At 43.9% G+C, this 57671-nt stretch carries 52 protein-coding genes (1 of these 52 running past the window's edge); 31 read left to right on the top strand and 21 right to left on the bottom strand.

Annotated features, from left to right (window positions below):
• A protein-coding gene (locus tag L0M98_RS16400) for an efflux RND transporter permease subunit (protein WP_227216967.1) crosses the window boundary here: on the top strand, window positions 1–855 show its final stretch. Its footprint begins 1506 nt before the window's first position; 855 of the gene's 2361 nt are visible here — the last part of the coding sequence; the start codon falls outside the window, past its left edge; its stop codon occupies window positions 853–855.
• 14 nt (window positions 856–869) lie between these two features.
• Here L0M98_RS16400 and L0M98_RS16395 read toward each other — a convergent pair whose 3' ends face one another.
• Genes L0M98_RS16395 through L0M98_RS16370 form a run of 6 tightly spaced genes read right to left on the bottom strand, consistent with a single transcriptional unit; the run spans window position 870 to window position 6834 of the window.
• Window positions 870–2201, bottom strand: coding sequence for a DUF58 domain-containing protein (locus L0M98_RS16395; protein ID WP_227216966.1), 1332 nt, complete (start codon window positions 2199–2201; stop codon window positions 870–872).
• On the bottom strand, window positions 2201–3178 hold the full coding sequence (locus L0M98_RS16390) for an AAA family ATPase (RefSeq protein ID WP_227216965.1): 978 nt from the start codon (window positions 3176–3178) through the stop codon (window positions 2201–2203). The genes L0M98_RS16395 and L0M98_RS16390 overlap by 1 nt, the downstream gene beginning before the upstream one ends.
• Before the next feature lie 4 nt (window positions 3179–3182).
• A complete protein-coding gene (locus L0M98_RS16385) occupies window positions 3183–4340 on the bottom strand; it encodes a hypothetical protein (RefSeq protein ID WP_227216964.1) in 1158 nt (385 codons plus the stop codon).
• Window positions 4337–5023 carry a DUF4129 domain-containing protein gene (locus L0M98_RS16380; RefSeq protein ID WP_227216963.1) on the bottom strand — a complete coding sequence of 229 codons (687 nt, stop codon included), beginning with the start codon at window positions 5021–5023 and terminating at the stop codon, window positions 4337–4339. Before L0M98_RS16380 ends, L0M98_RS16385 begins: the two co-directional genes overlap by 4 nt.
• Window positions 5007–5888, bottom strand: a complete 882-nt coding sequence (locus L0M98_RS16375; protein ID WP_227216962.1) for a hypothetical protein — start codon at window positions 5886–5888, stop codon at window positions 5007–5009. The genes L0M98_RS16380 and L0M98_RS16375 overlap by 17 nt, the downstream gene beginning before the upstream one ends.
• Window positions 5875–6834, bottom strand: coding sequence for a stage II sporulation protein M (locus L0M98_RS16370; protein WP_227216961.1), 960 nt, complete (start codon window positions 6832–6834; stop codon window positions 5875–5877). The genes L0M98_RS16375 and L0M98_RS16370 overlap by 14 nt, the downstream gene beginning before the upstream one ends.
• Before the next feature lie 88 nt (window positions 6835–6922).
• Between L0M98_RS16370 and L0M98_RS16365 the strand changes: the two genes are divergently transcribed.
• Window positions 6923–7636 (top strand): RDD family protein, encoded by a 714-nt coding sequence (locus tag L0M98_RS16365; protein WP_227216960.1) that lies wholly within the window; start codon window positions 6923–6925, stop codon window positions 7634–7636.
• Here L0M98_RS16365 and deoC read toward each other — a convergent pair.
• Window positions 7633–8517, bottom strand: coding sequence for a deoxyribose-phosphate aldolase (deoC, locus tag L0M98_RS16360; RefSeq protein ID WP_227216959.1), 885 nt, complete (start codon window positions 8515–8517; stop codon window positions 7633–7635). The two genes, L0M98_RS16365 and deoC, sit on opposite strands and share 4 nt — an antisense overlap.
• A 216-nt stretch (window positions 8518–8733) precedes the next feature.
• On the opposite strand from deoC, the gene mutS reads away from it, so the two are divergent.
• On the top strand, window positions 8734–11352 hold the full coding sequence (gene mutS, locus L0M98_RS16355; protein WP_227216958.1) for a DNA mismatch repair protein MutS: 2619 nt from the start codon (window positions 8734–8736) through the stop codon (window positions 11350–11352).
• 46 nt (window positions 11353–11398) lie between these two features.
• On the opposite strand, the gene L0M98_RS16350 is transcribed toward mutS, so the two are convergent.
• Together L0M98_RS16350 and L0M98_RS16345 are read right to left on the bottom strand one after the other, a co-directional pair.
• Window positions 11399–14626: a golvesin C-terminal-like domain-containing protein gene (locus L0M98_RS16350; protein WP_227216957.1), complete on the bottom strand. Its 3228-nt coding sequence runs from the start codon at window positions 14624–14626 to the stop codon at window positions 11399–11401.
• Between the two features lie 140 nt (window positions 14627–14766).
• Complete coding sequence (locus tag L0M98_RS16345; RefSeq protein ID WP_227216956.1) at window positions 14767–15189, bottom strand: fibronectin type III domain-containing protein; 423 nt, start codon at window positions 15187–15189, stop codon at window positions 14767–14769.
• A 104-nt stretch (window positions 15190–15293) separates the two neighbouring features.
• Here L0M98_RS16345 and L0M98_RS16340 point away from each other — a divergent pair, with 104 nt between their 5' ends.
• Complete coding sequence (locus L0M98_RS16340) at window positions 15294–16415, top strand: TolB-like 6-bladed beta-propeller domain-containing protein (RefSeq protein ID WP_227216955.1); 1122 nt, start codon at window positions 15294–15296, stop codon at window positions 16413–16415.
• A gap of 57 nt (window positions 16416–16472) precedes the next feature.
• Here L0M98_RS16340 and L0M98_RS16335 read toward each other — a convergent pair whose 3' ends face one another.
• The gene (locus L0M98_RS16335; protein ID WP_099291310.1) at window positions 16473–17276 is read right to left on the bottom strand and encodes a peptidylprolyl isomerase; all 804 of its coding nucleotides are present in this window, start codon (window positions 17274–17276) and stop codon (window positions 16473–16475) included.
• Window positions 17277–17389: 113 nt separating this feature from the next.
• Here L0M98_RS16335 and L0M98_RS16330 point away from each other — a divergent pair, with 113 nt between their 5' ends.
• Both L0M98_RS16330 and L0M98_RS16325 read left to right on the top strand, forming a co-directional pair.
• Window positions 17390–17794, top strand: a complete 405-nt coding sequence (locus tag L0M98_RS16330) for an SPOR domain-containing protein (protein WP_099291311.1) — start codon at window positions 17390–17392, stop codon at window positions 17792–17794.
• A gap of 10 nt (window positions 17795–17804) precedes the next feature.
• Entirely contained in the window at window positions 17805–18266 is a 462-nt protein-coding gene (locus L0M98_RS16325) for an SPOR domain-containing protein (RefSeq protein ID WP_227216954.1), read from the top strand.
• Here the strand turns inward: L0M98_RS16325 and L0M98_RS16320 are convergent.
• From L0M98_RS16320 to hemW, 4 genes are all read right to left on the bottom strand, one after another.
• The gene (locus L0M98_RS16320) at window positions 18253–18858 is read right to left on the bottom strand and encodes a phosphatase PAP2 family protein (RefSeq protein WP_222621127.1); all 606 of its coding nucleotides are present in this window, start codon (window positions 18856–18858) and stop codon (window positions 18253–18255) included. The two genes, L0M98_RS16325 and L0M98_RS16320, sit on opposite strands and share 14 nt — an antisense overlap.
• Window positions 18859–18876: 18 nt before the next feature.
• The gene (rpoN, locus tag L0M98_RS16315; protein WP_227216953.1) at window positions 18877–20367 is read right to left on the bottom strand and encodes an RNA polymerase factor sigma-54; all 1491 of its coding nucleotides are present in this window, start codon (window positions 20365–20367) and stop codon (window positions 18877–18879) included.
• 16 nt (window positions 20368–20383) lie between these two features.
• Window positions 20384–21829, bottom strand: a complete 1446-nt coding sequence (gene asnS, locus L0M98_RS16310; RefSeq protein WP_227216952.1) for an asparagine--tRNA ligase — start codon at window positions 21827–21829, stop codon at window positions 20384–20386.
• A gap of 184 nt (window positions 21830–22013) precedes the next feature.
• A complete protein-coding gene (hemW, locus tag L0M98_RS16305; protein WP_227216951.1) occupies window positions 22014–23135 on the bottom strand; it encodes a radical SAM family heme chaperone HemW in 1122 nt (373 codons plus the stop codon).
• Between the two features lie 117 nt (window positions 23136–23252).
• Between hemW and L0M98_RS16300 the strand changes: the two genes are divergently transcribed.
• Window positions 23253–25493 carry a TonB-dependent receptor gene (locus L0M98_RS16300; RefSeq protein WP_227216950.1) on the top strand — a complete coding sequence of 747 codons (2241 nt, stop codon included), beginning with the start codon at window positions 23253–23255 and terminating at the stop codon, window positions 25491–25493.
• A gap of 6 nt (window positions 25494–25499) precedes the next feature.
• Window positions 25500–26306, top strand: coding sequence for a DUF4249 family protein (locus tag L0M98_RS16295; protein ID WP_227216949.1), 807 nt, complete (start codon window positions 25500–25502; stop codon window positions 26304–26306).
• Here L0M98_RS16295 and L0M98_RS16290 read toward each other — a convergent pair.
• Window positions 26299–29400 (bottom strand): hypothetical protein, encoded by a 3102-nt coding sequence (locus L0M98_RS16290; RefSeq protein ID WP_227216948.1) that lies wholly within the window; start codon window positions 29398–29400, stop codon window positions 26299–26301. The genes L0M98_RS16295 and L0M98_RS16290 overlap by 8 nt on opposite strands.
• A gap of 512 nt (window positions 29401–29912) precedes the next feature.
• Here L0M98_RS16290 and L0M98_RS16285 point away from each other — a divergent pair.
• The 6 genes from L0M98_RS16285 (at window position 29913) to tsf (ending at window position 34165) form a co-directional block, all read left to right on the top strand.
• Complete coding sequence (locus L0M98_RS16285) at window positions 29913–30362, top strand: hypothetical protein (RefSeq protein WP_227216947.1); 450 nt, start codon at window positions 29913–29915, stop codon at window positions 30360–30362.
• A gap of 436 nt (window positions 30363–30798) precedes the next feature.
• Window positions 30799–30975, top strand: coding sequence for a DUF4249 family protein (locus tag L0M98_RS16280; RefSeq protein ID WP_227216946.1), 177 nt, complete (start codon window positions 30799–30801; stop codon window positions 30973–30975).
• Between the two features lie 542 nt (window positions 30976–31517).
• Window positions 31518–31973: a 50S ribosomal protein L13 gene (gene rplM / locus L0M98_RS16275; RefSeq protein WP_099291320.1), complete on the top strand. Its 456-nt coding sequence runs from the start codon at window positions 31518–31520 to the stop codon at window positions 31971–31973.
• 6 nt (window positions 31974–31979) lie between these two features.
• On the top strand, window positions 31980–32366 hold the full coding sequence (gene rpsI / locus L0M98_RS16270) for a 30S ribosomal protein S9 (RefSeq protein WP_099291321.1): 387 nt from the start codon (window positions 31980–31982) through the stop codon (window positions 32364–32366).
• Window positions 32367–32458: 92 nt separating this feature from the next.
• Window positions 32459–33238, top strand: a complete 780-nt coding sequence (gene rpsB / locus L0M98_RS16265; protein ID WP_099291322.1) for a 30S ribosomal protein S2 — start codon at window positions 32459–32461, stop codon at window positions 33236–33238.
• 108 nt (window positions 33239–33346) lie between these two features.
• The gene (gene tsf / locus L0M98_RS16260) at window positions 33347–34165 is read left to right on the top strand and encodes a translation elongation factor Ts (protein WP_099291323.1); all 819 of its coding nucleotides are present in this window, start codon (window positions 33347–33349) and stop codon (window positions 34163–34165) included.
• Window positions 34166–34351: 186 nt separating this feature from the next.
• On the opposite strand, the gene L0M98_RS16255 is transcribed toward tsf, so the two are convergent.
• Window positions 34352–36001, bottom strand: coding sequence for an ArnT family glycosyltransferase (locus L0M98_RS16255; protein ID WP_227216945.1), 1650 nt, complete (start codon window positions 35999–36001; stop codon window positions 34352–34354).
• A 184-nt stretch (window positions 36002–36185) separates the two neighbouring features.
• On the opposite strand from L0M98_RS16255, the gene L0M98_RS16250 reads away from it, so the two are divergent.
• From L0M98_RS16250 to L0M98_RS16240, 3 genes are all read left to right on the top strand, one after another.
• The gene (locus L0M98_RS16250) at window positions 36186–37196 is read left to right on the top strand and encodes a porin (RefSeq protein ID WP_186974871.1); all 1011 of its coding nucleotides are present in this window, start codon (window positions 36186–36188) and stop codon (window positions 37194–37196) included.
• A gap of 32 nt (window positions 37197–37228) precedes the next feature.
• The gene (locus tag L0M98_RS16245) at window positions 37229–38350 is read left to right on the top strand and encodes a nucleoside recognition domain-containing protein (protein WP_099291327.1); all 1122 of its coding nucleotides are present in this window, start codon (window positions 37229–37231) and stop codon (window positions 38348–38350) included.
• Between the two features lie 79 nt (window positions 38351–38429).
• Complete coding sequence (locus tag L0M98_RS16240) at window positions 38430–40040, top strand: ArnT family glycosyltransferase (RefSeq protein WP_227216944.1); 1611 nt, start codon at window positions 38430–38432, stop codon at window positions 40038–40040.
• On the opposite strand, the gene L0M98_RS16235 is transcribed toward L0M98_RS16240, so the two are convergent.
• Window positions 39990–40601, bottom strand: a complete 612-nt coding sequence (locus tag L0M98_RS16235; RefSeq protein WP_186974874.1) for a lipid-A-disaccharide synthase N-terminal domain-containing protein — start codon at window positions 40599–40601, stop codon at window positions 39990–39992. The two genes, L0M98_RS16240 and L0M98_RS16235, sit on opposite strands and share 51 nt — an antisense overlap.
• Entirely contained in the window at window positions 40598–41326 is a 729-nt protein-coding gene (locus L0M98_RS16230; RefSeq protein ID WP_227216943.1) for a glycosyltransferase, read from the bottom strand. Before L0M98_RS16230 ends, L0M98_RS16235 begins: the two co-directional genes overlap by 4 nt.
• Before the next feature lie 120 nt (window positions 41327–41446).
• On the opposite strand from L0M98_RS16230, the gene pyrH reads away from it, so the two are divergent.
• From pyrH to zupT, 9 genes are all read left to right on the top strand, one after another.
• Window positions 41447–42151, top strand: a complete 705-nt coding sequence (gene pyrH / locus L0M98_RS16225) for a UMP kinase (RefSeq protein WP_099291331.1) — start codon at window positions 41447–41449, stop codon at window positions 42149–42151.
• A 72-nt stretch (window positions 42152–42223) separates the two neighbouring features.
• Window positions 42224–44107 carry a 1-deoxy-D-xylulose-5-phosphate synthase gene (gene dxs, locus L0M98_RS16220; protein WP_227216942.1) on the top strand — a complete coding sequence of 628 codons (1884 nt, stop codon included), beginning with the start codon at window positions 42224–42226 and terminating at the stop codon, window positions 44105–44107.
• Between the two features lie 9 nt (window positions 44108–44116).
• Window positions 44117–44815 (top strand): Crp/Fnr family transcriptional regulator, encoded by a 699-nt coding sequence (locus L0M98_RS16215; RefSeq protein ID WP_099291333.1) that lies wholly within the window; start codon window positions 44117–44119, stop codon window positions 44813–44815.
• 58 nt (window positions 44816–44873) lie between these two features.
• Window positions 44874–46070, top strand: coding sequence for a pyridoxal phosphate-dependent aminotransferase (locus L0M98_RS16210; RefSeq protein ID WP_099291334.1), 1197 nt, complete (start codon window positions 44874–44876; stop codon window positions 46068–46070).
• A gap of 290 nt (window positions 46071–46360) precedes the next feature.
• A complete protein-coding gene (locus L0M98_RS16205) occupies window positions 46361–47503 on the top strand; it encodes a 1-acyl-sn-glycerol-3-phosphate acyltransferase (RefSeq protein WP_099291335.1) in 1143 nt (380 codons plus the stop codon).
• On the top strand, window positions 47494–47676 hold the full coding sequence (locus L0M98_RS16200) for a hypothetical protein (protein ID WP_099291336.1): 183 nt from the start codon (window positions 47494–47496) through the stop codon (window positions 47674–47676). The genes L0M98_RS16205 and L0M98_RS16200 overlap by 10 nt, the downstream gene beginning before the upstream one ends.
• Window positions 47676–47960, top strand: a complete 285-nt coding sequence (locus L0M98_RS16195; protein ID WP_099291337.1) for a hypothetical protein — start codon at window positions 47676–47678, stop codon at window positions 47958–47960. Before L0M98_RS16200 ends, L0M98_RS16195 begins: the two co-directional genes overlap by 1 nt.
• Before the next feature lie 10 nt (window positions 47961–47970).
• Window positions 47971–49500: a glutamate--tRNA ligase gene (gene gltX / locus L0M98_RS16190; RefSeq protein ID WP_099291338.1), complete on the top strand. Its 1530-nt coding sequence runs from the start codon at window positions 47971–47973 to the stop codon at window positions 49498–49500.
• A gap of 84 nt (window positions 49501–49584) precedes the next feature.
• Window positions 49585–50397 carry a zinc transporter ZupT gene (gene zupT / locus L0M98_RS16185; RefSeq protein ID WP_099291339.1) on the top strand — a complete coding sequence of 271 codons (813 nt, stop codon included), beginning with the start codon at window positions 49585–49587 and terminating at the stop codon, window positions 50395–50397.
• Window positions 50398–50430: 33 nt separating this feature from the next.
• Here the strand turns inward: zupT and L0M98_RS16180 are convergent, their stop codons facing one another.
• Window positions 50431–51045, bottom strand: coding sequence for a nitroreductase family protein (locus L0M98_RS16180; protein ID WP_227216941.1), 615 nt, complete (start codon window positions 51043–51045; stop codon window positions 50431–50433).
• Between the two features lie 12 nt (window positions 51046–51057).
• Window positions 51058–51588: an NAD(P)H-dependent oxidoreductase gene (locus L0M98_RS16175; protein WP_099291862.1), complete on the bottom strand. Its 531-nt coding sequence runs from the start codon at window positions 51586–51588 to the stop codon at window positions 51058–51060.
• A 292-nt stretch (window positions 51589–51880) separates the two neighbouring features.
• Here L0M98_RS16175 and glpK point away from each other — a divergent pair, with 292 nt between their 5' ends.
• Together glpK and L0M98_RS16165 are read left to right on the top strand one after the other, a co-directional pair.
• A complete protein-coding gene (gene glpK / locus L0M98_RS16170) occupies window positions 51881–53380 on the top strand; it encodes a glycerol kinase GlpK (protein ID WP_099291340.1) in 1500 nt (499 codons plus the stop codon).
• A gap of 49 nt (window positions 53381–53429) precedes the next feature.
• On the top strand, window positions 53430–54164 hold the full coding sequence (locus tag L0M98_RS16165; RefSeq protein ID WP_227216940.1) for an MIP/aquaporin family protein: 735 nt from the start codon (window positions 53430–53432) through the stop codon (window positions 54162–54164).
• A 7-nt stretch (window positions 54165–54171) separates the two neighbouring features.
• Here L0M98_RS16165 and dusB read toward each other — a convergent pair whose 3' ends face one another.
• Window positions 54172–55158, bottom strand: a complete 987-nt coding sequence (dusB, locus tag L0M98_RS16160; protein WP_186974885.1) for a tRNA dihydrouridine synthase DusB — start codon at window positions 55156–55158, stop codon at window positions 54172–54174.
• A gap of 71 nt (window positions 55159–55229) precedes the next feature.
• Between dusB and L0M98_RS16155 the strand changes: the two genes are divergently transcribed.
• The 3 genes from L0M98_RS16155 (at window position 55230) to L0M98_RS16145 (ending at window position 57610) form a co-directional block, all read left to right on the top strand.
• Complete coding sequence (locus L0M98_RS16155) at window positions 55230–55757, top strand: hypothetical protein (RefSeq protein ID WP_099291344.1); 528 nt, start codon at window positions 55230–55232, stop codon at window positions 55755–55757.
• Between the two features lie 29 nt (window positions 55758–55786).
• Window positions 55787–56611 carry an outer membrane beta-barrel protein gene (locus L0M98_RS16150; protein ID WP_227216939.1) on the top strand — a complete coding sequence of 275 codons (825 nt, stop codon included), beginning with the start codon at window positions 55787–55789 and terminating at the stop codon, window positions 56609–56611.
• A 222-nt stretch (window positions 56612–56833) separates the two neighbouring features.
• Entirely contained in the window at window positions 56834–57610 is a 777-nt protein-coding gene (locus L0M98_RS16145) for a hypothetical protein (protein WP_099291346.1), read from the top strand.
• Window positions 57611–57671 lie beyond the last annotated feature (61 nt).

The raw sequence follows: 57671 nt of genomic DNA, 5'->3' as shown, positions 1-57671 counted from the left end.
GCCAATCAAGCCTTTTATAACGGTAAACCGACTTATTACAAACTTCCGACCAATATGACGAAGAATTTCATCCTGAAATACGCTTCACAATCCACGGGAGAACTTGGTAACCAAGCCAATTCATTTATTGACTCCACTCTCCAGCGAACGCGGTTAAGTTTCCGGATTAAAGACATCGGCACCAAGAAAATGCAGGAAAAAGAAATTAAACTGTATGAAATCGCGGAGAAGTATTTTCCAAGTGATCGTTACACGGTGAAAGTGACAGGTTCAAGTATCATTTTCTTTAAAGGAACCCAATATCTTGTATTCAACCTTTTTACCTCACTTGCCTTGGCCATTCTTCTGATTGCCCTCTTTATGGCGTGGATGTTCAAGAGCAAACGTATGGTACTCGTGGCATTGCTCCCCAATATTATCCCGCAAATCATCACGGCTGCCATCATGGGGTATTTCGGAATCCCCATCAAAGCATCCACGATACTGGTATTCAGTATTGCCTTTGGAATCTCGGTAGACGGAACCATTCACTATCTGGCCAAATACCGTCAGGAATTGCAGGGAACGAACTGGAGTATCCGTTCCTCCGCAGTGTTGGCCTTGAAAGAAGCGGGACAAAGTATGATATACAACGCAATCATCCTGTTCTTCGGCTTCGGTATCTTCGCCCTTTCCGATTTCGGGGGAACCGTCGCACTGGGAATCCTAGTATCGATCACCTTGCTCGCCGCCATGCTTTCCAACTTGATCCTCCTCCCGTCACTCTTGCTGACGCTGGATAAACACACCACGAACAAAACATTCCAAGACCCCAAAATTGATATCTTCTCGGAAGAGGAAACGAAAGAAAAATAGAGAATGCGGAAGCATCATATCAGCTTCCGCTCCTTCAAATCCAAATAACTATTGATACTGTTCACGGTGAGGGCTTCCGGTTTGGAAAGGATCACCCGGATACCCATTTGGCTCAATTCTCGCACCATTTGTCGCTTCTCCATGGCAAATCCGGCGGCAATGGTTTCGAAATAGACATCTTTGACACCACGTACAGGACGTTCCAAAGCTTTATTCAGCTCCGAGTTTTCAAATAAAACAATCAATACCAAATGTCGGCTCGCCAGTCGTCGCAAAGCCGAAAGATGACGCTGCATTCCGGTTACGGTGTCGAAATTGGTAAAAAGGATTAACAGACTACGTGTCGGGATTTGTCGGACAACCGAAATATATAATTTCTCGAAATCCGACTCTTGATAATGTGTTTCCAACCGATAAAGGAATTCACTGATTCTATTCAATTGTCCCACCCGATTATCCGCTTTCACACAATTCCGGGAAGTATTGGAAAACGTGATCAATCCTGCCCGATCACCTTTTTTCAATATCACGTTGGACAATGTCAGTATGGTATTGATTGCATGATCCAGCATCGTCATCCCGTTAAAGGGGGATTGCATGGTACGACCTTTATCCACGAGGCAATAAATCTGTTGCGAGCGTTCCTCCGTGTAAGTATTTACCATTAAATGGTTATGCTTTGCCGTGGCTTTCCAGTTCACGGTACGGGGATCATCCCCCACCACGTAAGGCTTGATCTGTTCGAACGCCATATTTCCCCCCAACGCACGGGTACGCACTGCACCGTTCTCCGGGTGATAATTCCCGTAAGCCATTAACTCGTACCGGTGCATCATCATAAACGACGGGTAAACGGCAACCTCCCGTTCCAAATCAAAAGAGTAACGCCTTTCCACCAGCGACAAACGGGTAGATATAAATGCCCGAACCTTGCCGAACCCGTATGCTCCCCGTTTGGTTGGGCGCAAAGTATAATTTATTTCCTGCTGTTCGCCGGGCATCATATTTAAAGAGAAAGAAATATGCCGATTCTGGAACTCCACAGGAATCTCGTCTATCAAACGGCAATGCACCCCCACGGGATAACGATTCCGAACCTCGACACGAACGGGATTTTCCTCCCCGTTGGAAAGCTTGTCCGAAACAACACGGGAAGCCTCGAATCCTTGTTTATAACGGTACAAGGCTATCAACTCCAATAACACCATCACCGCGTACATGAGCAAAGCCCCCGCCACCCATATCAATAGTAAAGGAAAGACATAAGCCATCACGAGGGCAAAAATGCCCAACAGCAAACAGGTGAAAAAACGCCCGGTCAGATATGTATCTTTAAATACTCGCACTATCTTGGTACTTCTATTTTAGAAACGATTTGTTGTATAACCTGATCGACTGTCACACCTTCCAACTCTTTCTCGGAAGACAGCTGCACCCTGTGCCGCAACACGGGAGCCACCAGTTGCAACACGTCATCCGGGGTCACAAAATCTCTTCCTTGGATGGCCGCAAAAGCCTTTGCTCCATTCATCAAAGCGATAGAAGCACGCGGAGAAGCCCCCAAATACAACCAGCCACTCTTGCGGGTAGCGTAAACGATATTCACGATAAACGTTTTGATCTTCGGATCAACCACCACTTGAGACACGGATTCCCTCAACTCCCGCAACATATTGACATTCAGTACGGATTCCAGCGTATTCCAATCCTTGATTGCTCCACGGTCATGCAATTCAAGCACCTCAACCTCTTCCTCCGCGGACGGGTAAGTCACGTTTATCTTGAACAGGAAACGGTCTAATTGTGCTTCCGGCAACCGATAGGTCCCCTCGTGCTCGATCGGATTCTGGGTACCGACCACGATAAACGGGTAGTCCATCTTGTATTCTACCCCGTCATTCGTGATCTGCCGCTCTTCCATCACCTCGAACAAAGCCGCTTGAGTCTTTGCCGGGGCACGGTTAATCTCGTCCACGAGAACAAGATTGGTAAATATCGGTCCTTTCCGGTACTCGAAACGTCCTGTCGCAGGAATAAATACCGAGGTCCCCAAAATATCGCTCGGCATCAAATCCGGCGTAAACTGTATCCGGTTAAAATTCACGTCCAGCATCCGGGACATGACCTTCGCCATGAATGTTTTGGCGATACCGGGTACCCCCTCGATCAGAATATGTCCGTCAGCCAACATCGCCGTCAACAACAAATCCGCCACTTCCCGCTGTCCGACAATCACTTTGCCCATTTGTTCCCGAATCCGGGCAACCTTCTCGTGCAGACTCGTGAAGTCAATTCTGGACTCAAAATTTATCTGGTCTTCCATGCTTTTATCTTTTAGTTTTAAACAACTCTATATATTTCACTAATTCTCGTAACTTCTCTTCGTTCACGTGTTCTGTCTTCCGGATCAACAGAATCAAGTTCACCAACTTCTCCGTTTCCTCTTTCGGTACTCCCGAACGTTCCGCCAATAATACCGCGAACTCGGCGTTTAATTCATCTGTCCGTAACTTATAGTAATACCGGATTTCCTCCAAGAAACAATCTATCCGTTTATTAGCAATCGCCACGTGATCCCGGTGTTTATAATACAGGGAACTCACCACCCTGACAAATTCCAACGTTCTGTTCTCCGGGGGACGAATGACAGGAATGTACCGTTGCTCCCGCTTTGAACGGAACAACACGTACAAAATGCCACCCAGCAACAATAATATATACGCCCATTTCAATGCCGGATACTGAAGAAGTACCCGGAAAGGAGTAGCCTGTCCCTTGCGCTCGTTTTTCTGGTACTCGTCCCAAATCGCGTTCAGATCGGCAGGGAGAAAAGACAGTGCCTTCTGGTAATAATCGCCCGCCAAAGAATCCAACAAATAAAGATTCGTGAAAGCGACCGGATTCACGTGCAGGTAAAGAACCCCTTCACCGTAAGGCAGACGGATAAAATTCGGCATCGTTACCGTATCCACGTATCCCAGTATTTCCCCGGCAAATGATTTTTCCAATTTAAAATACCGGTGTTTTACCCGGAAAGGATATGCCTTTCCAAAACCGCAGATATAATCATTCCCTTCCCGAAAATCCTGTACTTCTTTTACTCCCGCAACAGATAACAACGTGTCCGGTATATATTCTGCCGAAAGAAAAAGCGTGTTTCCCCCTCCCACGTAATCCAACAGGATATCAGCCTCTCCATTCGCGTTTTTAAAATATCGGTTCACGAAGAAATATACTTCCGGCTCATCACTATCTTTCAGACGCAATCTCTCTCGCGGGGAAACCCGTGAAACCGTTGTCTTTCCTTCTGGGAACATATACGGCAAGGCGTCTTTCATGATATAAGTCCCGAAAGGTCCTTTCTTATCCACCGAGAAATTCATACTCCAATCCACGGGTTGCGGCTTATTTGCCTCGTAAATCGTGTAGACCGTCATTAGCGCTACCACGAGAAGGATGATCCACAAATTCTGCCTACGCTTCATTTCTCCACCTCCTTTCTGAAGTCTATAAAATATTGCCGGATATTCCGGTATGCCTCTTCGTCGACCGGAAATTCCCCGTAACAAACGTGATCGAATATACGGCTTAGATCTTCAAAAGTCCGGCTCCATTCCCGGTCACGTATCTCATAAACATAGTCCCGATTGGTTTTGGAAGCTTCCCAACGAATCACCTGCTTCTCATCTAAAATTTGAAGCAACCCGGAATAACTTACCCGGACAGCGAGCGTGTAATCTTTTTCCTGCTCTGCCTTTACCAACATCCGGGAAAAAGTATCCCCGTCCTGCTCCCCGTTATAATCTCCCGTATCCGCGGCAAAAAGTCCCTCTCCCCTCTTTCTGAAAACCAAACTCTTCCGATATTTTATAAGTAAAATGATCAAACCGCCCGCCAAAAGAATCAAGATAATATATAACACGATATCCATGACCTGTGAAGAAGAATCAGACCATTTCATCCGGAACAACCGTTCCAAAATCCAACGTTTAATCCAATCCCACAACCCGGGAGCGGCAGACGTATCCCTCTCGTAATCGAAATTAGCGTCATTTCTATATTTTTCCAGAAAATCGGCACCGGGGGAACGCGTCACCTCTTCCGCCAGCATCGTTCCCCGGCAGCAAACCAGTACAAACAGAATAATATATCTAGTCAGCCATCTCATCCGTTTTATTTTCAGGTCGAGTTCCCAATTCATCTATCCGGCTCAACAATGTCGTATGTTCCATCTCTTCCGACCGGGAGAAGAAGAACATCCCCAGCCCGATAAACACAATCGTGTGTAGCGTGTATTTTCCCAAGTAAGAAAGTAACAGCGTGAACGTCACCTCGTAAATTCCCGGCATTTCCCCCGTAAACGCTGAAGTTACGGTCAATGCCATATAAGGTATACTAAATACATAAGCAACAACTCCCACCAATAACTGCAAAACCACGGCATAACCGACAGTTCGCCACCAGTTCCCCTTCGTGATCGCCATAGCCCTAGACATCAAGGCATCAAAGCCGTTGTCCTTGATAATAATCAAATAAGCCCCGAAAGTCAAAGCCACCCCAAAATAAATCCCCGGTACAATCAAAAAAAGACATCCCACAACCACGATAATCATATAAAAAAGCGACCATACGATAAAGATTCCTAGTTTTCTCATCATCATGGCAAATACCTCGTTAATCGTAATCCGTTCCTCCACCCCTCCCCGGTAATGATCCCAATATACCCGAAGATAACAAATGGAGAACAGCTGCACCCACGCCACCATAATCATGGCAAAAAGTCCCGTCATCATGGAATTAATCATCATATTCCCGAAAGCATCCGTCGTTCCCAGATATTGTTGCGGATTATAAGTCATATCAAGCGCACCCAATAACAAATCCTTCATTAAAAACACAACCAACAGAATTACCGGAAACCCGATCACCGCGAAAGCCCGAATAAAAGGCACGAACTCCTGTTTCATAAAATTTATAGTTGCTGTTATCAAGTCCGAAAAAGAACGTTCCACGCTCAAATTAATCTTTTCCATGCAATTCGTTTTTATGTAAGTAATAAGGATAAACAATAAAATAACCGATCACGCCACCCAGCGAAAGGATAATCGCCACGGCTCCCACGACAGGATAACTATCGGCATATCTCGTGATAAAACTTTCAATCCATCCGGCAATCACGAAGAAAGGAATCAATCCCGTGACAATCTTTATACCCCGCAATGCACCCTCTTTAAATGAATACATCCGTCGGTAAGTGCCCGGAAACAAGAAACTATTCCCCATAACCAACCCGGCTCCTCCGGCTATAATAATAGAGGTAATTTCGAATGTCCCGTGTGCCCAGACCGAAAGAACCGAATGTAACAGCAATCCCTGTTGGAAGAAAAAATACTGGAAAGCCCCGACCATCAAACCATTCGTGAAAAGAATCCACAAAGTCCCCGCCGAGAAAAGAATACCGAAAACAAAGGCGACAAACGCCACTTTTATATTGTTCGTGGTAATCATCACGAACATATCCAACTCGTCCCCGGAAGCATAAATACCCATTGGCGTCCCATTCTCAATATTACTGATCGTTCTTTCCACGTAAGCATCTCCCAAAATAGAACGCACGAAACTCTCGTCATGTGCCGTGGAAAACACCCCGATTAATGCCGAGAACAAGAAGAGAAGCAATGCGAACAATAAAGTCCGTCGTTCCCGGTAAAGCAACAAGGGAAACTCGTGTCCCCAGAATGTCAACATCCCTCTACTCTCGGACTGTTCACCCTTGCCGTATATATTAATCTGGTAAACAGATATTAACTGATTCAGATACTTCTCCACGTCGCTTCCCGGGTAAAAAGTTTTGGCATAAGAAAGATCATCAGACAAAATCACGTAATTAGAGGCAAGCGTATCCGTGTTCAAACGTCCCACGTTCTCCATTTCCGCCCATTTTGATTTATTCCTATTTACAAACCGCGATTCTTTCATAATCCGTTTTCCACACGTTTTTTACTGTGCTAAAATTAATGCATTTCGAGAGAAAAACTGTATTTTTGTGAAAATATTTCCATAAAACATGAACATCTCTATCAATACCGCCCATAATGTAGCTATCAATTACACTCCCGCGGGAGTTACAGACCGTGTTTTAGCCACCATTATAGACTTTGCATTCCTATTCGGGTTGCTATTCATGGGTGCTTTCGTGTTAGGTGCATTGAATACTTTCATAAACATGGACTGGGCGATATTCATTCTTGTACTTCTGTTATCTCTCTATCATTTAATTTGTGAATACGCGTTCAACGGGCGTAGCCTCGGAAAATTTACCATGCGTCTTCAAGTAGTCAAACTAAACGGTAAAAAACTCACATTCTGGGATTGTATGCTCCGTTGGATATTCCGTTTGATTGACATCACCATTTCCAGCGGAGCCGTTGCCCTTATATCCATCATTGTTTCCAAACACACGCAACGTCTTGGAGATCTGGCAGCGGGGACAACCGTAATCCGTCACGAGAGAAGCGTCACGTTAAAACAGATGAGCCAGTACGATGCCCCGGAAGAATACGAGGTCGTGTTTCAACAAGCCGCTCTCCTTTCCGACAAGGATATCAAAATCATCAAAGACGTACTCCGTGAAGTAAACAGAAACAAAAATTACAACCTACTTGCCCCTTTGGCAAAAAAAATTAAAGAGGTAACAGGTATTGAAACCGATATGGTACCTCTCGACTTTGTAAAAACCATTTTAAAAGATTACACGCGCTTGGCAAATGGCAATGACTAAAGACTCGCGTCTTTAGCCGCTACCGTCTTTATCTCTTTCAGTACGTCTTCCAATAATTGTGACGTTCCTATTCTGAAATACTTCGGACTAATCCATGCTTCACCCAGCACATGTTTCACGATTGTCAAATAACGAATAGCGTTTTGCACTTTCGTGATACCCCCGGCTACCTTTATTCCGACCATTTTCCCTGTTTGAACATGGAATTGGCGCAAAGCCTCACAAATCACGTAAACCGCCTCCGGGGTAGCATTCATAGGCACCTTTCCCGTTGACGTCTTGATAAAATCCGCCCCAGCGTATGCCCCGAGCAGAGAAGCATTGAATATACTTTCTATCGTCTTCAATTCTCCTGTTTCGAGAATCACTTTCAGCACGACTCCGGCACACGCTTCCCGAATAGCAACCAACTCTTTATAAACTTGTTCGTAATTGCGTTCCAGCACTTCCCCCACGGGAATAACCACGTCAATCTCGTCTGCCCCGGCGGCAATAGCCTCCTTACATTCGGCCAACTTCACATCGAGAAATGTCTGCGCGGCAGGAAAACAAGCCCCTACCACGGTCGTTTTGATCGGCGTACCCGCCAACCCTGCTTTCACGACTGGAGCGAAACGGGGAAAAACGCAAACAGAAGCCACGTCCGGCAACGTATTCTTCTTGATTTTCTTTAAAAGTTCTGTCACAAAAGCAGTCACGGACTTTTCGGAGTCAGTCACTTTCAACGTCGTGTAATCCATACAAGAAACGCACAATTCGAAATTCTCGTTGCAATAAGCCGGAGCGATTTCTTTTTCAATCACGCCGTCCAACTCAAATTCGATACGATCTTCCAAATTTGAATACCCGTAAGCCGCCAATGTTTCCACTATATTCTCCATATACTTTAATTTATTACTTAGGCTCCTCCCCCATCTCTGTCTTCCTTCATACGAAAAAAATCACCACCGGGTTATGGCAATAACCCTTGTTCGTTTCCTTAAGCCAAGGCAAATTTACACAATGTTTGTGAGGTTTTAAAGTAAATCTCGCCCAAAATAATTAATTTTGGAAGGTGAAATTCAACCGTAATCTATAAGCTAAAGATAATAAAATATATGGCAACCAAAACAGAAGAACAAACGACCCCGTTAATGCAGCAATATTATTCGGCAAAGGCAAAATATCCCGATGCGATCCTGTTATATCGTATGGGTGACTTTTACGAAACCTTCGGCGAAGACGCCAAGCTCACCGCTAAAATTCTAGGCATCACCCTGACGAAACGTTCCCACGGCTCTCCCGGTGATGTCGAACTGGCAGGCTTCCCGTATCACGCCATAGACAACTACCTCCCGAAACTCGTGCGTGCGGGGCAACGTGTAGCCATTTGCGAACAACTGGAAGATCCCAAGAAAACCAAGAAACTCGTGAAAAGAGGCGTTATTGAATTGGTAACACCCGGTGTTTCCTACAACGAGAACACCATTGACAACAAAAATAACGTTTTTCTCGCTGCCGTTTATTTTACCAAGACCAAAGCCGGCCTCTCCCTTCTGGATCTTTCCACGGGAGAATTTCTCACGACGGAAGGCACCCCGGCAACCATGGACAAGATACTAAACAGTTTCCAGCCCAAGGAAGTTCTTTACCCCAAAGGCTCGGAAGCCCGTTTCAACGAAATCTTCGGTTCTAAATATTACACGTACCCCATAGAAGAATGGTTCTTTGAAACCGAATCTTCAGCCGACCGATTGAAAAAACATTTCGAGGTCACCACCCTGAAAGGATTCGGGATCGACAAAATGGATTGCGGTATCTCTGCCGCCGGAGCCGTACTTTACTATCTTGATGCAACCAAACACGAACTTGTCGGACATATCACCTCGATCTCCCGTATCGACGAATCGACCTGCGTATTGCTCGACCGGTTCACGTTGCGCAATCTCGAAATTCTGGACACGCTTCACGAGGGCGGACGCTCCTTGGCAGACATTATCGACAGAACCATCACCCCCATGGGCGGACGTACATTACGCCGCTGGCTGTGTATGCCCTTGAAAAATCCGGCAGAGATCAACGAACGTCTTGACATCGTGGAATGTTTCGTGAACCACGAGAACGAACGCTTGGAACTGGAACAAATACTTCGCACCATCGGCGATCTGGAACGTCTTGCTTCTAAAATTGCCGTCGGACGTATCTCCCCCCGGGAAATAGTTCAACTAAAAGTTGCATTACAAGCGATTAAACCGTTAAAAGGACAAGCCTTGGCTACGGGCAACGAGATTCTATGCAAATGGGTGGAACGACTCGATGACTGCGAAGAATTATACCAAAGAATAGAAAAAGACATCCGGGAAGACGCCCCCGCTTTACTAAGCAAGGGCAACGTGATCGCCGAAGGCGTGAACGCGGAACTGGACGAATTGCGGAATATCTCTTCCCACGGGAAAGAACTCTTGTTGAAAATGCAGCAACGGGAAATCGAAAATACCGGAATCCCCACGCTGAAAATCAGCTTCAACAACGTGTTCGGGTACTATATCGAGGTCACCAGAATCCACACGCACAAAGTTCCCGAAACATGGATCCGCAAACAGACGCTCGTCAATGCCGAACGTTACATCACCCCGGAATTAAAAGAATACGAGGAAAAGATACTGGGCGCCGAAGAACGGATTCAAACACTGGAAAGCGACATCTACAACGAACTCATGGCAAAGGCAACGACATATATCCGCCCTATCCAACAGGATGCCCGGATCATATCGCATATTGATGCTTTAATCTCGTTTGCCAACGTTGCCATAACCAACGACTACCATCGCCCGGAAATCAACGAATCATTCGTTATCGACATCAAAGCCGGACGCCATCCCGTGATCGAGAAACAATTACCCCCGGGAGAAAATTACATCGACAACGATCTTTATCTGGATAACGAGAAACAACAAATCATTATCATCACCGGACCCAACATGGCAGGTAAATCCGCCCTCTTGCGGCAAACGGCACTCATCGTCATCATGGCACAAGCCGGATGTTTCGTCCCCGCCGCATCTGCCAAAATCGGGTATGTTGACAAGATTTTCACCCGTGTAGGAGCCTCTGACAATATTTCCCTCGGGGAATCCACCTTCATGGTCGAGATGAACGAGGCGGCAAACATACTAAACAACATCTCCGACCGCAGTCTTGTCCTCTTCGACGAGCTGGGACGGGGTACCTCTACTTACGACGGAATTTCCATCGCTTGGGCTATCGTGGAATTCCTGCACGAGAATCCCAAAAATAGAGCTAAAACACTATTTGCCACCCACTATCACGAACTGAACGAAATGGAAAGTTCCTTCCCCAAGATCAAGAACTTCAACGTGTCGGTGAAAGAAATCAGCAACAAGATCGTATTTCTCCGCAAGTTGGTCAAGGGCGGCTCCAACCACTCCTTCGGAATCCAAGTCGGTAAAATGGCAGGACTGCCCCAATCCGTCATCAAACGCTCGTCCGAGATACTGAAACAACTTGAAAATGACCGCAATTCCAACGGAAACATACAAAAAAATGTAGCCAACATCGGCAACGAACGGGAAGGTATTCAATTAAGTTTCTTCCAGTTGGAAGACCCGGTGTTACTCCAAATCCGTGACGAAATCGCAGGACTCGACATCAACAGCTTAACCCCCTTGGAAGCCTTGAACAAACTGAACGAAATCAAAAAAATTACGGGTATCTAAAGAGATAAAAGCCCTAAAAGTCAAATGCTTTTAGGGCTTCTTCATATTATTTCACCTTTACCCATTTCACGGCATCGGCAACCACTAATTGAATATACTTAGTCGAACGCCCATGGCTCTCTTCCTCGATTGCAACTCCCCGGTCATCCAATACGACACGGGATTCTCCTGCCGGCAGAGTGAACGTGCCTAGTGACACCCAAGTAGGATCTCCTTTTTCAACTTCAAGGACGACTTCCTCTTTTCCCACCGGAGTATAGACGGTATAGTAATTTTTCATTCCCGGATAGTCGGTTAAATACACTCCATCACTCCCACTAATTTCATCATGAGGTCGATTAACAAATATTTCGTATTTACCTGCTTCCGAAAGATTTGCCACCCATTCTGCCTTAAACTTTCCAGAACCAAATTCTTTCATAAAAGCGCTACGAATACATTCACCATAGAATTCATCAGATATAAGCGATAAAATCGGAAGCCCCCATGTGTTAGTTTTAGGATTACAATAAGTAATATATTCATCCTCGCACTCTTTTTTGAATAAATCCGCCAATCGTTTCCGATTGTTTGCAGAATCTATCAAATGAAAATTTACGTCTTCATTATCAACGATAATCTCCCCTGGGGGATAAAATTGATTTCTATCAAGTAAAGTAACTCCTTCATCGGGAACAACACCAGGCAACAGAGATTTTGCCCGATTAAATGAAATTTGTTTCGGCAAATTTCCCGAGAAATTTGTGTTCAGTTTCAAACCATATCTCATATCTTCATGAACGATAATTCGTTTACATTCCCCAGATTTAACCAAATAACTCCGGCAATTTTCAATCTTATCCCTTCCCCTTTCAGTACTACCCCATGTAACAACCGAAACAATACCGTCCGTTTCACTAAAATTACCAACTTTAAAATCCACGATTTGCACATCTTCTGCTACTTCACAAGACAAATCCTTAATTACCAACCACGGTATCTCTTGGCTCGTGTACCACTCGTCCATATAATTTTCAATGTTTTGCCCAAAACGTTGTTCAAATTCATCAATAAACAAATCAAAATTAACTTCCTGAAAACAAGCTCGTGCGTTAAATTCCTGCATAAATCGAGTTAGAGAATCCCAACTAGTAATCGTAGTAAAATAACCCAATAAATGAGAAACCTTTAAAGAAACGGCAACATTTTGTTCCATGCTATACTCTCCCGTTATCATTCCTTTTAAACCTTTCTCCACTATATATTCCAACATTTTCGGCATTACATTCCATGAACGCAATCTTTCCGGATTTAACATTTGCTTGAATACAATATCCATTCCCTGATATTTATCGGATATGATAGCACGACTGTGACCCGTGAAAACATGACTGATATGTATTCGATCCAAATAATGAGGCATATTGTCGTACAACATATATTCTTGCACACTCATATCCCCGGGAAGAGTATGGAGAATAATTCCGGGTTTATAATGATCTGTTGTAGCGAATCGTTCCTCAAAAAACACTATTTCCGGTTGAGCGTTATCCTTAAACAAGGAGCCTCGCAAGAAAGAAGAAGGCGTTTCTATCAATTTCAAATATTTAAAAGGATAAGGATCAAGTTGATCTCCCTCGATAATCTCTTTACATTGATTAAATATTTTCACTAATTTCTTATCTCGTCCCGGGGTTCCTTCTTTCAAAGATTTCCATTCATCAAAAGTTTTCATATAAAAATCATTTCCCGGGTAAGTGTAAAGTTCTACCGTCAGCGAATCGACCGTGACTGAGCGCCTCTCGTATTCTCCCACGCAAAGACTTAATCCCGTCAGATTTTGCATATTATTAAACGTGATAATATCCCCGCTTCTCGTAGGTTCCCCTTGAGATAAAACGGTCATTTCACCCGTTTTCTCGACATGAAGGGTATAACACGTGAAATTAACCTCTTTCGACGCCTGCAATTCTACCGGGAGAACTGCCGTCGGGTACCACATCACTTCCGGTATAAGCAACGTGAATTTATCGGACACGAAAGCCGAGCGTTTCCCATAATTTTCATGGTATGAAGTATAAACAACCGGGGCAAAATAATCCTCATCAGCGATATTTACCTGATAAATATCCTCATCAATCTCCCCCTCGTATTCCATTTCTAGCTCGATAGTTTCACCGGGAATCAATGAACGTTCGATAACAACAACCTGATGATCTCTGTGAAAGGAAACGCTTTGCCCATTGGATTCAATTTTATTAATCTCGAGTCCCGGGTTTAAAAAGAGTAAAAGTTGATCTATCTTTACTTTTTTCTGGTTCTGTACCCTCATCCGACTTGTTGCCGAAAATTCATCTCCCCCAGGGCAATATGTGATATCATGCGTGAGCACACGGGCCGTAGGGTTTTCGTTGTATTTAAGAAACGTTTCTCGGTAGGCGACTCTATTCTTTAAGCGAGCTTGAAACTTTTCAACATAAATAACCCCGAGTCCCAAGGCTAGCAATAAAAACAGGGAAGCGGGAATAATAAAATAAGGTTTCCAACCGAGAGTGCCGGGTAATCTTTTCGTAAGGGGAGCGGCAAAACAAAACAAACTACAACCCAATAGTAAAAAAGTGCCTCGCTGAAGCAGGTAATACTCAATATGCATGAACCCGACCATCGAGGAAAAAGAGTCAGACAACAAACTTCCCCGGAAATCCAATACACCATAAAGAGGCGCTACTAGATAACTGTATGCAAAATAGAGGAAACCAATTAGAATAAGCCAACTAATAAAAGGAAGTTTGACCAATCTGTTTACAAACAATGATAACCCAATGATAAAAACGAGCGTAGGCAATATATGCGTAAGGAGATAAAAAAGATATACCCGAAGACTAACAGGCGAATCCGGCACGAATATATTAATAATCACACAAGCTATCATGAAAATGACATCTATTATCAAAAAGGGGATAAAAACACCTAAAAATCCCCCAAGAAAAGATTGTCCGTTCCCAACAGGTCGCATGGAAAGCACTTCTCGGGTTTCGGCTTTTTTCCGCTTTCTTTTAATATCACAAACAAGAAAAGTGACGATCAGTGATTGAAACAAATTCAAAAAGTAAATCCCTCGTAAAGGAATAGACGAGGCGAATGCAACATTCCACCATATAACGTGATTATCCCACGGGATCAAAACACCTACCGTGTATCCTAATACCCCCAAAATAAAGAGGTAAAATAACCAACTTCTTCTCACGAGTTTGCTTTCGTAAGAAATAGCTGCTTTCAAAGCTGTTATTTCCATGATTATAAGATTTATTTTTAGTAACGAAACAAAGATAATAAAAAATAGGATAACAAAGCCTTTAAAGACAACTATACCATTTTTCTTTTATTAAGAAAAAAAATCCCGAATAATTCAACAATCATTCGGGATTTATATATTTATTGATCTTTACCTGGTTTGAATGGATCTTTGAACGTTATATAATCGGAAGGCAGTGATGGTGGACTCATTCCGTATTCATTGTTGGCAAAAACACGAAATGATGCCTCAGACCCTTCAGTCATATTATGAACAGTATATTCACGCACACTAGATTGAGTTGTCCCTTTCTTTATCCATGACCCCCATCCCCACGTTCTATATTCAATAAAATAGTTATATATTGGTGCTCCTCCATCACTTTTGGGAGCTAGAAAACTTAATTTACACCCACTAGCCGTTATGTTCGTCGCTTCAGGACTTCCCGGTTCACTAGGAGGACCTATCGCAGCCCTTACCCCAGCAAATACTATTGTCGTTAACACTAAACCAGAACAAACAAATAAAAATGCCTTCAAAAAGTTTTTCCCAACTATTTTCATAACTTTTCAATTTAGAGGTTAATAATTTAAATCTGTATTTGTAAAGGTAAGCAAATAGTCTTATATTTGCAAATATTTACCTCCATTTTTATAAAATTTACACTATGAAGAAAAATACTCGATTTTTATTACTTTTAATTGGCATTTCTTTATTGAGTTGTAATAACACAATGAAAAAATCAATTACCCCAATCTCAAGTTTTAGTACGGATTTTCCTATTACCGAAAGATTAAAGTTTGATTTTTTTAACAAATACAACATTCTTGAACGTGGCTTCTGCGTGATTGATGATTCCATACTATGGCATTTCAAAAACGGAAGACATGATTTCGGCTCCTGCTATGATTTAAATACTAGAAAAAAATTATCTGTAATTGCATATAGAGGTACATCTACCAATGAACTATCTAATTTAGACTGGTTTAATATTATAGGTGATTCTCTCCTATTTTATGTAGGTCAAAACACTATAAAAACTTGCAGTAAAAAAGATATAATAAATAATGTACCTATAGAAAACAGAACATTTTCTGTAATAACTGCTCCAGATAGTATTCTTGTATCTCAAATGACTAAATTACCCAATGGTTCTGCCCTAGTAACAATACGTCCGGCTATCAACAAATTTGAAAAAGAAAAAAGAAACGAAATCAATAAAAAAACGATAGCCATATTCAATAATAACAAAATAAAATCTTACGAAACAATAAAGTATGATAGTTTTGATGTCGAGGAAGCAACAAAGAATCAAATTGATGCAAACGATCTAATAAAATGGACTTATGCACAAGGTATTATAGCAATAAAAGACAATAATACGGCTGTTTTTTCCGCTTTTAATCAATTTATATTATACACATTTGATCTTAACATTGGAAATGTGAGTAACGAAAAAAGATACACGAAAATTCTACGTGATGGAGAAGAAATGTCGTTTACATCAACAAATGATATGCTTTTAAATATCCGTTCTATAAAAGTGAACGACAAATACATTTTATGTCAAGTTCATGGTTATTTTAGTGAAGAAGATAAAGAAGTAAAATTACAAAAAGAGGCGATATTCGTGTTTGATTGGAATTTAAACCCAATCAAAAAGTTCGATTTGCCAGAAACGGAAGGGAAAGATGGCTATTATACAATATCAAACGATTGTAACTCTGCATACTTCTGCGAGTCTAACGACGGAGGTATCACACTGCATAAAGCAGACCTGAATATTTAAATAGAAAGATATAATTAGCCAACTAATTTACAATAAATTAGTTGGCTTTATAAACTCTTACTCCTTCCTCACGCTATAAATCACCACATCCTTCTCCGGACGATCGGCACTTCCCGTTTTCACGGCTGCAATTTTATCTACCACGTCCAATCCCTCGATCACCTCCCCGAAAACCGTGTATTGCCCGTCCAAATGCGGCGTACCGCCAACCGTCGTGTAAGCCTTTTTCTGTTCTTCGGACAATACCAATTCCTCGTCGGCAAACAGACTGTCACACTCTTGCGTCAATTTCTCCGACAAGGTAGCAAGACCGGCAGTGTCGTTCGCTTCCTGCAAACGCTCCAATTCGCTTACATATTTCATCTTTAATTGGTTATACAATGCCAGTTTACGTCTTCCGTTAATACTTTGCACCATGGTTTCCAACTCTTCCGGTTCATAAACCCGCCCTTGAACGATATAGAATTGTGCCCCGCTGGAACCGCGTTCCGGGTTTACTTGATCGCCTTCACGAGCCGCGGCAAGCGCTCCCTTCTTGTGAAAATATTCTGGCACACGAAATTCCGCGTCCACCCGATAGCCGACATCCCCCTCGCCCAACATCACGTCCGGCGCTGCATTCTTGGACGTGGGGTCACCACCTTGAATCATAAAGTGGTTTATCACCCTGTGAAACAACAAACTGTCATAGAAATTCTCTTTCACCAACTTCAAAAAATTATCCCGGTGTTTGGGAGTATTCTCGTACAAACGAATCCGGATATCACCATAATTCGTGGAAATTTTCACGACAGGTTCAGCCTCCTCCTTACAGGAAGAAACCATCACCAAAAGCAACAAAACGCCAATAATCTTATTCATAATCGGTAGTTAAATTAGAAATTCTTACTTTCCACGCAAAAATAGAGGAAAATACTTTATTAACAATAAATTTGTTCGTATCTTGGCATGATAAATTATAAATTTCACGAAGTATGAAAGCGTATTTATTTCTCACGATTGCTGTTCTAGCCGCTTTTTTCTCCTCATGCACGGAGAAAACCACTAAAAAAGAAACCGTTCAGACTGTTCAGAAAGAAACGGTTATCATCCGGGACACTGTTTACATAAACAAGGAAGAGCCAAAAACGACCTCCGTAAAAGAAGCTCCCGCTTATTTCCTTATTGCCGGATGTTTTGAATACAAAAGCAACGCAGACCGCCTACGCGAGAAACTTCAAAAAGAAGGATACCCAAACGCGTTAGTCATGCCCTATTTTGAAAACCTGTATCTGGTCGCTTACGAGGGATACGCCACTCACAAAGAGGCCGTTGCCGCTGCTCGGCAACTCCACAAGATTCCCGGCAATGAAGAAGCATGGATACATCCTGTCAAATAATTGAACGACTATGAAATTCGTGTTATTCCTGTCATTTATCGCATTGCTCACCCTCGTCGGTTGTCAACGCGATAAAATGAATCCTAAAAACCTGACAACCGTTAATGTCAAGCGAGAACTGAGCGTGACTCCCGCCAAGGCAACAGCCGCCGCCAAGAGTACGGAAGAAACACCCGTGCCGCCGGCGGAAGCACAACCTTCCGCGACGCCTCAAACGACAACAACGAAAAAACCTGCAATACCGACAAAAAGCTACCACATCATCGTGGCAAGCCATCCCCGCGAGAGCCTCGCACGGGAAGATGTCGCCCGGTTAAAAGCACAGGGATACACCGACGTGCGAATCATCACGAAAGACCAACGCTACCGGGTAAGTATAGCGAACAATCCCGACAAACAGGAAGCCACAAGGCAAAGGGACGAACTGGCTCGCCGCTTGAAACAGGATGATATCTGGATTACCCTTTATTAAACAGTACGCTCACCACGATTACGCCATAAAAGAACCCGGCATAAATCTGGGCGGGAGTGTGTCGTTTCAAGTACAGCCTTGAAAAAGCCAGAACCCCGGCAATCAGAATCAGAAAAGGCAACAGGTTTACCACCTCCCCGAAATACTTCGTCCCCAACGTAAAGACAAAAGCACACAAAGCCCCTATCGCGGTCATATGCATACTCATCTTCCAGCGCATCGTCACGATCATAAACCCGGAAAGCAGAATCACCATAATCAAGTACAACTCCCGCACGATATTGGAAAACGGCAGATTCCGGGACAGATAAAACACCAAAAAAGCCCCCACGACAGTAGCCAGCACGGGAAACACCCTGTCTTGCTTATGTATTAACCGATAATTACCTATTAACCCAAGCCATTTCAACAACGGAAGGCTCAACAACGGCAGCATCGTCACTCCCAGTAAAGTCAACATATAAGACATACGTTGCGTGTAAACCGGAATCCCCGAGAAAATCGTGTCCGAATTAAACGTGATAAATAACATATACATCGGCAACAACAACGGGTGAAAAAGTACCGACACACACCATGCAAAAATTCTCATATTAAAAAAACATTCATTTTAAACTTCTCGACGAAGTCGGGCAACCGGAATATCCAGCAATTGGCGGTACTTGGCGATCGTCCTCCGGGCGATCTGGTATCCCTTGTCTTTCATCATATCCACCAATTCGTCATCCGTGTACGGCTTACGCTTATCCTCACTTTCTACAATATCCTTAAGCACATTTTTAATTTCCCCTGTACTCACTTCCTCTCCGCTACTCGTCGGCATACTCCCTGAAAAGAACTGTTTCAAAGAATATATACCGAACCATGTCTGTATATATTTTGAATTGGAAACACGCGATATCGTCGAAACATCCAATCCCGTGATATCAGCAATATCCCGCAAGATCATCGGTTTCAACTTACTCTCGTCCCCCGTCATGAAAAATTGTTTCTGGAACTGCACGATAGCCGTCATCGTCAGCATCAACGTGTTATTCCGCTGCTGCACGGCATCGATAAACGAACGGGCTGAACTCAACTTGTATTTCACGAAAGAAACCACATCTTTTTTCTCCCGTGAATTGGAATGCTTCTGGTAATCCTCCAGCATATTAACGTAAGACTTATTCAACCGCAACTCGGGAATATCTCCCGTGTTCAAACTAAGTTGTAACTCCCCGTCCACGATATCCAGATTAAAATCCGGTATAATCTTTTCCGCACCCGGCACGGACGAATCGGAAATCTGTCCACCCGGTTTCGGGTTCAATTTCAATATCTCGTCCACCGCCTCTTTCAACTCGGCATCCGAAATCTTCATCCGCTTGGAAATCTTCTCGTAATGCTTCTTGGAAAATTCCTCGAAATAATCCTCCAGAATAATACGGGCATCCACCAACGCGGGGGAAGCCCCTTCCGACAAACGACGTTTCACCTGCAACAACAGACACTCGCGCAAATCCCTCGCCCCTACACCCGGCGGGTCAAATTGCTGCACGACCTTCAACAGGGATTCGATCTTCGCGTCGTCCACCTCGATACCCGCGCCGAAAGCCAAATCATCCACGATATTCTCCACGTCCCGGCGCAAATAACCGTCGTCGTCAATATTACCGATAATATACTCGCAAATTTTTCGATCCAGCTCACGCAAATGCTGCGTGCCCAACTGTTGCACCAGATTCTCGCGGAACGAAATCCCACCCGAAAGCACGAACTCGCGGGCATCATCATCCTTGGATGCATTCGAGGAACTCAGCCTGTAATCCGGAATATCATCATCGTCACTAATATAATCATCCAAAGAAAATTCATCATCCGCGGAATTATATTCCTCCTCTTCACGCGCATTCTCCTCGTAATCCACCTCATCATCCCCCTCTTTGAAATCCACCTCCGGTTCCGGCTTCTCTTCTCCCTCTTCCAAAAGGGGATTCGACTCCAACTCCTCCTTTATCCGTTGTTCCAGTTGATACGTGGGAAGCTCAAGCAGCTTTATCAGCTGGATTTGCAACGGATTGATTTTCAATCCCAACTTCTGTTGTAAACTCTGCTTGAGCATCCCTTTATCCTAAAAATTAAAATTCAGCATTCTTCGGCGCACGCGGGAACGGGATCACGTCACGGATATTTCCCATTCCGGTCACGAACAGCAACAATCGCTCGAATCCAAGCCCGAAACCACTATGCTCCGCCGAACCGAAACGTCTTGTATCCAAATACCACCACATGCTCTCCTCCGGAATCCCGACTTCCTTCATGCGGGCTACTAACTTATCGTAATTCTCCTCGCGTTGCGACCCACCGATAATCTCCCCAATCTGCGGGAAAAGCACGTCCATCGCCGCCACGGTCTTGCCGTCCGGGTTTTGCTTCATGTAGAAAGCCTTGATCTCCTTCGGGTAACCCGTCATAATCACAGGCTTCTTGAAATGCTTCTCCACGAGGTAACGCTCGTGTTCGCTCTGCAAATCCACGCCCCAGCCCGTCACCGGATACTGGAACTTACCGTTCTTGTTCGGCTTGCTGTTCATCAATATATCGATAGCTTCCGTGTAAGTCACCCGCTCGAAATCATGCTCCAGCACGAAATGCAACTTCTCTATCAACTCCATGGAACGCTCTTCCGCTTTCTTGTCCTTCTCTTCCTCTTGCAAACGCTTACTCAAGAATTGCAAGTCATCCATACAGTTATCCAAAGCGTAACGGATCAAGTATTTCAAGAAATCCTCCGCCAAATCCATGTTATCATTAATATCATAGAAAGCCACTTCCGGCTCGATCATCCAGAACTCCGACAAATGCCGCGTAGTATTGGAATTTTCAGCCCGGAAAGTAGGTCCGAACGTGTAAATACGCCCTAAGGACATAGCTCCCAACTCTCCTTCCAACTGCCCGCTCACTGTCAAGTTCGTCGACTTCCCGAAGAAATCCTGCTTAAAATCAACACTCCCGTCTTCCGTCAACGGCGGATTCTTCGGATCAAGCGTTGTTACCCGGAACATCTCTCCCGCCCCCTCGCAATCGGAAGCCGTGATCAATGGCGTATGCAAATAATAAAAACCATGATCGTTAAAATACTTGTGGATAGCGTAAGCCATCGCGTGGCGGATACGGAACACCGCCCCGAAAATATTCGTGCGGAAACGCAAATGCGCCACCTCCCGCAAGAACTCCAAGCTATGCTTTTTCGGTTGAATCGGGTACTTATCCGGATCGGCTTCTCCCATCACGATCACCTCCGAAGCCTGAATCTCACGAGCCTGTCCACTTCCGGCACTCTCCACGAGCAACCCCTTCACGTGAACAGCCGCACCCGTTGTCACCTTCTTCATCACCTCTTCGGGAGTTTTCTCCATGTCAACCACCACCTGTATATTATTTATCGTAGAGCCGTCATTCAACGCGATAAAATTCACTTGTTTATTACCGCGTTTGGTTCTTACCCATCCTTTAACCTCAACCTCAATACCGCAATCCGTTGATTGCAACAGTTCTTTGACTGACATTCTACTTGTTTTCATCTGAAAAACATTTAAATATTAAACTTACACTGCAAAAATAGTATTTTTTCTACTACGGCACAGTCAAAACCCTTAAAAAATAACTTATAGACCCTTTCGGTGCTGTACAAATTGCTTGCCAAACTTAGAATTCTCTCTTAGATTCTTCCATCACAGAACCTGAAATCTCCCGTTCGCCCCATCACTAGGCTATAAACAAATCACTCAAAATAGCATCCGATATCACCCAACCGGATTCCGTAATCCGGATTTTCCCATCCCGCTCTACCAAATCGCCGGAGTCCAAATACTTTTGTAACGACATCCCGACTTCCCTCCAAAACTTCCCGAACTTCTTATCCGCGTCCAACTTATCTATCCCCCACATCGTCCGCAAATTCGTCATCACGTACTCGTTATACAAATCAACATCCGTTAATTCCTCTTTTTCAAAAGATAACAATCCATTATTTAAACTCTCTATATAGGTTTTCAAATTCGCCGTGTTCCATTGTCTGGAATGCAAATCATACGAGTGAGCCGAAGGACCGAAACCGATATAAGGCTTTTGCTGCCAATAGGACGTGTTATGAATCGAATATCTCCCCTCCCGTGCGAAATTAGATATTTCATAATGCTCGAAACCAATACTTTTCAAACGCTTGCACACCCTGTCATAACGACAAGCCATCACCTCCTCATCCTCCGGCTTAAACTTCCCCTGCCTCACCATCACCTCGAAAACCGTATTTGAATCAACACTTAACATGTAAACGGACAAATGCTTTATAGGCAAACTATTTACAATATCAACATCATGCATCAACTCCTCGTCCGTCTGTCCGGGCAACCCGATAATTAAATCCACACTGATATTATCAAACCCCAAAGATGCCGCCAATCGCACCCCCTCGATTGCCTGCCGCCCCGTGTGCGTCCGGTTTATTCGCTTCAAATGAACGTCAGAAAACGACTGTACACCAATGCTTAAACGATTAAAACCCATCTCCCGGATACCCGCCAACCGCTCCCTTGTCAAATCCTCCGGGTTCAACTCGATAGTCCGTTCCGCTCCCGGCAAAATATCATAATGCATTTCCAACGCATCCACTATCCGTTGCAACTCCCCCCGCTCCAGATAGGACGGAGTTCCCCCGCCGAAATAAACCGTACTCACATCCTTACCCGGCAAATACCCCCGCCGCAACGCTATCTCCCGCTCAATCGCATCCAGATAAGCCTCTTTCAATTTCAGAGAAGCCACCGAATAAAAACCGCAATAAAAACACTTACTCCGGCAAAAAGGCACGTGTACATATATTCCCATGACATGAGTTTTACTGTTAATCTGCAAAATAACAACATTTATTCACACGCTCAACCATGATCCTGTTAATTTGTTTACTACATTTGTAATGTTTCGGAAATACAAATGGTTGCATGCATGGCTAGATGGTTCATTATCCTGTTCACCCTTATCTCTTTTTCCCTTGATGCGCAAACGCTTGTCATGGGAAAAGTCATCGCGAACTCGGGAGAACCCGTGAGTGGGGTAAATATCTATTGCATGGAGAATAAAAACGGCACCACCACCGACTCGCTAGGCTTTTTCCAACTGGAATGCACGATCCCCTGTACCTTGGAATTTTCGCATGTCAACTACAAGAGCGAAACCTACAAACTAACGAAAAGTGATGCCCCTTTCGTCGTCACGTTACGAAACAAGCAAAACAACCTGAAAGAAGTAGTGGTAAAAGCCGTGCCGGCAAGCGGACGTATCCTCTCGTCCATAAAAAATATTGAACGGATACCCGCGATACTGGGAGAACAGGACGTTTTGAAATACCTTGCCACGATGCCCGGCATCGTGACCACCAACGCGCTGAACTCCGGCATTTACGTCCGCGGGGGAAACAGTAACGAGAACGGCTTTTTAATCAACAACATGGTGATAGCCTACCCGGATCACCTTACCGGGGTACTTTCTACTTTCGACCCTTACATTCTGGGAAATTCCACCCTTTTCAAAAGCGGCTTCCCCGCCCGATACAACAGCTTTCTCTCCTCTTATATAAACATGCGTCCCGATCCGGGCAACAAATACAAACACGAGGGGGAAGTCACCATAGGACTCGTGTCATCCGCTCTTAAAGCCAAAGGACCGATCATAAAGAATCACACCTCGTTTGCCGTTTCCGCCCGTACCTCTTATTTGCAACATATCTCCAAACTCTACAACCGATCAATGAACAACGAACAAAATCCTAACTATATGCCGGAGTACTCTTTCAGTGATATTACCGCGAGTATAGATTCACGTCTTTCGGACAAGTGGAAAGCCTCCGCTTTCGGGCTCTTCTCCATCGACCACATGAAAATGAAGATCAGCGAACACGTGCAATACATATTCGACTGGCACACGTTTTCCGGCAACATCAACGCTTCCTATACCCCCACTTCCAAAGAACAATGGGATTTCCAATTCGGTGGTAAAAACACGTACAGCGAGGGCGACGCCTTCGGCAGCATCCCCATGGGCGGCGGCAACCGCCATTACGCTTTACTGGGACAAATTTCCTACAACCGTAAACTCTCCGACAAAATAAATATAAACACAGGGAGCAAATTCGAGTATTCGCGTTTTGAAACGGCGAACAAATCAAACGAACGTGAAAACCTTCTGATAAAAAGTTCCGACAGGGATTTTAATCTATACGAGATTTACATGGATATAAACTACCGGTTAAATCACAACTTCACGTTAAATATCGGGGGCAATTACCAGTATTACCACGGGGATACCCGAGCTCACACGTTCTCCCCCCGGGCAAAGATCAGCTATACAAATAACAAAACCACCCTGTGGGCTGACTACGCGAAAACGGTGCAGTATCTGAGCCTGTACCCTTATTTCACGGTAAAAAACCCTATCGACATCTGGTACCCGCTGGCAAAAAACACGAAACCCGCGATCTGCCACCAGTACTCGATCGGCGTAAACCAAGAGATCGGGCAAACCCTTTCTTTTTATGCCGGACTGTTTTACAAAGACATGCGTAACGTGAAAGACTTCGCCTCGGATATCCAGACGGAATACTCCGCCTTGACCGACAACCTGATTCAAGGCAAGGGATATGCCAAAGGCATGGAGTTTGACTTCACGTTAAACCACCATGCCCTGTATGCACGTGCCAACTACACGCTCTCGGAATCCAAACGCAAGTTTGCCGAAATCAACAACGGGCGATCCTTTTTTCCCCCGTATGACGTGAAACACAACGTCGTACTGAACCTGTCTTATGAAATTTCACCCCGTTTCCTGCTGAACACGCTATGGACATTCTCGTCGGGCGTGTACACGACATTCCCGAAAGGGATGGTCGTGGCACAAAACATCACGGAAATCCAGACAGGGGAAAATCCGGTTCTGATTCCCGTGTACACGGACCGTTATAATTACAAATTACCGGACAACCACAGGCTGGACGCCAGTCTGGATTACAAATTCAGCGGCAAGAAAACCTTTTACAAATTAAGCATCGGGGCATACAACGTGTACAACCAATCCAACCCCTCGTTTGTTTATTTTCAATCGGAAACCACCCGTAACTTAACAAAAATTATCCCAAAATCCAAGGTAATGTTACCATTTATTCCTTACCTTTCACTGCGCATTAATTGGTAAAAACGAATGAGGAAAATCATCTCCATATTCATATTGGCAGGGCTGTTCTCCTGTATGCCCGAAGAGGAACTCCCGATCAAAGACATGGGAGCCATCTCCGGATATTTTATCGAATGTTATTGCATCCCCGGAGAACCTTATATTCTAAACGCGGCAAAGATTTTACCTCTTACCGAAATGATTGACCCGGGAGCCGTCGTCGACTTGGATGTATCTATCAAAGCCGACAGCGTCATTCAACTGGTACTCGTGCCGGGAGCCCCTTCCTTTCTAGGCAATTACCAACACATGACCCGCATGGAGAATTACGGGATAGACTCTCTCTTCCTGAGCATCCTTACACCCGAGAACGAACACATTACAGCTAAAACAGCCGTTCCCGAGGCTATTGAAATTTCTTCTTACACGGTTTCTCAAACAACCAATTCCGTGTCAATTACATTCCCGACATCCCGGAACCCGAGGCAAAACTACTATATTTTCAGTATGCAAGCCCGAAAGAGCGATCAGGATGATCCGATATTGAAAAAAGAAACCATCTACATGGATCTGTCTTACCATACCCCGGGAACATCCATCGAAAAAACGATAAAATGCCCGCAGATAGAGCAAGCCGACGCTGTTTTTATCACGTTGATGCGCATCACCGAGGCATGCTATAATTACCAGATTTCCCTTTACGAGGCGAACAGCGCCAACCAAGGAAGTATCACCACTCCCGTTCCCCTCGTCGGTAACATACAAGGAGCTTTGGGCATCTTCACGTGCTACACGAAAGACAATAAATACGTCTTGAAAGAACAATTCAATTAAGCCTATTGTCTTCTTGATAAACCCATTTCACGGCATCTCCCACAATTGTTTGTTTTGACCTACCTCTATTTGTCAAAAAGATATGATGCGGTCCAGAAGAATAATTATATTTTCCTAGAGAAATCCATCCTTTCTGATCAGCAATATTCTTTTCTAATCGAATTTCTTTATTATTTTCACAACTGATCAAATACTCTTGTTCAATAGCACGATTCTGATCTACCGCGCTAGCTTTGCCGTCCTGTATAAAAACAAAGTTAGGAAGATAGATAAACAATTCATAAGTTCCTCCTCTCTTTATATTTGTATGCCATTCTAGTCGGGAGCCACCGCTTCCTGCCTCACAACATATAGCACTTTTTACAACTTCTCCATACGCATCATGACTAATATATTCCGCCCACGTCTTAGACGGTTGAGCCACCACCACCTCGCTTTTATACTTCGGATAATTCCCATCATTCTCGACAAACAAATCTTTAAGTTTCGGCCAATAAGAATGGACTACCTTAAAACCAGAATCTCTATTATCGACAATAATCTCATTCGTCTTCCCGTAAAACTCTTCTCTGCCAACAGGATGCACATACTCGGTATAATCCGCTACATCAGCATTCATATCTGCGCCGAATAACAACTCCGCGGGAATATTATTTGAAAGATTTGTATTTATCGCCAACCGGGTAGCGGATGTCAAAACAAACGCCACATCCAATCCCGTTCCGGCTTTGATATAATAATGCCGATTAAAAGAAAAATCCGAATTACTTGAAACAGATTCCACAGAAACCATAAACATACTGGCTGCATTTCCTTTAACAGACTCCACGGAAATAACTCCATCCGCATCACTATTATTATACACCTTAAATTGAACATATAAAGGATAACCCCCGTCGCCCTGCCCCAAACTCCTGATCGGGCGAACAGAACAATCCCGGACAATCAAATCAGGCAAACCACGCTGATTAAACCAAAATTCCAGACCATCCGTTAAGTCTACCTCAAAATGCATCGCGAACCTCCCTTGGAAATGTGCGAAATCACATTTCTCAAACTTGTATTCATCCATATAACTTCCCACGAAAGAGATTATCGTATCATTGGGCATACCACAAATTGCAGAGGCTATATTTGTAAACTGTCTGGATTTCAATGCCAATATTTTGAATAACACGGAAGCAGGAAGTTCCTTGTCACTCAAAGCATCGTTCAAGCTATTCGACGCCAAATAACTTAAAGCATCGCGGGTATAAGCATAATCATTCAACTCCTCCATCCTTTTTCCTCTCTGTGCAATATGAGCGATAACATTCATACATGGATACTTATCACTCGCCATAAAAGTATTAGGCAAAAACTGCGATGCAAGACAGTACGGATTATTAGGAGTAGAATACTTATCGTACGCGTATTCTTTATAAAAATACGATGCAAAATTTACTTCTTTTTTCCATAGAGAAGCAAAAACATTTTCAAAAATTCTCGAGTCATCAGAATGATAATCAAAGAAATATTTATCCAATAATTTTGTAAATCTCTGTCTAGATAACTTTCCTTTTTTTGCTCTTATCCCTACCCCCTTTTCCGGTAGAAACACTAATTCAGGCTGCACAAATTCTGTTCTATCATTTTCATTTCTAAAATAAGATGCAAATGACACGGGACTTTCTGTTATAATCAACTGTTTAAACGGGTAAGCTCTATTCAATTTATTCTCCTTGTCATCCATGTAATTTTTCAAATAACCGGCAAGAAAACAAGAATCTATATTCGTAAACCAATCTAAAACCGAAACATGCTCCCGGAACAAATTCAACGTATAAGTCACGGAATCCACGGTCATAGATTTCGTTTCATAATCTCCTATACAAAGAGAGAGCCCCGGCATCTTGAACAAATTATGAAATAACACACGACCTCGTTCCCGTGTTTTTTCCCCTTGCGATATAACTGTTTTATTTCCGAGGTTACTCACGTCCAATGTGAAATGCACGTAATCTTTGGATACGTTATACGGAGAACTTGGATTCACGGGTGGACATGTGGTTGGATACCACAAAACTTCCGGAAGCAACAACGTGAAATCAGAACTCAAAAAACAATAATTCTTTCCAAAATAAAACGGCCGTTGGCTATTCATATCAGGATCCATTATTTCTTTATCCACCACATCAAGATAACAAACATTTTCATTAATTTTTCCACCGTACATTATCTGTAACCCGATTGAATCACCGGGAGCAAGAGCTTCATTCACTCGAACCACCTGCCCTTCCCGCCCAAACGAAATTTTCCGGTCTTCACTCTTCAATGAAATAATCTCGAGTGCCGGATTCAAATACAATATGATGCTGTCAAGAACACGTCCCGTTTGATTTTGCAGGAGAATACTCGTAGAAACATTCATCTCTGCACCTTTTTGTTTGTATCGGATGTCCTGCTTTAGCATGGCGGCTTTCTCCACCCGTGAATACTTATCATATATACTCGCAAACCGTTGACGTTCAGAGCATCTTTCATAACGAATCAAACTAAAAAAAACTCCTGCAAAAACACCAGTACCAAGCAACAGGATTATCACCAAAAGTTTTTGCTTCCTCTTGGGATTGTTGGGTATACGGTCAAATGAAATAGTTGTCAAATGGATAAACCCTAACCCGAGAAACAACCAACACATCCGTTGTAAAACATATTCATGCATATTAGGGAAGCCCACAATCTCAGAAAACGTATTAGGCAATTTAAGTGCTAAAACATCGAAAATACCATATCTAATCCCATCCATACAGAACGCCCCTAATCCCAAAAATAAAAACAACAATACTGCCAATACACTATTCCGCAACAAAGTAGAAAGGAACACGAAAAAACCAAGCACAAACACCAAAGAAGGCAAGAAAAACAACAATAAATAAAATATATACAACAACACATCAAAATGAGTCAAACTGAAGAAAGATTGTATAACGCCGGAAATAATTGCAAAAACAATCGCAGTCACAAAATATGCACGAATAATTCCCAAACATATACCCCACACGTATTCCGTGTTACTCTCCGAACGACAATAAAAAACTTCTACAGTATCCAACCCTTTTTTCGTACTTAAAACATTTACAGACAAAAAAATAATTGCAACTGTTTGAAGAAGCACTAACAAATAAAAATTCATGAATGGTATAAAAGAATCTAAAGAAAACATTCCAGATATACTTCTACCCAACAAAGAACTTTGATAATACATTTGAAAAAATAAAATTGCACAGGATGAAACAAATAGAAATATTTTAAATAAAAGACTTCTGATAAACAATTTATAACTATACGCCGCAATAGTATTTAATTGATGTAGATCCATAAGGCAATGTTTATTTTTTGAAAAAATATACAATATATTTATTTCAAAAATAGCAAAATACTTAATTTAATCCTATTAAAATATTGATTTGTTGTGTTTTTTATATATTTTTGTGATAATCAATATTTCTAACCAAAAAATTATTTATGCAAGAGCCACCATTTTCATTCTTTGTATAAATCCTGTCGTTGAGCATAATTTTACAAGTGTTGCCAAATACTAATCTCTAATTTAAAAATACAATTATGAAAAAAAACACCATTCTATTATTTATCTTACTTTTGGGAGGGACATTTTCCTATAGTTTCGACATTCAAAAACTACCAAACGTTCCTGCATTTGATAACGTAATTATACCTGATTCAGATGGAGGATATTCTATTGTATCATATCCTGGAGGCTCTACAACTTTCATTGTTGAAATGATAGCCCCATGTACGGTTACAAACACCCGTGTTAAAGCTATTGCTCACGCCTTAGGTGCATCCTTCGAGATCCCTATTCCCAATGTAGGTCATCTCACAACCTTTCCTTTTTTGATTGGCGAGCGCATCATGTTAGAAATAACTATATATTATGCAGAATTTATACCACCTATAGTTTTTGATTTAGACTTAATTGTATACGATCAAACGAGCTCGGCTTTGGGTGGTGGACGATTTATCGTTGATTTACTTGATCTTAGAGATTTTTAAGTAACTAGAATATAAAAAGTATAGTAATTTTTCTATCATTGTCATTCTAAAGTCTATTATTAATTTTAAACCAAATCGCATAATATCTTATGTGATTTGGTTTAAGTGATTATAATAATTAGTTTCAAATATCTTCTTTTTCTTTATATCAGCAAACTCTCTCTGTAATAAATTTATTCCTCATACTATTAACAATGGCTTTATCCTTCTTTCTACATGCCATCCCTCCTCCAAAAGACGCCACGATGGTAAGTAAATTGTCGAACGTTTTCGAAACAAATAAATACACAAGCCCGATACAACAACCGGGACGCCCTGATTCTGAAAAAAAGAAACCACCTATATTAACCTATCCCGCCACAACCCGAGAACATCTATCGAAAAAATGATAAAATGCCAATAGCTTGGAGAATCGGACGGGGTATTTATAACACTGATGCGTATCACCGAAGCATGCTACAATTACCAAATTTCCCTTTACGAGGCGAACAGCGCCAACCAAGGAAGTATCACCACTCCCGTTCCCCTCGTCGGTAACATACAAGGAGCTTTGGGCATCTTCACGTGCTACACGAAAGACAACAAATACATTCCAAAAGAGAAATTCAATTAACGACTGAAGACTTCAGTACTAATAAGACTGATAAACAGTAAAAAATCCTACCCGAATACTGTATCATTCCCGTATGAATTCCGGTTCACTCCCGTGTAAAACGCTATTAGTTCCCTATTAAAACGCTATTAAAACCCTATACTATAATAGCGTTTTAATAGTTTACTAAAAGTTTAGTAAAAACTTTATAATCGGAAGTAAACCGGAATTGATATGGCATTCAAACCGAATTCATATAGTTTTTGGGGAGAACCTCATCCCGTTCTCGACATAAAGTACTTCTCCGGATTCCCTTCCCGCTCTCGAATTTTCACGGAATGTTTTGGAGTTCAAAGTTTTTTGTGTAATTTTGCCCCTCATTTTGGAGTGGAATGCTCGAAAATTCGCGAGGAATACCTTAGCCATGCTCCCCGTGAAGCTTCGGATTCCGTTGAAAACTAAAAGTTTGCCCGATAAACCTCGTTATTTTCAACCGGAAAAAAGAACGCCAGAGCGTCCATGAAGAAATACAAACAGAAGTTTAATTAATAATTTAAAAAGAAGTGGATCAGATTAGTTACAAAACAACTTTCGTCAACAAAGCCACCGCACAAAAAGAGTGGATTGTGATTGACGCTGAGAATCAAGTTGTGGGTCGTCTTGCCGCTAAAGTTGCGAAACTATTGAGAGGCAAATACAAACCCAGCTACACCCCGCACGTGGATTGCGGTGACAATGTTATCATTGTAAACGTGGAGAAAGTAATCTTCACCGGAAAGAAAATGACCGATAAAGAATATCGGAGACACACGCAGTATCCCGGAGGACAACGTATTTCAACTCCCGCACAAGAGATGGTTCGTTTCCCCGAGAGAATACTCGAGCATGCGGTAAGAGGTATGCTCCCCAAAAACCGCCTTGGTAGAGCTGTATTCAAGAACATGCACCTGTTCGTGGGACCGGAGCACAATCATGAGTCACAACAGCCTAAAGTAATTGATATAAATACACTTAAATAACAAGGTATGGAAGTAGTAAATGCAGTAGGTAGAAGAAAAACAGCGGTAGCCCGCGTCTATCTTAACGAAGGAAAAGGCAATATTACAATCAACAAAAAGAGCTTGGAAGAGTATTTCACGTTGCCTACCCTCCAGTATGTAGTGAAACAACCGCTTGAATTATTAGGCGTTGCCGGACAATACGATATCAAAGTAAACCTTGTTGGAGGCGGTTTTAACGGACAGGCAGAAGCTTTACGTTTGGGAATTGCCAGAGCATTGGTGAAAATCAACGCGGAAGACAAATCCAAACTGAGAGCGGCAGGCTTCATGACCAGAGACCCGCGCGAAGTTGAGCGTAAGAAACCGGGACGTCCGGGCGCACGTAAGAGATTCCAGTTCTCTAAACGTTAATCAGAGTTTAGTATCTAAATTGGCGGGACTTCTCGAGAGAACTACCCGGCGATTGATAAAATTTAAGAATGTAAACTTTAAAAATGACACAAATGTCAAATACGAATTTCGACGAATTATTAAATGCAGGTTGTCACTTCGGACACCTTACCCGTAAATGGAATCCTAAAATGGCTCCGTATATCTTCATGGAGCGTAATGATATCCACATTATTGACCTGAACAAAACCGCTATCATGTTGGACAAGGCAAGTGCAGCCTTGAAACAAATAGCCAAGTCAGGCAGAAGAATTCTGTTTGTTGCAACAAAGAAACAGGCTAAGGACATTGTTGCTGAAAAAATTTCAAATATCAATATGCCGTTCGTGACTGAAAGATGGCCGGGCGGAATGTTGACCAACTTCCCGACTATCCGTAAGGCCGTGAAGAAAATGACCACCATTGACAAAATGGAAAAAGACGGTACTTTCTCTCACCTTTCAAAACGGGAAAGACTCCAGATATCTCGTCAAAGAGCAAAATTGGAAAAGAACTTGGGCAGCATCGCTGACCTGACCCGTCTTCCGGCCGCTCTTTTCGTGGTTGACGTGATGAAGGAATATATCGCGGTAAAAGAAGCCAACACGCTTGGTATCCCGGTATTCGCTATCGTGGACACGAACTCAAGCCCCGAGGGAATTGATTTCGTAATCCCGGCAAATGACGACGCTTCTACTTCTATCTCTTTGATTATCGACAAAGTAGCGGGAGCCATCAAAGAAGGCTTGAGCGAAAGAAAAGCGGAGAGAGAGAAAGAAGGTGACAAGAAAGGCGCCGACAGAGCGGAAGCTCAAGAGGAAGTGGTAGAGGAAAAGGCCGCTACTGAAGAATAAATTAATTTTAGATTTTAGATTTTGGATTTTAGATTGAAATCATTCCAAGTTTTTGATTCAAACTCCATAATCTAAAATCTTCAACGAACAATTGAAATTTATAAGAATATGGAAATAAAAGCAGCAGACGTGATGAAGTTGCGTAAAGCAACAAACGCCGGAATGATGGACTGCAAGCACGCGCTCCAAGAGGCCGAAGGTGATTTCGACAAAGCCGTTGATATCATCCGCAAGAAAGGTCTTGTTGTGGCAAGCAAACGTGCAGACAGAGATGCAAAAGAAGGTTGCGTTTTAGCCAAAACCGACGGGAAGAATGCAGTTATGGTTTCATTAAACTGCGAAACCGACTTCGTTGCCAAAAATGAAGGATTTATCGGTTTCACGACTCGCATCCTTGACGCCGCTTTAGCCAATATGCCCGCCACCACGGAGGATTTGTTAGCTATCCAACTGGACGGTAGAAGCATCGCTGACCAGATTGCTGAACAAACCGGAGTTATCGGCGAGAAACTGGAATTAAGCTACTACGGTTGCTTGAAAGCAGAAGATTGCGTTGTTTACATTCACCCGGGAAACATGTTGGCTACCGTTGTCGGTTTCAACAAAACGGCTGACGCCCAAGTGATGAAAAACATCGCCATGCAAGTAGCGGCGATGGCTCCTGTCGCTGTAGACAAAGACGGTATCCCACAGAATATCATTGACCATGAATTCGAAATCGGTCGCGAGAAAGCTCGTGAAGAGGGTAAACCGGAAAACATGTTGGAGAAAATCGCTCAAGGTCGCTTGAACAAATTCTTCCAAGAGTCTACTTTGCTGAACCAAGTTTTCGAGCAAGACGGTAAAATGTCTGTAAGAGATTACTTGAAGAGTGTTGACAAAGATTTGACCGTTACTTCATTCTTGCGTTACACGCTGAATGTTTGATAAGCGACAAATCACTCGAAATAGAAAACAGGCTTAGCGATAGGCCTGTTTTTTTTACCCTTATCGTGGCATGATTCCCGCACGTTCGGTTTGGATTTTCAAAAGACATGACACGTACTTGGAAGCATGGAAACATAGCAGAAACAGGAAGCCTTTACTCTCGAGAGGAACTCGACAAGAGAAAAATCATTTGCCAGCTTCTTTCTTTTCCAGAATCGTCACGTAACGCACGAATTTCGGGGAATAACGTTTCTTGTCCGATTTTGGGCGGGTGTTGTTGTCGTACATGTCGATAAAATGCAGGTTTACCCGTTCTGCCATGCCGGGAGGTAATATTTCCGCAGCGGGTTTGCCGGAAACCAACACGATAGGGAGGGAGTCCAGCAGGGTGGTGTCGTTCTCGATGTCCCAAGGTAAGATGCGACACCCCGCCTCGTATACCAATTCAATCCGTAATTCCTCGTCCGACGGGTAATAAAAAGGGATATGATTCACTTCCTCGATTTCCCGCACTGCGGAGATGCTCTTGATTTCGGTGTTATTGAACATATTGGCGACACGAGGCATAAGCAGTGTTTCCACTAAAATCAGCAATAAGACGACTCCCGTGAAGACTTTCATCGATTTCATCCTTACCCCTCCCGCGAAAATAGAATAAGCGGCAACAAGGAAAAGGAGGGTAACAATGATAAAGAGTGTCAGTCCCATCTGCCCTTTGACGTAAAACAAAAAGTATATCGCCACGGGCATCCCGAGGGCTATCAATGCCGGGAGGAACGCGTTGACCCGAAACACGACACGGTCGCCGGCGGTAAGCTTTTTCTCTTTCGTGGCAACAAATATATACACCACGTAATGCGCCACGACCATGGAGACAGGGATGAGTATCGGCAGGAGATAACGGGTTTTCTTCTCCGGGAAAAGGGAGAGCAATACCAAGGTCACTAAGGTCCATACCACGGCAAAAGTGTATTCCTTTTTCATTGTCACTTTCCGTTTCAGCCAAGGCCAACACAATCCGGTCAACAGGAATAACGACCATATACCGGATTCCGCGAAGAATTGCCAATAATAATACCACGGGCGGACATTTCTCTCCATCCACGCCGTCGATTCTTTTGCCCACACGAACATGGTCATGTCCTTGTGGAATATAATCAGATACAAGTACCACCAGAAGCTAACCGCAGCAAAGACCAGCAGCATGACCACTATCGGCAATCCCTTTCTCTTGAACGACGGACGGTACACGGCAATATAGCTAATCAGGAAAGGAAGCAATAAGGCGTAAAAGGCTACCGGACCTTTCCCGAGGAAGGACAACCCGAGGAATGTTCCCGCCCATATAAACATACCCCAGCTTGTTCGCCGACTGACAATTCCTTTATAAAAGAAGAGTATCGCTCCCAGCATAAAACTATGGCAATAGATGTCCCATGTCGCCACGCGTCCCGCCATGATGACATTGAAGCACGTCGCCAATACCACCGCGGAGAGTAATCCCAACATCCGATTGCCGCTTAACGCGGAAGCGAAGAAATAAAGGAAAAATACCATCAAAGTTGCCATGATTCCGGCAGCAGCACGTTGCATAGAGATGTTGTCCGGCTGAAGATATTCTATTCCCGCGGCCACCCAAGTGGGCAGAGGCGGTTTCTCCAAACGCAATTCCCCGTTCATGGTGGGTACCAACCAATTGTCGTACTCTATCATCTCGTGAGCCGTAACCAAGTTACGGGACTCCATAATATCTTCATAAACAGCCCCGTTATTCACGAAAAAAGCGAAACAACAAACGATAAGAATAAAGAGGTAATGTATATAGTTTCTCTGCATAATCTTTTTGAATTACACTTGCGTTTAAGACGCAAATTTATAACAATAAAATTATTTTATATTGTATCCTACCTAAATTATCAAACAAAGGGGGCAAAACGCTTTTTGCACAGATAATTCAAAATCTAATATTGCTTTTACGATAAAGTTGATTTATCTTTGCCGCCTAAAATCAATTTAGTTTATGAAAAAAATATTTGTATTCTTTTTACTCTCTGTATCAGGTATATTGAGTGTGTGTGCTCAAGAAAAAAACACGATTAATTTATCGGGAGAAGCACGAGTTGATTATCACCATAACTTGGGTTCCGCCCCTGCATCCGAGAACGGTTTCCGGGGAAGTATGGTTAATTTGAAAATAAACGGCTCGTTCGGCGAGGGATTTTCCTACGCTTACCGCCAACGATTGAACAAGGCTAACACGGAAAGTTCTTTTTTTAATTCTATCGATTACGTTTATCTCAATTACGCAATTAATAAAAACTGGAGTCTTTCCGCGGGAAAACAAATCGTGGGTATCGGCGGATACGAGTATGACCTTGCCCCTATCGATATTTATACTTTATCCGAGTTTTGTAACAATATTTCCTGTTATCAATTCGGGGCGAGTGCATCCTACGCGCTTGACAATAACAAGGATTTGTTCACGCTTCAATTGTGCCAATCTCCATTCCAGATTGAAGGGAACCGGGATATTTACGCTTTAAATTTCGTGTGGTACGGGAACCGGGATTGCTGGAACACGATTTATTCCGCGAACTTGGTCGAGTATTTACCCCACAAGTTTATCGGTTATCTCGCTCTAGGAAACCAATTCAAATCGGGCAAAACCACTTTCAATATCGATTTGATGGGTCGCACCACGGGCGCACAAGTGAAAGACGGTGATTTATTCAAGGATTTCTCTATTATAGGGAGTATCACGCGAGAGATTGGGGAACACGTGATTTTACGGGTAAATGCCTCTCACGATGTGAACAAGAACAAGAGTGCAGGTGATTTGTGCGTGCTTCCCGGTACGGAAATCACGAACGTGGGCGGCGGTATCGAGGTATTTCCCGCACGTACCCGCGATGTACGGTTGCACGCTTATTATTCCTATTACGCGGGCCGTAACGCTTCCGGGACTTTACAACCCGATGACATGCAGCTTAGCGTGGGTTTAACTTGGAGAATTAATTTCATTAAAAAATAACTCAACCCTCTATTTATTAATCCTGTAAAAACATGAAGAAATTTATTCCCACCGGGATTCCATGCCTAATTATCGTGGTTGGAATTTTTTATTACATCGCGTCCGTGATGGAAATCCCGCACATGCTCAACACAATCATGAATACCGCTCATGATTTATTATTGAATACGGTCTTCTATTTAATGGGAATCTGTGTCATCACGGGTGCCCTAGGACGTATTTTCGTGGAGTTCGGTGTCGTGAAACTTTTGGAAAAAATCTTGCGTCCTTTGATGAAGCCTTTGTTCAATTTACCGGGAACTGCCTCATTGGGAGCCGTGTTGACATTCTTGTCGGATAATCCCGCTATTATTTCTCTGGCGAAAGATGTTCGTTTCGGCAGTTATTTCAAGAAATACCAATTGATATCTCTTACCAATTTCGGAACCGCTTTCGGCATGGGATTGCTTGTTATCGTTTTCATGATTGGTCAAGGGTATTACTCCGCACCTTTCATCGGTTTGTTCGGGGCGTTTTGCGGCTGTATCGTTTCCACCCGCCTTATGCAACGTTTCATCCTGAAATCGCATCCCCATTTCAAAGATGAAAGCGCGATAACTGAAATCGTGGAAGTGGAAGAAAATACGGATAATTCGAATAAAACTCTTTTCTTGCGTATTTTGGACGCCTTGCTTGACGGGGGACGCTCGGGAGTAGATATCGGTATCGCCATCATCCCGGGGGTATTGGTTATCTCCACGTTCGTGATGATATTAACTTTCGGACCGTCCGCAGAAGGATACACCGGAGCCGCTTATCAAGGAACGGAACTTCTTCCCTATCTGGCGGGTAAAGTAAATATTCTTTTCGAGTGGCTTTTCGGTTTCGAGGACCCCCACCTTGTAGCATTCCCCATTACAGCCCTTGGAGCGGTGGGCGCAGCCCTAGGTCTTGTACCTAATTTCGCGGCTCAAGGCTGGATTGACGGTAACGCTATTGCCGTGTTTACCGCTATCGGTATGTGCTGGAGCGGTTATTTAAGTACCCATACCGCTATGCTGGATTCTCTGGGATTCCGCCAGCTAACATCAAAGGCCATCGTCGCACACACTGTCGGCGGACTTGTTGCCGGTGTTATCGCGCATTGGGTTTATGTACTTTTCCAATTATTGTAATATGAAAAGCTAACGAAAAGGTTGTGAGAACCTTTTCGTTAGCTTTCCCGTAACACGTATATTACTTACGCGAACAGACATGAAAAATATAAAGCCGTATCCATATTTTTTGTTATTCGCCTTGGTTTTACCCGTGTTGTTGTTTCGGGATTTTACGCCCAACAACGAGTTAAAATACTTGAGCATCGCGGACGAGGCTTTACGAGAGGGGCATTTCTTCACTTTCTATAACCAAGGAGAAGTATACGCGGATAAACCACCCTTGTATTTCTGGTTTATCATGCTGTGTAAATGGATTTTCGGCGAATATCACATGCTGGTGCTTTCCCTGTTTTCAATCATCCCGGCACTGGTTTCCATTCACGTGATGAACAAATGGGTGGAAGAGGATACCACTCCCCGGTCAAGGTGGAACGCTTCATTGATGCTTTACACGAGCGCATTCTTTATCGGCTCCGGGCTTGTGTTGCGCATGGATATGCTGATGTGCATGTTTATCTTGCTGGCTTTGTACACGTTCTATAAACAATATTCCGGCAAAGGACGACCGATTGACCGTTTTTTGCTACCAGTTTATATCTTCTTGGCTATTTTCTCGAAAGGGCCTGTCGGGTTTATCGTTCCCGTCGTTTCAATCACGGTATTCCTAATCGTGAAAAAAGAAATCCGGCAGTTCGGGCGTTATCTGGGATGGAGCGAGTGGGGTATTCTTCTGGGGTTATGTGCCATATGGTTCGGGTGCGTGTATATAGAAGGCGGAAACGCCTATCTCAATAACCTGCTTTTTAACCAGACCGTCAACCGGGCTATTGATTCATTCCATCATAAAGAGGCATTTTGGTATTACGGAATCACCATTTGGTACTCCATTGCCCCTTGGTCACTTTTATATATGGCAACCATCATTATTGCCCTCCGTAAAAAACTGTTCACCACGGACAAGGAGAAGTTTTTCCTGACCGTAATCGTTTCGTCTTTCGTGCTTTTATCCATGTTCAGCGCGAAGCTCGATATTTATATGTTACCCCTGTTCCCGTTTTTCACTTATCTGACTGTATTGTTGCTCCCTAAAATAAAAGAAAAACGGATTGCTTTCGCGGTGTATATCCCGGTCGTCGCGTTCATGATTGCCCCCGTTGTCGCTTTGGCAATCCATAACAAGTTCGAGTACCCGCACTCCATATTTATTTTCATGGCGATAGGTGTACTTTTCGTCTTCAGTCTATTCGCTTTCTCGCTGCTAGTGAAGAAAAAATTATACCAAGCGATAAACACTGCCGCCTTAGGGATATTGGGAACATTGTTTGTCGGGGGCTTTGCCCTGCCGCGGCTCAATTCAAATATAGGATTATCCGAAATGGCTGAAAAAGCTCATGAAATTTGCGAAGAGGAAGATATCGACCACTATTATTACTACCGTTTCCGTAGCGGGGAAAATATGGATGTTTATCTACATGAAGACCCGATAAAGATATCGGACGAGGATTCTTTGTTCAAGGTGTACGAGCAAGGGGATTGCATGATTTTCCTAAAAGAACGGGATGTGGCTCGTTCGGAAGCTATAATGACATGGCTTGAAACCGTACATTACGAGAAAATAGGAATCTTTTATCTGGTACACCCGTCACAAGGCGAACAATTAGCAACTACCCTTGCGGGAGAGCCAAATGTTGCGACCGTAAGCCAGTAAACCCGTGGATTGCCCAAGTATCAAGACCGGGTCGTGCCGATAAATGGCGTATGAAACAATAATCAATGAACCGAATAAGCTGATTACCCAGAAACCAAGCGGGAGTAGGGATTCGTCTTTGCGCTTGGAATAAATCCACTGGTAAACGAAACGAAGGGTAAATATAATCTGTCCCATCGAACCGTAAAGCAATAACCACAAAGGAATTTTCTCGTTCCGGAAGAACTGGTCGACAAACGCGCTCGCGTCTTCTATCATGTAAATGATTGCCGCAACGGGCGTAAGCAAAAGCACTGTACGCAAAACCAGAGGCAACCATTTCCACTGGTGTTTTTTGTTCAGGTTCCAGATGTAAATATAATAGGATATGATTTGTCCGAAAATAATAGCGAAGTCATCCCTCAACCAGCCATAGATGAATAACAGATAAGAACCCAATATGCTCAATTGCCAGAATATCGCCGGGGAGATTACTTTTTTAGCCCGCTCGGACAATATCCATTGCAGTAATATCCGGGCGGAAAAGAAAATTTGAGCGAGAAATCCGACAACGTAAATCATAGATTGTTTTCAGCCACTTGATAGTTAATATAACGTTTCCTCATCCAACGGTAAGCAAAACAATCTTTGAAAGGACCGACCAAGCGGTTAGCCAAGTTATATTTTGATTTTCCGGCGATACGCGGGAAATGGCGCACGGGAACTTGTTTTACCCGCCCGTGCTGCAACTGTATCAGTGCCGGCAGGAAACGATGCATACCGGTAAAGAAAGGAATCCGTTTCGCGTAATCGGTGCGCAACACTTTCAACGGGCATCCGGTATCCTCCACCCCGTCATGCGTCATCATTCGGCGGAACCCGTTGGCGATACGGGAAGACATATTTTTGACGAAACTGTCTTTCCGTCCGGTACGGATGCCCATCACCATCTCGAACTCGTCCGCGTGTTCCAACAGGCTATTAAAATCCTCGGGTGTCGTTTGCAAATCGGCATCGATGTATCCCACCCACTTGGAAAAAGAATTGTCTATCCCCGCTTTCATGGCAGCACTCAATCCCCCGTTTTTAGCGAGATTCAAAAAGAAAAATCCCTCGTTTCTACCGCAAACCTCCCGGATAAGGCGTTCACTATCATCTTTCGAGCCGTCGTTTACAAACAATACACAAGAAGTAACCTTGGCTGTCTTTAAAAACTCCCCCAACTCTTTCTCTAATCTTAGGATGTTCCCCTCCTCGTTATACACTGGCACTATGACTGTTAGTCCGTAATTCGCGGTTCTGTTCATCTGCGGTGAAATTTATATTCTCAAATTAAATTATAGTTATAACAAAAATTCATTAGTTTTGTTGTTGCGTTTTAGCGAAGAAACTAAGTTTTTTGTTATAAAATTTAAACAGACAAAGATATGCAATATAACCGAATTTTGTTAAAACTCAGCGGCGAATCTTTAATGGGTGGTCAAAAATATGGTATCGATACCACGTGTTTGGAGAGTTACGCCCGTCAAATACATGAAATTGCAAAAATGGGAGTCCAAGTGGGGATTGTTATCGGTGGCGGCAATATTTTCAGGGGACTGAGTGGTACAAATAAGGGGTTCGACCGGGTAAAAGGCGACAGCATGGGTATGTTGGCAACCGTGATTAACAGCCTAGCTTTAAGTTCGGCTTTAGACAACGAGGGATGTAAAAACAAAGTACTCACGGCTATCCGCATGGAACCTATCGGGGAATTCTACTCGAAAGCAAAAGCCATGGAATATTTGAAAGAAGGGTATGTCACTATTATGAGTGCCGGAACGGGTAACCCGTATTTCACGACCGACACGGCGAGCAGCCTGCGTGCCATCGAGATAGAGGCGGATGCCATGTTCAAAGGTACCCGCGTGGACGGTATTTATACTGCCGACCCGGAGAAAGACCCGACAGCAACCAAATTCGACAAAATTACCTATGACGAGATATACAACCGGGGACTAAAGGTGATGGACCTGACGGCAACGACCATGTGCAAAGAAAATCATTTACCAATTATCGTTTTCAACATGGACCAACCGGGTAACTTGAAAAAAGTCATTTCGGGCGAAAATATCGGAACAATCGTGTATTAATAATTGAAAATTGAAAATTGAAAAATTGGAAATGAAGGGAGAAAACCTTCAGACTTTTTTCAATGGCTAATTATGAACGAAGAAAAAAGAATATTAGATACGATAAACTCTCCCGATGATTTGAAGAAGGTGCCGGAAGACGACCTGATTCAATTGTGTCGGGAATTACGCGAGAAAATCATTGACGAGTGTTCGGAACACCCCGGACATTTCGGGGCCGGATTGGGGGTTGTCGAGCTTACCGTGGCATTGCACTACGTGTTCGATACCCCGTACGATAATATCGTGTGGGACGTGGGACATCAAGCTTACCCCCACAAGATACTTACCGGGCGAAGGGACAACTTCTGCACGAACCGGCAGTACAAGGGACTCAGCGGGTTTCCCAAAAGAAGCGAAAGCGAATATGACGCTTTCGGGACGGGACACTCCTCGACCTCGATTTCCGCCGCGCTGGGAATGGCCGTGGCGGCAAAAATGAACGGGGAGGAAGACCGCCTATCGGTGGCAATTATCGGAGACGGGGCGATGACCGGGGGACTGGCTTTCGAGGGATTGAATAACGCGGGTATTAATAATGCCAACCTGCTGGTTATTCTCAACGACAACAACATGGCAATTGACCCCAACGTGGGCGGAATGAATGAATACCTTCTCGATATCACGACTTCCAAAACATATAACAAACTGAAAGAAGATATCTGGAATATTCTCGGGCGCATCAATAAAATCAGCCCGGGAGCCCGAAACTTCATCCAGAAAATAGATAATAGCGTCAAATCATTGATGCTACGCCAGAGCAACTTGTTCGAGGCTCTGGGATTCCGGTATTTCGGCCCCGTGGACGGGCATGATGTCAACCACTTGGTCAAGGTTCTCCGTGATCTGAAACAAATCAAAGGCCCTAAACTTCTCCACTGTATCACAGTCAAGGGGAAAGGGTTCAAACAAGCCGAGATAGACCAAACGACTTGGCACGCACCGGGGAAATTCAATAAAGAAACCGGGGAAATCATCAAAGAATGCAAGGAAAATACCCCGCCCAAATTCCAGGATGTTTTCGGTCATACCATACTGGAATTGGCTCATACCAATCCCAAAATCGTGGGAATTACTCCCGCCATGCCATCGGGTTGCTCGTTAAATATCATGATGAAAGAGATGCCCGATCGCTGTTTTGATGTCGGCATCGCCGAACAACACGCCGTTACGTTCTCGGCAGGATTGGCGGCACAGGGGTACGTGCCTTTCTGTAATATCTATTCTTCTTTCATGCAACGAGCATACGATCAAGTAATACACGACGTGGCATTGCAAAAACTCAACGTCGTTTTCTGTCTTGACCGGGGAGGATTGGTCGGGGCTGACGGGGCTACACACCACGGCGTTTTTGACCTTGCCAGCTTCCGTTGCATCCCGAACCTGACAATAGCCTCTCCCCTCAACGAGGAAGAATTACGCGATATGATGTACACGGCTCAATTGCCGGACAAAGGACCTTTCTCCATTCGCTACCCGCGAGGTAACGGGACAATGGTCAAGTGGCGTACCCCGTTCAAGGAATTGCCTATCGGGCAAGGACGTTGTATTATTGAAGGCGAGGATGTTGCCATCGTATCCATCGGAGCTATCGGGAACGAGGCTCTCAAAGCTATTGAAAAGGGAACGGGGCGTTCGGTTGCCTTCTATGATATGCGATTCCTCAAACCTCTGGATGAAAAATTACTCCATTCAATATTTCATAAATTCAAAAAAATCATTACCTTAGAGGACGGAACAATCGTGGGCGGACTGGGTAGTGCCGTGCTTGAATTTATGTCTGATCACGGGTATTCCGCCAAGGTTGTGCGCTTGGGTGTTCCGGATCAGTTCGTGGAACACGGTACACAACAACAGTTATACCGTGAATGTGGTTATGATTGCGAATCTATATTCCGGGCAATTTGTTCGATATAAAAGGAAAGCATGAAAGAAGAGGCTCCAATACCAAAATTATCGGAATGTATTAGCAAATTCAAGCTAACATTCAAAGGTGTGCCTGACGAGTACCTCGAAACATTATTCACGGATGACACGGTAAAATTCTATAAAAAAGGCGAATACATCTATAAAGAAGGTTCTCGCATTAAAGGATGTTATTTTCTTTTTTCAGGTGTCGTGAAAATCTTCCAAACCGGAATTACCGGAAAAGAGCAAATTATTCGTTTCGGGAAAGAGAGCGAAATGTTCGGATTTCGTTCTGTCATCCGTAATGAATTAGCTTGTACCTCGGTGGAAACTTTATCCGACTGTATATTGTGTTATATCTCTTATACATCGTTGACACACATGATGAAACACAGTTCGGATTTCGCTTATGAAATGATGCAAATCGCCTGCAAGGAACTGGAAGAAGCTAATCGTCATATCCGTGATATCGCTCAAAAATCGGTAAAAGCCCGGCTGGCAGAAATACTCTTGCTTATCGCTTCCGATTTCGGTGTTGAAGAAGACGGGACTTTACGACTGAATATCACCCGCGAAGACTTGAGTAATTTCGTGGGAACCGCTACCGAAACACTGATCCGACTGCTCTCCGATTTGAAGAACGAGGGACTGGTAGAAGCTAAAGGAAGGAAAATAAAATTATTAGATCATGATAAATTAAAAAGATTGGCTGATTGATTTAAAATCATTCAATATGTCTATCTTTGTGCAAGATAAATTTAAACTCGAATAACTTATGCCACAGATTTCAGAAAAAGGGATGGCGATGCCTTCTTCGCCGATTCGCAAATTGGTTCCGTTCGCGGATAAAGCAAAAGAAAGAGGGATTAAAGTGTACCACTTGAATATCGGTCAACCGGATATTCAAACCCCGGAGGTCGCTTTGGAAGCTTTAAAACACTGTAACGAGAAGGTGATTGAATATACCCATTCTGCCGGAAATCTTTCCTACAGAAAAAAATTAGCCAAATATTACCAGAATATTGGTATCAATATCGACGAAACGAATATCATGATAACTACCGGAGGTTCCGAAGCTATCACGATAGCTTTCATGTCCACGTTGAACCCGGGTGACGAGGTGATTATCCCCGAACCGTTCTACGCCAATTATAACGCTTTTGCTCTTATGTGCGGCGTAAAGGTGAAGACGGTTACCTCTTCTATCGAAACAAACTTCGCTTTGCCCCCGATTGCAGAGATCGAGAAAGTAATTACTCCCCGCACGAAAGGTATCGTGATAGTGAACCCGAATAACCCGACGGGATACTTGTATTCCAAGGAAGAACTGGAACAACTTGCTACCATCGTGAAGAAACATGATCTTTACCTGTACGCTGACGAGGTGTATCGTGAATTCTGCTATGACGGATACAAACATTTCTCCACGATGCAATTGCAAGGCATCGAACAGAACGTGATCCTGTTGGATTCTGTTTCCAAGAGATACAGCGAGTGCGGTCTTCGCGTGGGTGCTTTGGTTACCCGCAACAAAGAGGTTATGACGGCTGCCTTGAAATTCGGTATGGCTCGTTTGTGCGCCCCGGCAATCGGTCAGATTGTTGCCGAAGCATCACTTGATACCCCCGCCGAATATTTTGAAAGCGTGTATAACGAATACATCGAAAGACGTGATTTCATGGTTGAAGCCCTCAATAAAATGCCGGGAGTTATTTGCCCGAAACCGAGAGGAGCTTTCTATGCCGTGGTAAAATTACCCGTTGACGATGCAGACAAATTCGCACAATGGTTGCTCGAGGATTTCGAGTACAACAAGCAAACCGTTATGGTAGCTCCCGCGAGCGGATTCTACTCTACCCCGGGACTCGGTAAAGACGAGGTAAGAATTGCTTACGTGTTGAAGATTGAAGACCTCAAGGGTGCCATGGAAACATTGGCAAAGGCTCTTGAAGTTTATCCCGGTAGAAAATAAGCAAGGCGTGCTTTGGCACACCTTCTAGTTCATAAGGTCTGTAAAGTCTATAAAGTCAAAGGTCCTTAGACCCTTGTTCTGTGACCTTACAGACCTTATAGACTTTATGGACCTTACAGACTTCATAAACTGCATCCGGCAAAACGACTTTAAAGACTCATTTTTCGACCATAACTTTACAGAAAATAAGGCGTTTCACTCATTTAGACCGAATATAAGCTTATCAGACACACTTTTATAAAACATTTTATCTATATTTGCCACGTGATTTCTAATTTTAAAATTACGACATGACATCGGATTCCCAATTTAATAGTATCAGACCCTACATGGGGGAAGAGATTCCAGCCGCCGTGGAGCGACTGAGCCAAGCAGAAGAGTTTTTGGCACTTTTTTCCCAAATGACAAGGATTGATAAGACTAAAATACAAGAGCAACTGAAAGGTATCACTACCAGAAAAGAGTTTCAGGAACGTTTTTTCGGTCCCACGATGAAGCGTTTGATAGCAGGAACGACCGACGGGGTGACAGCAACGGGGTTAGAATATATCGAACCGGGTAAAAGTTATCTCTTCGTTTCAAATCATCGGGATATTATCCTCGACTCGGCAATACTCAACGTGTTGCTATCAGAGCGGGGGTGCCACTATTGCGAAGCGGCTATCGGCAGCAACTTGTTAATCAACAAATGGGTGACCGATCTCGTGAAGCTGGATGCCTGCTTTATCATAGAGCGGGGACTTCCCGTGCGTGACATGATTACCAGTGCGAATATGCGTTCTCATTATTTGCGTGACGTCATTCACGAGAATGAGGATTCCGTGTGGATTGCTCAAAAAGAAGGAAGAACCAAAAACGGGGATGACCGCACGCAACACAGTTTGCTGAAAATGTTCCGCATGAGTGGTCCGAAAGGTTTCGTGGAGAATTTCCGTGAATTACGGGTTGTGCCTGTATCCATCTCCTACGAGTGGGAACCTTGTGATGATCTGAAAACCGACGAATTATATCAAAAGACTGTCGGTGAATATATCAAGACTCCTGCCGCGGATATGAGAAGTATGCAACAAGGTCTGTCCGGATACAAGGGACGGGTGCATTTTGCCATCACCCCCCCGATTGACCATGAACTGGAAGAAATTGACGCCAAGGACAATAACGGCGACCGTATCGCTGAACTGGCAACGCTTATTGATTCCAGAATACAAGGTAACTTCAAATTGTGGGAGAATAATTACGTCGCTTACGACTTACTTCACGGCACGAACAAGTTCACCTCCAAATACAGCGAGAAGGAAAAAGATAATTTCATCCGCGTGATGACTGAAAAGTTGGATAAACTCGAGGGAAACCGTTCCGTGCTGAACAACATTTTCCTTGAAATCTACGCTAACCCGGTTAAAAACGCTTTAGAAAGACATATATGCGAATAGCCAGATATTTGCTGATACTAGCAGCATTCCTTATTATGATATCCAGTACGATTAGTCTTTTTGCCCCGCAAAATAGTCGTACTGCCGTGTACGTGAACGTGGGCGCCATGGCAGCACTCGCTGTTGCCGTCGGAGTCATCAATTTCAAGAATACCCCGAGAAATAACATGTAATGTACAAGTTCAAACGCAATATACATCTCAAAGACCGCTCGGTGGAAATGTGGTTCGGGTTGACCAGTAAAAGCCGCAATCAACATAGTAATTTTACTCTTTACGTTCTCACGGAAGGTCCTGATAAGCCTTTTAGCTATGCAGAGCCTATCAAGAGCGGCATCCCATCCAAAAAGGAAGCCGAACGTTACGCGATTACCTATGCCAAAAACCTTCTGACACAACTCATCGAACGGGAAAAAGAAGAAAAAAAAGAACAAGAAGGAGAAAACGAGCTATTATAATATTAAAGATATGATTTCCGATAGAAAAGTCAGAGTAAGATTTGCTCCCAGCCCCACCGGAGCCCTTCACTTGGGTGGTGTAAGAACAGCCCTCTTTAATTACCTTTTTGCCCGCCATAACGGGGGTGATTTCCTGTTAAGAATCGAGGATACTGACCAAACCCGCTACGTACCGGGAGCCGAAGAATACATCATCGAATCATTGAAATGGTGCGGATTGACCGTGGACGAGGGTGTAGGTGCAGGGGGAGAATATGGACCTTATCGCCAAAGCGAGCGTAAACCGCTTTACAAACAATATGCCCTCCAACTCGTGGAGTCGGGCAACGCGTACTATTCGTTCGACAGTGCCGACGAGTTGAACGCGCAACGTGCAGCACATGAGGCAAAAGGGGAAACATTCATGTATAATGCCGCCACCCGCAAGCACATGAAGAATTCACTCAACATGAGCGCGGACGAAGTAAAAACCCTTTTGGATAGCGGTGCAAATTACGTGATTCGCTTCAAGATGCCGGAAAACGAAGATTTGCTATTACACGATATTATCCGGGGAGAAGTACATTTCAATACCTCTCTTCTGGACGACAAAGTACTGTTTAAAGCAGACGGAATGCCCACGTACCATTTGGCAAACATCGTGGACGATCATCTGATGAAGATTTCGCACGTGATCCGCGGTGAAGAATGGTTACCCTCCCTCCCGCTACACGTACTCCTGTACCGGGCTTTCGGTTGGGAAGATACCATGCCGGAGTTTGCGCATCTGCCGTTGATACTGAAACCCGTCGGCAACGGGAAACTCAGCAAACGTGACGGTAACAAAATGGGCTTCCCTGTGTTCCCCATGGAATTTACCGATCCGGAAACCGGTGAAAAATGGCACGGCTACAAGGAAGACGGTTATCTGCCCGATGCCTTTATCAATATGCTTGCCCTATTGGGCTGGAATCCCGGCACGGAGCAAGAGATATTTTCTCTGTCCGAATTGTGCGAGCAGTTCACGCTGGAACGCGTAAATAAATCAGGCGCCCGCTTCAACCCGGATAAGGCAAAATGGTTTAATCACAAGTACCTCGTGGAAAAGAGCGATGCCGATTTGGCTGTCATATTAAATGAATTACTTGCAAAGGACGGTATTTCTTACGATATGAAGAAACTGGAGAAGATTTGCCATTTACTGAAAGAAAGAGCAAACTTCGTGGCAGATATTTACAATTCGTCACAGTATTTCTACAAAGCCCCGCAAAGTTATGACGAAAAAGGGGTGAAAAAATTCTGGAAAGAAGGAACACCCGCGCTGATGCAAGAGCTAGTCGGAGTACTGGAAAACGTACAAGACTTTACCTCCCCCAACACGGAAGAAGCCGTGAGGGAATGGGTTACGGCAAAAGAAATGGGTTTCGGTAAGGTTATGAGTCCGTTCCGATTGGCTATTATCGGTGCCGCTGATGGTCCTCATTTATTTGACATTATTGAAATTTTAGGGAAAGAAGAAACTTTAACACGACTTCACCGTATTATAGATATATTGCGATAACTCTATTAAACAAAAACCAAAAACTAAAAGTTGGAAAAGATCACACTGACCCTTTCTAACTTTTAGTTTTTAATACCGAAACGCATGGATATCTCTTGGAATAACGTGTTGCTGGCTTTCACGCTAACTTTATTTGCCGGACTATCGACCGGAATTGGTAGTGCCATTGCTTTTCTGACGAAAAAAACGAACAAAAAATTCCTGTCCCTCTCGCTGGGATTCAGCGCAGGAGTGATGATATACGTCTCTTTCGTGGAGTTGTTTCCTACCGCTAAAGAATCCATCGAGGAAGTGTACGACGGCAAGATTGCCGATATTATCACGGCTATCGCTTTCTTTTGCGGCATGGGACTTATTGCCGTTATCGACAAATTGATTCCTTCCTACGAGAACCCGCACGAGGTAAAATCCGTCGAGAGCATGGCGCAACAACCTCATGACAAGAAATTAATGCGCATGGGGATATTCTCGGCTCTCGCCATCAGTATCCACAACTTCCCGGAAGGTCTGGCTACTTTTATTGCCGGACTGTCTAACCCGGAAATAGCATACCCGATCGCATTCGCTATCGCCATTCACAATATCCCGGAAGGGATTGCCGTATCGGTTCCCATATTCTTTGCCACGGGCAACCGAAAAAAAGCATTCAAACTGTCTTTTCTTTCCGGCTTGTCCGAGCCCCTCGGAGCTATTATCGGCTTCGTTCTAATCTATTTCTTCATCGGGATTAATGCCGTTGTCCTTGGCGTTCTGTTTGCCCTTGTAGCAGGCATCATGGTATTCATCTCTCTTGACGAACTTCTCCCTACCGCCAAAGAATACGGCGCACATCATTTGTCTATTTACGGACTCGTTGCCGGAATGGGGCTTATGGCTTTTAGCCTGTTACTGTTCTAAAGATAAAGGCTCGATTTAACCGAGCCTTTATCTTTAGAATTTATTCCGATGAATTTTACTTTCATCGTATTTATCTTTCGCTTTTTGCGGACCATCGGGATAACCGACAGGAATGATACAAAGCGGCACAAATTGTTCGGGCATAGCCGTGTATTTCCGGACAACCCCGATGCGATCCTCGTAAGGATAAGCCGCCGTCCATACGGCTCCCAACCCGAGAGCCTCAGCAGCCAAGAGAATATTCTGCGTTACTGCCGAACAGTCCACGTACCAATAAGAAGAACGGGTAGAATCACCACAAACGACAATAGCCATCGGTGCTTGTGCCAACATTTTGGCATAAGGCAGACTTGCAGCCATCGAATCAAGCGCTGCCCGATCGGTTACCACGACAAATTCCCACGGACGTCTGTCCATCCCGGAAGGTGCAGCCATTCCCGCCTTCAACATAGCGGTAATCTTCTCTTCCTCTACTTCTTTCTTTAAATACTTGCGTACACTCTTGCGTGCCGCGATATTTTCCAAAACAGCCTTGGTCTTCAAAACCGGATCATCTTGTTGTTTCGCATCTCCCATACATGATGTTTTTAAAAATACAATCACCAATACTACGGCAAGCAGAACGTAAAAGGTATTAAATTTCTTCATTTTTTTCTTCATTTATTTTTTCAATAACGCTTCTATCCGCTGACGATAAGCCTTTGCACCTTCTTTCACGTTCCCGGCTCCGGCAGGTGTCGCCACGCCATAAACCACGTGAGGCGTTTGCCAGACCATACCCGAATGATTAGCCGTCAACTGGTAAGGACGCAATAACTCGTCCATCGTAAAATGATTCCTGCCTCCGGAACGATACGCCTCGTATTCCGAACCCGTTGTCGTGGCCACCATTAACGGTTTCCCTTTCACCACCTCGGTTTGTGCCAAGGGCGTGAAAATCTCATCCAACCACTTTTTCAACTGTGAAGGCGCACTCGCCCAATAAAACGGGAATTGAAACACAACCGCTTTCGCCTCCGATAAAATTTTCTTGTGCGCCTCGGCGTCAAAAGGCTTGGCGTACAAATCCAGAATTACCACTCCCGGAATATCTTTCACGGCATCAATCAATGCCTTATTCGCCTGTGACTCCTTGAAATTCGGGTGAGCCAACAAGATCACTACATTTCCTGAATTCTTTGCTTTTTCCATTTTCTCTGCATTTAAAGCACCCGCGGAAAAAATAACCGCAAGTATTAATACAATTGTTTTCATAAGCTTAATTTACAGTTTGCAACTTCGAATATACGAAAAAAACGGTTTCCCCCCTTAAACTTCTTACAAAATAAAAGATACTTGCAAATCCATATTTAAATTCAATATCGGGAATGTTTCCGGTTAAACGACTATTCATTTTTATAAATGTAACCGAATTTTAAAAATTACGTAAGAAATATAGCATTTATTGTCACAACAAATGAAAAACATATAATATTACATTATCATGAAGACAGCGAAATACGTACTTGCACTAGACCAAGGGACAACCTCCTCCCGCGCCGTGCTTTTCAACCATGACGGAAATATTGTTGCCATGTCACAGAAACCAATCGAACAACACTTCCCTCACCCGGGTTGGGTGGAACACGATCCTAGCGAAATCTGGTACACGCAATCCTCCGTGGCCGCCGAAGTTATCGCCAAAGCAGACCTCACGGGACTGGACGTGGCTTGTATAGGTATCACAAACCAACGTGAAACCACGATCATTTGGGACAGGGAAACCTCTATGCCCGTCTATCGCGCCATCGTATGGCAAGACAGGCGTACTGCCGATATCTGCCGGGAATTGCAAGAAAACGGATATACTGAAATGATCCGGGAGAAAACGGGATTACTGATTGATGCTTATTTCTCCGCCACAAAAATCAAATGGATTCTCGATAATGTCGAAGGTGTACGTGAACGGGCTGAAAAAGGAAAGTTGTGTTTCGGTACGGTAGACAGTTGGCTCGTGTGGAAGTTCACGCACGGACGGGTACACGTGACGGATGTCAGCAATGCTTCCCGCACGATGCTGTTCAATATTCACACGTTGCAATGGGATAAAGAGTTACTGGAACTTTTCGACATTCCCGAAGCTATACTTCCGGAAGTAAAAAGCAGCAGCGAAGTCTATTCGGAAACCAGTACAACTTTGTTCTCGACGAAAATCCCGATCTCCGGAATAGCCGGCGACCAACAGTCCGCCCTCTTCGGGCAACTCTGCCTTGAACCGGGAATGACGAAAACGACATACGGTACCGGATGTTTTATGGTCATGAATACCGGAAGCGAAGTCGTAAAATCGGAAAACAATCTGTTAAGCACCATCGCGTGGAAAATCGGTGACTCCGTTACTTACGCCTTGGAAGGAAGTGTATTCGTGGGGGGAGCAGCCATCCAATGGCTACGGGACGGGATGCAACTGCTCAGGACTGCCTCGGAAAGTGAGGCTCTCGCGACATCCGTTCAAGATAACGGGGGAGTTTATTTTGTTCCCGCTCTCACGGGAATGGGTGCCCCTTACTGGGATCAATACGCCAGAGGTGCCATTCTCGGAATCACACGAGGAACAACTCCCGCACATATTGCCCGGGCAACACTGGAAGGAATTGCATTCCAAGTGTACGATATTTTAAAAGCCATGGAGCATGACACTCACCGCCAATCTCTCGAATTACGGGTAGACGGAGGTGCTGTTGCCAACAATTTCCTGATGCAATTCCAAAGTGACATTAACAGAACACACGTGGTTCGCCCCCAGATACTGGAAACAACAGCTCTCGGTGCGGCTTATCTCGCCGGATTGGCTATCGGGTTCTGGCGTGACACTGAAGAGCTGCGCAAACAATGGAACATCAACAAGGAGTTCTCCCCTGTTGCGACAGAAGAAGAGGTCGACAAACTCCTTCACATGTGGCATAAAGCTATCGAAAGAGCCCGTAACTGGGAAGAACTGTAAAACAGTAATCTTAAATCATAAATCTTAAATCATAAATCTTAAATTCTCCATGTCACCATTTATAGCAGAGCTACTCGGAACAATGACGATGATCCTCTTGGGTGACGGCGTAGTAGCCAACGTCGTGCTAAAAAAGACCAAAGGATTTCAAGGTGGTTGGATTACCATCACCACGGCATGGGCACTTGCTGTTTTTGCAGGAGTCGTCATCGCCGGTCCATATAGCGGGGCCCACTTGAATCCCGCCATTACAATAGGTTTCGCCATCGCGGAAAAATTCCCGTGGGCAAGTGTACCTTCTTACGTGATCGCTCAAATGCTGGGTGCCGCCATGGGTGCGTTCCTCGTCTGGATTGTCTACCATGACCACTTTAAGGTCACGGACGACCCCGGGGCAAAACTCGGTGTATTCTGCACGGCTCCCGAAATCCGACATAACGTGGTAAACTTCGGGGGTGAGCTTATCGCCACCTTCGTATTGATGTTCTCGGTATTCTATATTACCGGGGCTGAACTGATAGCCGATGTCGATACAACTACCCCTATCGGATTGGGTTCGGTCGGTGCAATTCCCGTATCCTTCATCGTATGGGTAATCGGACTTTCTTTAGGCGGAGTCACCGGATATGCCATCAATCCCGCCCGAGATTTCGCACCCCGTGTAATGCATGCCATCCTCCCGATTCCGGGAAAAGGAAGCAGTCAATGGGATTACGCGTGGATTCCTATCTTAGGGCCATTAGCCGGCTCACTTGTGGCAGCAGTAATTTATATGATTGTATAGAGGGGTTTTATAGCCCCTCTCCCTTGTATCGCTCCTCAATCTTATCAAACACTTCCCACAACGTTTCTATGGTCGGGGCTTGCAGCATTTGAATCCGCAAATCACGGAAATGGGGCAATCCTTTGAACATACAAGCCATGTGCCGACGCATGTGGAATAATCCCCGCACTTCATCCAACCATTCTTGGGATAACAGTATTTGTTCCTTGATAATCTCTATTTGTTCGTGCAGGGGCAATTCGGGTAGAATCTCCCCCGTCTTCATATAATGTTTAATCTGTTGAAATATCCACGGCTTACCGATCGTGGCACGCCCGATCATTACCCCGTCCACACCGTAACGCTCGAAAGCTTCTTTTACCTTTTCCGGGGTGTCGATATCACCGTTTCCGATGATCGGGATCTTTATCCGGGGATTTCGCTTCACTCCGGCGATAGGCTCCCAATCTGCCTCACCCTTGTACATCTGGGAACGGGTGCGCCCGTGAATAGCCAAAGCACTAATCCCGACATCCTGCAATCGTTCTGCCACATCGTCAATGATAATATTCTCGCAATCCCAACCCAAACGAGTCTTTGCCGTAACGGGGATCTTCACGGCCTGCACGATCTGCTTTGCCATTTCCACCATTAAAGGTACATCCCGAAGCATTCCTGCTCCCGCCCCTTTCGCGGCAACCCTTTTCACGGGACACCCAAAATTTATATCTATAAAATCAGGCTGCACTTCTTCAACAATCTTTGCCGCCTCGACCATCGAATCAATAAAGCGACCGTATATCTGAATGGTTACCGGACGTTCGGACTCCTCTATCGTCAACTTCTTCACGGTCTTGTTTATGGAACGCACCAACGCATCCGCCGATACAAATTCCGAGTAGAGCCAATCCGCCCCGTATCGCTTACAGAATTTCCGGAAAGGGGGATTTGTAACCTCTTCCATCGGCGCCAAAATCAACGGCCGCTCACCTACGTCTTTTCCTCCGACTATCATCTTCAATCAAATAAGTTTTGCCACAAAAATAATAATTTCTATCTTTAACACACGAAATAAACAGCACGGATATGGCTATAATAAAATTTATTCTTATCGGATTACTTGCAACTTTCGCCCCACAGAAAGAGGAATGGGTAAAAATAAGAGGCGACTACCAAATCACGTTCCTTTTCCCTAGCCGGGGCGAACGTCTGAAAAAAGACGTGAATGACATCCGTTCATGGATATACCAAACGAAAAACGTAACCTGTGTTTTCGGGGTTGTATGCACGCAATTGACGAAAGAAAAAGGTATCCTTGATGCTTACACGGTCAACCAGCTATATCTCGCCATGAAGAAAGAATCAGTTTCAATGCCGACCGCTAAACTCACCAGCGAGAAGCGTATACCGTCAAAAAATGTCGAGATATGGGAGATTACCTACACGATAATGAAAGAGCTTGAAGAGATGACGTACTATAAAAGATTTATTTTCAGAGATAATTGTATGTATCAAGTATCTATAGGTGCGAATACGAAAGACTTGGAAGAACTCATCCCGCAGAAAAATAAATTCTTCAATTCTATTACTTTTTTGGACAACTCCAATAAATAAGAAACACAACCAACAAAAAATAAATCACCATGAAAAGTATTATCATTCCCTTGGCATTATTGCTGTCGATTCCCGTTATGGCGCGGGACCACGGGACAGGCACGAGCGACACTCTAAGACGTGACGTCAAAGAAATACACTTGCAGGATAGAGAAACAAGCAGACAAGTCAAGAAATCGGAAATATTAAGCGATCCCATCCACCGACACATATACCAACGGAGCCAAAATCCACGGTTCCGGGGACACTGGAGCGGATTTAATCTTGGATTTGCCGATTTCGGGGATTATGATATTGTTCCGGGCGGCTCTCCATTCATGGACTTGCAACGCAAGAATTCACTGGTAATGCAATTCAACATGTTCCAATACAGTATGCGTCTGAATAAATTGAATAATTTCGGGCTTGTTACCGGACTGGGATTAGAATACCAACGCTTCCGTTTCGAGCACAAAAACAGTATTCAACGGGGAGAAAACGGGAAAATATATCCGTTGGAAATAGATCATGTAAAGAAGAGTTCATTGAAAAACCTTTATCTCACCGTTCCCTTGATCTGTGAATGGCAATTCCCCGCGAAAAATCACCGCCGGGCATACGTGGGAGCCGGAATCATGGGCGGGTTAAGATTACACACGAAAACCAAAGTCGTGTACAAAAACGAGAACGGGGACAAACGTCGCTACAAAAAAGCGGGAAATTACAGCATGAACCCGGTAAAAGCAGACGTTGTTGCCCGTGTAGGATACGACAAACTGGCACTGTGGGGCAGCTATACCCTCAACCGTATGATGAAATCAGGCAAAGCTCCTGATTTACACCCGTATGTTATCGGGTTCGGGGTAAACTTCTAAGAGCGTTTAAAGTTAAAATTTAGAGTTATCATTAAATCACAGAATTAATAATCTTTATTGAGTTGTTTTTCACCTTTTTAAATCACTGTGTCACAACATTTCATACGTTGTGACGTAAAAACTATTACTTCCGGGATACTCCAAAAAGTACCCTCCATTCGACCAACGGTTCGCCCGTTCTAAAGATCGGAACTTATACGTTATATAAATATATATAAAGAGATGAAAACAACACTATTAGCGCTGTTTATATGCCTTTTCGGCATAAACGGCTTGAAGGCTCAGGATGCCAACTCGTCCACATCGGCATCCAACGTCCGTCAAGACAGTGTCTTCAAAAATGAGAAAGAAGAGAAAGTCCGTTTCAACGGACACGTGGCAGGGATTTACGGTGGATTCATCACCTTTGGTAAAAGCGATTATTCCGCTTACAAGAACAAAGATTTCATGAAACTAAAGCTACAAACCTCCTACACCGTGGCTCTCAACATCATTGAAATCAACATCGGGCTACAAAAACAAAAAAACACTGTTGGTATCGTGGCAGGCATCGGGGCCGAATTCCAAAACATGGAGTTCGACAACAAAATCGCTATCCATAAAAACAAAAAAGGCATCATAGAACCTTTCACCTATGACGAGGGATCCATCTCTTCCAGCAGATTGAGAGTACTCTCTGCAAACATCCCGTTAATGCTCGAATTTCAATCCCCGTCCAATAAAACAAGCCGTTTCCATTTCAACATGGGAGTCGTGGGTTCATACAATTTCATCACACAAACCAAGGTAAAAATTACAGAGAATAAATTTCCTCACAAAAGCAAAACGATCAGTAACCGGGGAAACCTGAATATGCCCCGTTTCAATTTTGACCTCATGGCACAAATGGGTGGTAATCACTTTGCCGTATGGGCCCGCTACGGAATAACCCCTCTATTCGAGAAAAATAAAGGTCCGGAATTACATCAAGTAAGTTTCGGTGCTGCCATTCTGTTTTGAAAATTCATGGGACTGTCTAACAATAAAATGTTGGCAGTCCTCTTTTTTTCTTTTCCTATAT

The organism is Butyricimonas sp. DFI.6.44 (assembly GCF_022132345.1).
In the GTDB taxonomy this organism is placed as follows: domain Bacteria; phylum Bacteroidota; class Bacteroidia; order Bacteroidales; family Marinifilaceae; genus Butyricimonas; species Butyricimonas muris.
This window is presented reverse-complemented; position numbering and strand designations above follow the sequence as displayed.

Excerpts from the sequence above, each read along its gene's own strand:
- L0M98_RS16340 (WP_227216955.1), top strand. The coding sequence starts at position 15,294 with ATGAAGAAAAATACTCGATTTTTATTACTTTTAATTGGCATTTCTTTA.
- L0M98_RS16320 (WP_222621127.1), bottom strand. The coding sequence starts at position 18,858 with ATGAGAATTTTTGCATGGTGTGTGTCGGTACTTTTTCACCCGTTGTTG.
- L0M98_RS16200 (WP_099291336.1), top strand. The coding sequence starts at position 47,494 with ATGCGAATAGCCAGATATTTGCTGATACTAGCAGCATTCCTTATTATG.
- L0M98_RS16155 (WP_099291344.1), top strand. The coding sequence starts at position 55,230 with ATGGCTATAATAAAATTTATTCTTATCGGATTACTTGCAACTTTCGCC.
- dusB (WP_186974885.1), bottom strand. The coding sequence starts at position 55,158 with ATGATAGTCGGAGGAAAAGACGTAGGTGAGCGGCCGTTGATTTTGGCG.
- mutS (WP_227216958.1), top strand. The coding sequence starts at position 8,734 with ATGGCAACCAAAACAGAAGAACAAACGACCCCGTTAATGCAGCAATAT.
- L0M98_RS16300 (WP_227216950.1), top strand. The coding sequence starts at position 23,253 with ATGGCTAGATGGTTCATTATCCTGTTCACCCTTATCTCTTTTTCCCTT.
- pyrH (WP_099291331.1), top strand. The coding sequence starts at position 41,447 with ATGCAATATAACCGAATTTTGTTAAAACTCAGCGGCGAATCTTTAATG.
- deoC (WP_227216959.1), bottom strand. The coding sequence starts at position 8,517 with ATGGAGAATATAGTGGAAACATTGGCGGCTTACGGGTATTCAAATTTG.
- L0M98_RS16175 (WP_099291862.1), bottom strand. The coding sequence starts at position 51,588 with ATGGAAAAAGCAAAGAATTCAGGAAATGTAGTGATCTTGTTGGCTCAC.
- rpsB (WP_099291322.1), top strand. The coding sequence starts at position 32,459 with ATGTCAAATACGAATTTCGACGAATTATTAAATGCAGGTTGTCACTTC.
- L0M98_RS16325 (WP_227216954.1), top strand. The coding sequence starts at position 17,805 with ATGAAATTCGTGTTATTCCTGTCATTTATCGCATTGCTCACCCTCGTC.
- rpsI (WP_099291321.1), top strand. The coding sequence starts at position 31,980 with ATGGAAGTAGTAAATGCAGTAGGTAGAAGAAAAACAGCGGTAGCCCGC.
- rpoN (WP_227216953.1), bottom strand. The coding sequence starts at position 20,367 with ATGCTCAAGCAGAGTTTACAACAGAAGTTGGGATTGAAAATCAATCCG.
- L0M98_RS16345 (WP_227216956.1), bottom strand. The coding sequence starts at position 15,189 with ATGAAAATAGTTGGGAAAAACTTTTTGAAGGCATTTTTATTTGTTTGT.
- L0M98_RS16335 (WP_099291310.1), bottom strand. The coding sequence starts at position 17,276 with ATGAATAAGATTATTGGCGTTTTGTTGCTTTTGGTGATGGTTTCTTCC.
- L0M98_RS16330 (WP_099291311.1), top strand. The coding sequence starts at position 17,390 with ATGAAAGCGTATTTATTTCTCACGATTGCTGTTCTAGCCGCTTTTTTC.
- L0M98_RS16180 (WP_227216941.1), bottom strand. The coding sequence starts at position 51,045 with ATGAAGAAATTTAATACCTTTTACGTTCTGCTTGCCGTAGTATTGGTG.
- L0M98_RS16380 (WP_227216963.1), bottom strand. The coding sequence starts at position 5,023 with ATGAGATGGCTGACTAGATATATTATTCTGTTTGTACTGGTTTGCTGC.
- hemW (WP_227216951.1), bottom strand. The coding sequence starts at position 23,135 with ATGGGAATATATGTACACGTGCCTTTTTGCCGGAGTAAGTGTTTTTAT.
- L0M98_RS16215 (WP_099291333.1), top strand. The coding sequence starts at position 44,117 with ATGAAAGAAGAGGCTCCAATACCAAAATTATCGGAATGTATTAGCAAA.
- L0M98_RS16390 (WP_227216965.1), bottom strand. The coding sequence starts at position 3,178 with ATGGAAGACCAGATAAATTTTGAGTCCAGAATTGACTTCACGAGTCTG.
- L0M98_RS16240 (WP_227216944.1), top strand. The coding sequence starts at position 38,430 with ATGAAAAATATAAAGCCGTATCCATATTTTTTGTTATTCGCCTTGGTT.
- L0M98_RS16210 (WP_099291334.1), top strand. The coding sequence starts at position 44,874 with ATGCCACAGATTTCAGAAAAAGGGATGGCGATGCCTTCTTCGCCGATT.
- L0M98_RS16295 (WP_227216949.1), top strand. The coding sequence starts at position 25,500 with ATGAGGAAAATCATCTCCATATTCATATTGGCAGGGCTGTTCTCCTGT.
- L0M98_RS16165 (WP_227216940.1), top strand. The coding sequence starts at position 53,430 with ATGTCACCATTTATAGCAGAGCTACTCGGAACAATGACGATGATCCTC.
- L0M98_RS16375 (WP_227216962.1), bottom strand. The coding sequence starts at position 5,888 with ATGGAAAAGATTAATTTGAGCGTGGAACGTTCTTTTTCGGACTTGATA.
- L0M98_RS16255 (WP_227216945.1), bottom strand. The coding sequence starts at position 36,001 with ATGCAGAGAAACTATATACATTACCTCTTTATTCTTATCGTTTGTTGT.
- gltX (WP_099291338.1), top strand. The coding sequence starts at position 47,971 with ATGATTTCCGATAGAAAAGTCAGAGTAAGATTTGCTCCCAGCCCCACC.
- L0M98_RS16370 (WP_227216961.1), bottom strand. The coding sequence starts at position 6,834 with ATGAAAGAATCGCGGTTTGTAAATAGGAATAAATCAAAATGGGCGGAA.
- glpK (WP_099291340.1), top strand. The coding sequence starts at position 51,881 with ATGAAGACAGCGAAATACGTACTTGCACTAGACCAAGGGACAACCTCC.
- dxs (WP_227216942.1), top strand. The coding sequence starts at position 42,224 with ATGAACGAAGAAAAAAGAATATTAGATACGATAAACTCTCCCGATGAT.
- L0M98_RS16235 (WP_186974874.1), bottom strand. The coding sequence starts at position 40,601 with ATGATTTACGTTGTCGGATTTCTCGCTCAAATTTTCTTTTCCGCCCGG.
- L0M98_RS16150 (WP_227216939.1), top strand. The coding sequence starts at position 55,787 with ATGAAAAGTATTATCATTCCCTTGGCATTATTGCTGTCGATTCCCGTT.
- zupT (WP_099291339.1), top strand. The coding sequence starts at position 49,585 with ATGGATATCTCTTGGAATAACGTGTTGCTGGCTTTCACGCTAACTTTA.
- tsf (WP_099291323.1), top strand. The coding sequence starts at position 33,347 with ATGGAAATAAAAGCAGCAGACGTGATGAAGTTGCGTAAAGCAACAAAC.
- L0M98_RS16145 (WP_099291346.1), top strand. The coding sequence starts at position 56,834 with ATGAAAACAACACTATTAGCGCTGTTTATATGCCTTTTCGGCATAAAC.
- L0M98_RS16195 (WP_099291337.1), top strand. The coding sequence starts at position 47,676 with ATGTACAAGTTCAAACGCAATATACATCTCAAAGACCGCTCGGTGGAA.
- asnS (WP_227216952.1), bottom strand. The coding sequence starts at position 21,829 with ATGAAAACAAGTAGAATGTCAGTCAAAGAACTGTTGCAATCAACGGAT.
- L0M98_RS16250 (WP_186974871.1), top strand. The coding sequence starts at position 36,186 with ATGAAAAAAATATTTGTATTCTTTTTACTCTCTGTATCAGGTATATTG.
- L0M98_RS16350 (WP_227216957.1), bottom strand. The coding sequence starts at position 14,626 with ATGGAAATAACAGCTTTGAAAGCAGCTATTTCTTACGAAAGCAAACTC.
- L0M98_RS16365 (WP_227216960.1), top strand. The coding sequence starts at position 6,923 with ATGAACATCTCTATCAATACCGCCCATAATGTAGCTATCAATTACACT.
- L0M98_RS16205 (WP_099291335.1), top strand. The coding sequence starts at position 46,361 with ATGACATCGGATTCCCAATTTAATAGTATCAGACCCTACATGGGGGAA.
- L0M98_RS16230 (WP_227216943.1), bottom strand. The coding sequence starts at position 41,326 with ATGAACAGAACCGCGAATTACGGACTAACAGTCATAGTGCCAGTGTAT.
- L0M98_RS16245 (WP_099291327.1), top strand. The coding sequence starts at position 37,229 with ATGAAGAAATTTATTCCCACCGGGATTCCATGCCTAATTATCGTGGTT.
- L0M98_RS16280 (WP_227216946.1), top strand. The coding sequence starts at position 30,799 with ATGCGTATCACCGAAGCATGCTACAATTACCAAATTTCCCTTTACGAG.
- L0M98_RS16285 (WP_227216947.1), top strand. The coding sequence starts at position 29,913 with ATGAAAAAAAACACCATTCTATTATTTATCTTACTTTTGGGAGGGACA.
- L0M98_RS16385 (WP_227216964.1), bottom strand. The coding sequence starts at position 4,340 with ATGAAGCGTAGGCAGAATTTGTGGATCATCCTTCTCGTGGTAGCGCTA.